We start from the raw sequence: 57,671 nt of genomic DNA, 5'->3' as shown, positions 1-57,671 counted from the left end.
GGTAAAACTCAATTCGGAAAGAAAGCAGTATCGCAGAGCAAGACGCAGCAGAAAAACATGGTACAGACCACCAAGATTCCTTAACCGAAAAAAACCAGATGGATGGCTTGCTCCTTCAATCCAGCATAAACTTGAAAGCCATATCAAGTTAATTGACAACATAAAAAGATTGCTTCCGATTACGAAGATCGTTATTGAAGTAGCTGCATTTGATATCCAGAAAATCAAGAATCCTAAAATATCCGGAGCTGGATATCAGAACGGAGTACAGAAAGATAGCTGGAATGTCAGGGAATATGTGCTTCACCGGGACGATCATACATGTCAGGCATGTAAAGGTAAATCAAAAGACCCGATACTTGAAATACATCATATTATTTCAAGACAAATCGGTGGAAATGCCCCTGATAATCTATTGACCCTTTGCCAGACCTGTCATACAAAAGTTTCAAAAGGAAAACTGAAACTGGATATAAAATTACCCACAAGTTTCAAACCGGAAACTTTTATGTCAATAGTAAGATGGAAAATGGTCAATATGTTAAGGGCTGCAGGAAATATTGTAAATCACACTTATGGATATATCACAAAATTTAATAGAATTGCATTGGATCTTGATAAATCCCATAATACCGATGCTTTTGTAATCGCAGGTGGAACTATACAAGAAAGAAGTCCAGTAAGCCATTTAATCCAACAGGTCAGAAAATGTAATCGTAAATTATTCAAAGGCGATAGAAGCCATATCAAGAACACGGCTGCCCGATTCATTCACGGATTCCAAAGATTCGATAAAGTTCTATGGAATAATATTGAATGTTTCGTATTCGGGAGAAGAAAAACCGGTTATTTTGAATTGAGACAACTTGATGGTACAAAAATCCATGCCTCAGCAAAGGCGAAAGAACTCACGCTATTAGAAACTGCTAATACGTTTTTGATCTCGAATTTGAGGCGGGGTACGCTCCCCCACACTCTAAAGAGTGTGGTTTCCGCTACCGCTACACCCCACGGAGTATTATGAACTCAATAATCCTTCCAGATGCAATAAAATATGACGGCTCCCAGATAGCACCATTATGGGCTTATAGTATGGGGATAAAAGGCGATTCCATAGTGGTTTTCCATGGCCCCATGGATGTGACGTTTGAAAACATGAAGGATCTTGAAGATGAAAAAGCAGGGAAAACCATTATGGGCGATGACCTGATCCATTTTATTGTAGAGAGATTTGATTCACCTGCAAGTATGCGGCTTGCATATTACATGCAGCGCCTTCTTATCGTAAGCATAAGGGATGTGCTTGGAAAATACGGCATAAAAACAACCCGCAACGGCGATGATCTTTTTGTGGATAACGGGAAACTTACTGTAAGCATTGCAAGTGCGGGTGTAACGAGTGAAAAAATCCATTGCGGGATCAATATCACGACACAGGGAACACCTCACGATGTCAGGACCGCAGCACTAACTGAAATTGGAATAAAAGACTGGGAAGCAGTCGCAAAAGATATTGCAGATAATTTTGTCCGTGAAATTGAGGATATTGAAGGCGATATCGTTAAAACAAAAAGCTTATGAAATTGATAAAATCGGGTATTGCCCTCATACTTATTGGTTTTGCAATGGTTTTCATAGGGACTATAGTTTCCTCGCAAAATACAAATATCGGCGGTCTTATTATGATAGGCCCTATCCCCATAGCGTTCGGGACATCCCCTGAGATCACAGTGATAGCGATGCTTATCGGTGTTATCCTGATGCTATTGATGTTTTTCCTCGGGAGGAAGAATGAAATTCCCGGAAAAAAAAGCATTTCAGACACGGAACCTGAGACAGAAGTAAAAGGCGGAGGTGTAATATTGATCGGACCGATACCGATTGTTTTTGGTTCTGACAAACGATATGCGATTATTTCTATTTTATTGACTATAGCGCTTATGATCCTGGCACTGGTATTTTTATATTAGATAACCAATTATGTGCATCGAATCGGTGTGAAAAACAAATGTAGGTCAAATTTTCAGATAAGCTCTTACACCTCATAAGATGCTAAAATTTACGACAGGGAAAAGTAACTATTTTTTAGAATAATAGTAATACACGCAGATCGCTGTTATAAGAATTAAGAAACTGGTAACATTCGCCATAACGATAATAACATCCCCAAGATGTATCCCATACAACGTCCACAGGAAAACGCCTGCGCTGAACTGGAATAAAGTTACAAGGCTCACATCCTTTGAAGATCTGGTTCTATGCATTTTGATTATCTGGGGCACAAAACCAAATGTAGTCAGCAATGCAGCAATAATTCCTATTAAATACCAGTACGTCTCCGGATCCAAAACAGCCTCATTTTCCGTTTCTCTTATCCTCAATCAGTAAATTCATCAGCCTGTATCCTTCCACAAGCCCGAAAATCCCTTCTTTTGCCGCGAATTCATCATACCTGTCCACATAATCAGCGCTTTCCACAGAAGAATAAATTGCAAAGGGAACTGGTTCTCTTGTATGCGTTTTTATGGATATGGGGGTTGGGTGGTCAGGTAAAATAAGTATTTTATAATCCCCGAATCCGCCAAGTTCATTAAGCATACCGCCTACTACTTTCTCATCGAAATCAGAAATCGCTTTTATTTTTGCTTCTATATTTCCCATATGTCCTGCCTCATCAGGCGCTTCGACATGCACAAGGACAAAATCCCGTTCTTTTAACGAATCAAGCGCGTATTGTGCTTTTCCGGAGAAATTAGTATCAAGATACCCTGTGGCTCCCGGAACATCTATGACATTCAGGCCTGCATATTTCCCGATCCCTTTTAAAAGATCAACCGCCGAGATGATAGAACCCGAAGCCCCGAACATATCTTTAAACAGAGGCATTTCAGGCGCTTTTCCCTGTCCCCATGGCCAGATAAGGTTGGCTATGTTCTTTCCTGCTTTTTTTCTTTTGTTATTGATTTCATGGTTTTCAAGAACAGGTCGTGATGCTTTTATAAGTGAAACCAGGTATTGCGAATCCTCACCTCGCGGCAATACATCTTCAACAGGCTGGCCTACTACGTCATGGGGCGGGGTACACTGTGCAAACTCCGCGCGTTTCATTACGAGCAGATGCCTGTAACTTACGCCTGCATGGAACCTGCACGATTTGCCAAGTTCCTTATCTACGGCTTTTATCAGGATACCGGCTTCCTCACTTGAAATATGACCTGAACTGTAGTCGGCGATCAACCCGTTTTTTTCCGTAATAAGATTGCACCGAAAAGCGATATCGTCTTTCTCAAGATTTATTCCTATACTTGCGGCTTCAAGCGGACCGCGGCCTGAATAATATTTATCAGGATCATATCCCATTATGGAAAGATTCGCAACATCGCTGCCTGGCGGCTTATTATCAGGTACGGTTTTTGCAATCCCGCATTTTCCATGCTTTGCAATAAAATCCATATTAGGAGTATCTGCTGCCTGAAGCGGGGTCAGACCCCCAAGTTCAGGAACAGGATAATCGGCCATCCCATCGCCAACGAGAACAATATATTTCATGTCCTCCAAGAAGAATTGCTAATACAATAAAATATCGGTTGGTTCAAGAATAAGCTTTTACCACAATAGCAACGATCAGAACCACAACTACTACGGATTGGGGTATTACATACCATTTTACCATTTTCTGTATCCCATTAACGCGGTTGTTCAGTTCATTCAAATCTTCTGTAAGCTTCTTAACCGAATCATCATTTTGTTTTGAAAGAATTGCTATTTCAGGTTTAACAACCTGTTCCGGGGGTTGTGTAACTTTTGCTACAGGTGCAGCCCTTACATTCTGATTGATGGTTTTTTTAGGTTTTAATATTGGGGGCCTGGCCTTTTCAATAGGCTTGAAATTAGGGTCTCTCCCTTTGCCTAAAGTCTGGAAGATCTGATCTTCCGTTACATCAAGTATCGACATTTTGTACCCTCTTACGTATTTATTATGTTATACAGTTATATAATAGTTATTGTGTAGCATGTGTGAAATAATCTCATTGCCTTCTGATTTTTCCCAAACCCACCGGTTATTTCACTTTCCCCAGAAAGGATTACTTCTGCGTTTGATCTCCATGAATGCCATGAGAGTCTCTTTGTCCTCAATTTTCATGGCTTCGAATAATTCCTGTTCTGCGATTTTCGCATGTTTTTCGGGAATATCAATATAAAGCGTATCCCCTTCTTTTATCTGGCGGCCAACTATAGGCCCATCAATAGCCATAGCCACTTCTTTCCCGGCCTTAGCCTCGCTTATATTCTCGTTGTTCTCCTGTATTCCTTTTATTACTCCGACAATGGTGCCGTCCTCTTTCATTACTTCAAGATTTGTTTTAATGATACCGCCCAGGACACGTACACCAACAACCGCAGGCTTGCTTTGCCTGAATGTACAGTCTGGCATGATGATGAATCTTCCTGGTTTGATAATTGTCTCATAACGTTTTCTCTCAAGGAGTTGCTTTTGTTCCACTACCCATTTCTTATAATCCTCTATTATGCGATAGATGACATTATTTGTAAATAATTTAATATCTGAACCGGATAGTTCTTCTTTTGCATCCGGCAAAACATCTACTTCAAATCCCAGGATTACTGCAAATAGCGGTTCCCTGATTGTTTTTACTTCAGCCACATCACGTTTTGAAATGTCTCCTATATCGGCCTTCCGGATCGGGATATTTTCTTTTTTTAATTCATTCACAAGGGCTTCAAGTGAGCCGATCGTATCTGATTTTATCAATACGCCGTTAGATTCTGTTTCGATCCGTACCGAGTCTATTTCAGATTTTATGGCGGCTCCTACTTCATCAATATTTCCTGTAGCTACGCGGACCTGGGAGCCTGCAAGCGCTCCTTCCAGAGATGGAGCTGCGATCTTGATACCTGAAGCTGCCACGACTTTCTTTACCTGTTTGAATTTCTCTTCGGAGCGCATCTCGGAAAGCGGTCTTGGTTTTAACAGGGCCCGTATTTTCGTTGAAATAGGGGCGTTTCTACTTCCCACAACGATCGTGTCGCCTACGTTTAATTCCCCATCATATAATATCACATCAAGAGTTGTTCCAAGACCAGTCTCTTCTTTTACTTCAAGAACAGTCCCGACGCCAGGGCCAACAGCCCTGTACTCAAGATCTTTTTCAAGGAATTTCTGGGCAAGTCCCATCAATATCATAAGAAGATCAGGTATGCCCTCTCCTGTTTTCGCGCTTACGGGCACAATACCGATGTTTCGCTGGAAATCCCGTACCCTGTCATACCTGTCAGAGCTTAAGCCCATTTCATAAAGTTTGCCTATGATCACGTATATTTTTTCATCAAGCCCGCTTTTTGCAAACCCGGTCTGTTCTGGAAAAGATAATATGAACGGCTTTCCTGGCTGCGGATTCCATCCGGGTACTTTATCGATCTTATTTCCTGCCACAATAAATGGGGTTTTGAATCTCTTGAGGATTTCCACAGCTTCAAGCGTCTGGGGCTGGAATCCCTCATTTACATCCACAACAAGAACGGCAAGATCGGCAAGCGCCCCGCCGCGAGCCCTCAGGGTGGTAAATGCCCTGTGGCCGGGAGTGTCGATAAAAAGAAGCCCGGGGACCTTTGTATCTCCCTTAAATATAGGGCCGCATACACGCTTTATAATTTCAAGCGGCACTTCTGTCGCACCGATATGCTGGGTTATAAGCCCTGCTTCACGCTCTGCTATTGTGGTTCCTCTTATCTTATCAAGAAGAGATGTTTTACCGTGGTCCACATGCCCCATAACGCATACGATGGGGGTGCGCAGGTTTTCGCCCATATTCTATAGATTATGTTAAAAGTATATAATAAAGAGCGTTTTTAAAAATGAAACCTTAATTTTCGTATATACAGGCTTCGTCAGCCCTTGTATATCCTGATATTTCGGATTCCTTAAAATGGATGGTTATTTCCCTGGTTGCAGATTCAGGAGAGTCGCTTGCATGGACGATATTGCGTCCTGTGTCCAGTGCCAGATCGCCGCGAATGCTTCCCGTGGCAGCGTTAACAGGATTTGTAGCGCCGTTAACTGCACGCATCACTGATATTGCATTTTTTCCTTCAACAACCATCGAAACCGATGGCCCTGATGTTATGAAACTTACCAGGGAATTGAAGAACGGTTTTTGTGCATGCTCAGCATAATGTTTCTTTGCAGAATCAAGTGACATCGTATTCATACGCATAGCCACTATTTTTAGTCCACGCCGCTCGATCCTGCTTATAACTTCACCGATAATGCCACGCTGCACCCCATCGGGTTTTACCATTACGTATGTACGCTCCAATATCTCACCTTATGTTGCTGTTTTTCCCCTGGCTTTCCTTCCCGCTTCGGTCCATGCGACTCTTCTGGGTATCCTGCCGAGGTTTAAATTACTCTGGCATTTAGAGGAGCAGAAATAGAACACTGTTCCATCTTTCCTTGCATAAAGCTTGCCTGTACCGGGTTCAATTGCACCTCCGCAGAATGAGCATTTCCTTTTTTCCATGGTCTCACCTTGACATTAATTTCTTTGCTTCCCGTGAGGTTTCAAGCAGTATCAGGGTATCACCAAGTTTTACCGGTCCTACGACATTCCTGGTAATGATCCTGCCTTTATCCCTTCCATCCAGTACCCGGCACTGTATCTGCATGGCTTCGCCGTGCATGCCGGTCTTACCCACGATTTCAACTATTTCTGCAGGATATCCTGCATCTTCATCAGCCATGATCTCACTTCTTTAATGACTGGACTTTCTGTGCCACTTCATCTACCAGTTCTTTACCTTTTCCCGGTTCAACAATTGCCGCCGCGCCGCTGCCCACACTTAACCCGCTTGCTGCACCAAGTTCCACCTGTTTTTTCACATATATATAAGGTGTATTCTTTTCCTCGCAAAGTGCGGGAAGATGCATGACAATTTCAGGCGGATTTACGTCTTCGCCTATTATTACAAGTTTTGCGATACCGCGTTCTATCGCTTTTGTGGCTTCGTTTGTTCCCTTCTTGATCTTTCCAGTATCCCGTGCCATCTCAAGAGCTTCTAATGCTTTATTGGACAGTTCAGCGGGAACTTCAAATTTTATATAGGTTGGTTGTGCCATTTTAATTACTTCCTTCAGGATTTTATCCTTCATCATTCATTTGAATAAAAGTATCGGCGCTTTCTACAGCATGATATGCTATATATTTTGCGCCTATGTGGTCTCCTCATTCAAAACTGTGAACAGTTCTGGTGATACTATTTTAACAACAGTATAATTTCCACTCTGGTTGACATTATACTGTTCGAAACCTTTTTGTGTGCTGTTGGATTTTGACTCGTTAAGTTTTCCCAAAACAGTTGAGTTTGCATCAAGGTAGGCTGTGGTCCGTTCATAACTTCCATTGACAATTCCGATACCAAAATAAAACTGTTTGGCAAATGTTATATTTGAATTAACAATCTGGAATGGCGCTGGTTCCACTTTACTTATAAGTCCTTCGTACTGATCATATGATGTATTTGTTTTATTTTGCCCGTAAATAATTTCCAGGACATTTACAGCAGTCTGGGGTTGGGCAAAAATAGTAGGTGTTCCCATTATGTTATACATCCCATAAAAATCCTGTTCCTGACGCACCAGAATGTTGGTATCAGGTATGACTATATATTCAAAATCATTATTCGGAGTCGCCATTGTATTTAAAAGAAGAAGTGAATTGTTATTTCCTTCCCGGATCCCTGCATAATATAATTTTGTAGTATTTGATTTATAGAGCTTTGTGTCCACTTCCTGAATTAATCCACCGATCATTGTATTTTCCGATCTTGTCCATTGTGCCAGTTGCGGGGTCATGCCTTCAAGATCCGCATAATATGCTACTTCAGCCCCCGGCGGTGTCATTTTGAGAGAATCAGAAATTGAATAGAAAGGCTCGTTGACCGTCCATAAACCCGGGTCGTATTTGCCCAGATCCGTATCCGGAGTATTGGTTTCCTGCGTGGTTTCGTCTCTTGCCCCTGTGAAAAAAAAGGCAAATACCGAGCCTAACATGGTTAATACGAGAAAGGCTGCCAGTAATTTATATGCCAACTGCTGATTCATGCTTCCCATAATTACTTTTCTCATATTAAAGGATAACTTTTATATACGATGTACGTACTTATACATTGATGTACAGGAATGTACAATGATCTTTATGAAAGACTATATCAATAAACTTATCCAGAAACAGAGTCTCACGACAGAAGAGGCACAGCTTGCGATATCTAAAATATTTACCGATGCAACCGATACCCAGATAGTAGCGTTTTTGACGGCCATGAAGATGAAAGGTGAGACCCCTGCCGAGATCGCAGGACTTGCACTGGGAATGAAGAAAGCCGCCAACATCATAAATCCGCAAATCAACGGGACACTTATCGACACTTGCGGCACAGGCGGCGACTCAATGGGAACGATTAATGTAAGCACAGGCGCGGCGCTTGTGACAGCAGGTGCAGGCATTCCTGTTGCAAAGCACGGGAATTACTCTATCACTTCAAGATCGGGAAGTGCTGATGTGCTAAAAGAGCTTGGTGTAAAGATAGATGCGCCTCCCGGACAGGTGGAAAAGACAATTGAGACGGTTGGCATCGGATTCATGCTTGCCCCGGTATTTCATCCTTCGATGAAGCGTGTGGGGCAGATAAGGCGCGACCTGGGTTTCCGGACTGTTTTTAATATCCTGGGGCCCCTAACGAATCCCGCTAATGCAAAGGCACAGGTGATAGGTGTATTTGACAGTTCCTTATGTGAGCCAATGGCAAACGTACTCAATATCCTGGGAACAAAAAGGGCGCTTGTGGTCCACGGCAGCGGCATGGATGAGATATCGACAGCCGGTGAAACACAAATTGTGGAACTGAACGGCGGAAAGCTTACAAAATACACTACGACACCTGAGAAACTTGGTGTTAAACGCGCTTCAATGGAGGACATTGCCGGAGGCACACCGGAAGAAAATGCAAGGGATATTGTGGATGTCCTTAAAGGCAAAAAAGGAGCAAAACGGGATATAATCGCTGTAAATGCGGGCGCAGCGCTTTTTGTTAGCGCACATGCGGAAAATCTTACTGCCGGAATAAACCTGGCAAACAAGGTAATAGATAGCGGCGCAGCTCTAAACAAACTGAAAGAACTCGTAAACGCGGCAGGCGAACCTGAAAAACTTGCAAGGTTCTTATAAAAGGGCTGGATGATGAAAGTAAAGATTTGCGGTATAAAGAGTGAACGCGACCTTGCCATAGCAATTAATGCAGGTGCGGACGCAGTGGGATTTATTACCGAAGTGCCTGTTGACTCCCCAAGGAAGATCACTCTTTCCGAAGCATCAGGATTAATAGCCCGTGTGCCGCTTTTTGTGACCTCCGTGCTTGTCATCATGCCAGGAAGTGCGGATGAGGCCATCGATATGATCCATGCATCAAAGCCCACCGCGGTCCAGATCCATAATTCACTCCCCCTTGAAGAACTTGAGAAGATAAAAGAAACAGGAGTGAAACTCATTAAAACAATTTCCGTTTCAGCACATGCTGATGCAGACATGCTGATTGATCTTGTAAAAGACCTTTCGGGAATAGCTGATGCCGTGCTGCTTGATACTGTTCTTGACGGGAAGACCGGGGGAACAGGTGTTACGCACAACTGGGAATTAAGTTCAAAAGTCGTTCTCAATGCCGGTCTTCCTGTGATATTGGCAGGCGGCCTGAATCCGCAGAATGTAAAAGCTGCGGTCCAATGTGTCCGGCCACATGCGGTCGATACGGCATCAGGCGTTGAGACCGATGGAAGAAAAGATGAAATGAAAGTGATCGATTTTATCAATAACGCGAGGGGACTATGAGATTTGACATTGGTGAAGCGGAATTCATCCGCCTTGCAGAAGATAGACCAGCGATAATCCAACTTAAAGCAAAGGTGGATGCAGATTGTTCACCGCTTGAACTTTATGCCTCGCTTGATAAAAAATGCGCGTATCTTCTTGAATCAGTCGAGAAAGAAAAAAAGCATGCCAGGTTTTCATTTGTGGGTGCCAGGCCTGATGCCATAGTTACGGTTAAGAATCGCATGGTATCACTTGACTACCCGCACAAGACCGATTTTATAGGATTAATAGAATCCTCGATTTCAAAAGTTTGTGAATCTTACAAAGAAAAAAAAGGCAGGATTAAAGCCGATCTTGATACAATGGATGCTCTCAGGGCTTCTTTTTCGGCAACCGATGTTAAATTCAAGGGTGCGGGTTTTGACAGGCAAACATTTCTTGGAGGTGCAATCGGTTTTTGCGCTTATGATATGGTGTATGACTGCTGGCTGGATATCTCTCCAGGGAAAAGCCCCACACCTGATGCGCAGTTTGCGCTTACTACAAAAACCATTGTATTTGACCATCTTACCAATGAGACATTTATTGTCATTACACCGTTTATCCCTGGCGCGGGTGATGCAAAAGAAATTTACAACCAGGCGCTTGAAGATGCGAACGAACTTGCTTCCACGATCAAAGCTGCCCGGCCTTTTGCCCTTGAAAAAAATAAACCTTTAGAGATCAATGGCAATATGGAAAAGAGCGAATACGAAGAAATCGTCAGGAAAGCAAAACAACACATAATTGACGGGGATATCTTCCAGGTGGTGCTTTCACGAAAATATGAAGTGATCACTGACCAGACCCCGCTTGAATTATATACATCCCTTCGAAGCGTTAATCCGAGCCCTTATATGTACCTGTTTGAGTTTAACGGTACTGCAATCATAGGCGCAAGCCCTGAGACTTTAATGTCTGTCCACAATAGAAAAGTCATTATCAACCCAATTGCAGGCACCTGCCCTCGCGGCAAAACCCGGGCAGAAGATGAAGAATTTGCTAAAGAAATGCTTGGCAGCGAGAAAGAGAGGGCTGAACATGTAATGCTTGTTGACCTGGGGCGAAACGATGTGCGGATGGTTTCAAAAGGTGGCACCGTGAAAGTCGATGATTTCATGTCTGTTATCAAATATTCCCATGTCCAGCATATCGAAAGCACAGTGTCAGGGGAACTTCGCGATGAATGCGACCAGTTCGATGCCACACGCGCCATATTCCCGGCAGGGACGCTGTCAGGCGCTCCAAAGATCCGTGCGATGGAGATAATACATGACCTTGAAAAGGATGCCCGCGGGATATACGGGGGAGGCGTGGGTTATTATTCATGGAACGGGGATGCTGATTTTGCTATCGTAATAAGGACGATCATCAAAAATGGAAGGAAAGCAATAGTGCAGGCAGGCGCAGGGATAGTTGCAGATTCCGACCCCGAATATGAGTATAATGAGACAGAGCGCAAGATGGCTGCGATGATAAAGGCGATTGGAGGAACATGATAGTTTCGAGAAGTTATAATAATTCACCGCAAAGAACGCAAAGGACGCAAAGATCAGTAATCATGGCGGCATCGTATGGAAAGGTAAAGCAGCTAAGAACACGGATGACACGGATCGGACGGATAGTCACGGATATATGCGTATCCGTGTCATCCGCGCAATCCGTGTTCTATCGTAATTCATCTGCGTTTATCTGCGTACATCTGCGGCTAAAATCGGTTATTGGAGGAACATGAAAGTATTATTTGTAAACAACAAGGATTCTTTTGTCTGGAATCTTGTGGATTATGTCTCCATTTTCGAGCCTGATACCGTTGTCGTTCCCAACATAATTTCACTGAAAGAAGTCAGGGATATAAACCCTGATGCTATTGTGATCTCACCAGGTCCAGGTCATCCTGCAAATCCCAGGGATATAGGGAATTGCCTTGATATTATCAGGGAATCAACCGTACCTGTCCTTGGCGTATGCCTCGGCCACCAGGCGATAGCAGTGGCGTTTGGCGGCGAGGTGAGTCATTCCCCTTCAGGGCCGCTGCATGGGAAAACAAGTCCCATCAATCATAACGGAAAAGGAATATTCCAGGGATTGTCCGTTCCACTTGTTGGTGGGAGGTATCACTCACTGGCGATAACAGGATTACCAGAGGAGCTTGAGGTTACAGCACGAACGGAAGACGGCATCATCATGGGAATCAAGCATAAGGAGAGACCGATATTTGGGTTGCAGTTCCATCCTGAGTCTGTGCTTACGCCGCAGGGATTGAAGATAGTGGAGAATTTTCTGTCACAAAGTTTTGGGGCTCTGAAAGATAGCAAAACACTTGATGAAATAGAAGACGATTGCAGGAAAATAAGAGCTGCTGCGAGGCACAGGATATGATTGTCCTTGATGTATATTCAATATTTATAAGCTTATAAGTTAAAAAAACATACTAAAGACAAGAAGTCAAAAAAAGACAGGAAGTCAAAAACATGACATCATACAAAAATTTTAAAGGAAGCCAGACTGAAAAAAACCTTCTTGCAGCTTTTGCAGGAGAATCCCAGGCAAGGAACCGTTACACCTACTTTGCCAGCGCGGCGAGAAATGAAGGTTTTGAACAAATATCTGCGATTTTTCTTGAGACTGCGGACAATGAAAAAGAACATGCCAAGGTTTTCTTCAAGCACCTCCGGGGCGGGGACGTGGAGATAACTGCAATGTACCCCGCAGGAGTTATCGGGAACACGGCGGAAAACCTGTTTGCAGCAGCAGAAGGGGAAAAGCTTGAATGGGGAACCCTGTATCCCGCATTTGCAAAGATCGCAGAAAAAGAAGGATTCCCGGAAGTAGCTGAGTCTTTTACGGAGATTTCCGAAGTGGAACAGTTCCATGAAATGCGATACAGGCATCTGATAAATAACCTAAAAGAAGGTTCTGTCTTTAAGAAAAATAAAACTGTAAAATGGCATTGCAGGAACTGCGGTTATATTCATGAAGGCACAGAAGCTCCTGAAGTATGCCCTGCATGCAAGCATGCGCAATCATATTATGAGGTACTTGCGCAGAACTGGTGAGTGAAAAACAAACATTTCTCGGCAATCGAAAAAAGAAGAGAAAAGAATTAATTACAAATAAATGCATTAATACATTAGATATGAAAAGCAAGATTCTGGCAGTGTTACTTTTAATATCGGTTTTAATGAATATATATCTAATCCAGAATCAGCCTTCATCAAAAGATCTTCTTGAGATGAAAGATAAAATAAATCAACTTGAAATAACCAATTCCGAGATGAGTAAACAGATATACAGAGATAATCTTACCATACAGAATTATGCTTCGCAACTTGATCTTTATAGGGAAAAAATAGCAGGTTTTGAAGAAAATCTTAACAACACTCCAACCGGTTTATCCGGAGCCGCAAAACTTGAGGCACCTGCTGTCATGCAGAAGGTGGAGTACATCGAAGATTACCCGTTTGTGAGGCAGCAAATCACTGAGATTGGTTCCATGATGAATATTTCAGTGGAAATAAAACCAGGAAGGGGAAGGATACTTGTCGATACAAAACCTCTTATGGGTGTAGTGTTCCAGGATGCAGCAAACACAGCGGCTTATGTAGCCCAGAAAAAAACAGCGAAAGATCTCTCCGGAAGTGATATAATTTTTAGTATCGATGCCACATATGAAGTTCCATCAGTTGATGGACCCAGTGCTGGAGCGCTTATGACTTTGCTTGTTGTAGGAAGTCTCAACAACCTTGAGCTTCGAAAGGATATGACTATGACTGGCACGATTGACAAGGACGGACATGTTGGTGAGATAGGAGGAGTAATCGAGAAAGCAAAAGCTTCAAAAGATAGCGGGAAAAACTTAATCTTACTCCCCAGGGAGAACAGCAGGCTCATTCAATATACTGAAAAGACAAGAAATTATTATGGGATTACTGTTATAGAGAGGGTGCCTGAAACTATAGATGCAAAAGACTATATTGAAAAAAATATTGGAATAAATGTTGAGTACATTAATAATCTGGATGATGTGCTGAAATATGCTGCATAATTGTAACCAGACACCTCTGGCGACAGCCCATATATCCGGATATGGATGAGATTGGTGCTTATTGTAATTATTGATGCACAGGAAATCATATAATTACAGATTATGTGGCAGGAAAAAGTAACGGTTTCGGAATTTCAATGGATAGGTGAAGAAGTAAGATTGAGAATACTTCCACTATATCTATAAAAAAGCAGTAAAGCCGCCCTGTCCGAATCTGCCAGAGCGGCTTTTATGTTAAACAGGAGTATAATCCTCTGTTATTTCATAGTTTCTAATCCTTGAGCTATCAAAGCATTCAGTACCCAGAGATGAAGATGATTTTCTGGTTGATTACTGTCACTACCCCTATACCCGCGGTTGTATTGCTCTCTGATCGTAAGAGATAATCTCCCATTGTAGTTGGGGTCCAATTGATGGATATGGTTTGTTTGGTGTCTCCTGTTAATGTACCATTGGTTGTATAAACGATCTGATCATCTTCAAGTCGTGTGATAGTTATATTGTATGGGTTACTAGCGTTGAAATTCATGTAATCCTGTGCTAAGATATTCGATGTTGATTGGTTTACCAGTAGAATTCCGGTTATATTATCGGTTATTTCCGTAGGTCTTGCTGCCACTATTAACCCATTTCCTCCGCCACCGCCGCCTCCGCCACCTCCGGCTATCGCCCATTGATCGACTGTTTGGCCTGATGAATTATATATAGTGCCATTCTCTGTGCCATTAATAGTTCCAGAGTTATTCAGTATGCCGAAAATCGCAACAACTCCCGAGCCTCCCTGCTGGCCGGGAGCGAGGCCACCGCTGACTGATAGAAGACCAAGGTTCTGTATTGAATCTGATGCAGCGCCGAGATTGATAATTCCACCACCACCTGCGCCACCCGTTTGATTATTTGACGAATTAATCATTATCCCATTACCACCTGGCTTTGATGAAACTCCGCCACCACCACCAGGACCAGCTTTCCCACCAGTTCCCGGCGGTGATCCATCTTTGCAAGAATCTGCTCCGCCACCGCCACCACCGCCACCACCGTAACGAGCACCATTTCCACCAGCACCACCGTTGTTGCCAAGTGTGCTACCGCCACCGCCACCACCGCCACCGCTGGTCCCTGTTCCTGATCGGCCTGATTTTCTCTGGCCTATCCCTGGTTCTCCACCGACTCCCCCAATACCTCCATTTCCTATCTTTCCATTGCCGCCATCTCCACCTCCGCCTCCGTTCTTTATTTCATCGCACTTACCAGCGACACCAGGATCTCCAGGATTTCCAGGCTGCCAACCCAACCCCCCGACTCCTGCTGGACCAGCGTAAGCTCCGCCACCTCCACCACCACCACCGCCTCCACTATGTATGTTGCCCCTACCGCCTTTTCCGCCGTTTCCACCAGCTATGGAACTCCCGCCTGAACCTCCAGATTCTCCACCAGCTTCCCCAAGACCCTCAGATCCCCCTTGAATAATATTACCACCAGCAACAGACAAACCACCATCGCCACCCCTTGCAAGAATTTGACCTGTCTGGCCCACGATTATGCTATCCGCGAATATAGCTACTGCGCCGCCGCCAGCTCCTCCACCTCCTCCACCAAGCAATCCTGCATCTCCCCCTTGTTCACCTGATATGTTGATCGTTCCATTAACAGTAGCATTGTTTTGCGCAAGCAGGATTAGAGGTATATCTCCCACAGCTCTTACGGTCACTCCATCCGGTATATTTATGCTTGTGAAATCGAAAACCGTAACATTTACGGGAGTATCGTTGGAATTAACAATTACCGTCCGTCCGCCCGTAGATACATTGGATCCTATCTGAAAGGTACCAGCACTGGTATTGAACACTGCATTCTCCGTAGGATTAAAAACTCCCAGAGAACCATTACTTGTGATGGGGAGCGTCGCAGCAGATACAGTTAAGGCTCCTGCAAACAGCAAGAAAATAATTACAATTGTTGTTGTAGCCAGTGGTTTTATTAGTTCAGTATCGATACAATAAGTTAGTCTATCATATAGTTGTACATCTCTTAATCTAATTCTCATTTAAATCCCACTCCTAAGATATATTACATTTTTTCTTAAATATAATATGTTGTACCACAACATTTAAAGGTTGCGGTTGAAAGATGTTTTTGTTATTTCATATCACTTTTTGTATAATAAGCAGGTGCAATAGAGGTAGCGAGGTAAAAATCTTTCTTATTAATTTGGAGGTAAAGCCACCAATCCCACTCAGTACTGTAACAAACAATGTTATCCAATAATATATATCTATATATGCCAATAAATTACGATCATGATAATAATCAAAAGCAAAAAGTTACAATAAGCAATGATCAGATAATAAGATTGAGAATACTCCCACTATATCTATAAAAAAAAGCAGTAAAGCCGCCCTGCCAGGGCAGCTTTTATGTTACCTGTTGAAAGAGAAATACATGTTAACCTTATATATGCCTTTCAGTCGATACTTTAGTTACTCTGCCCTTGGTTCTGCTTCTCCCTTCAATCCAGTCCCCGATCCATGTGCCTATGATAAAGAGTATCGTAAGGAGCAATACTTCAATAAATACAGCCACGCCGCTAAGCGTCATGATTGTAATTGTTGTACCTCCCACAAATAATCCTACTCCTACGAGGATAATGGCAAGTAGTATACCGCCTATTAATCCTTTCCAGAGTAATGTGCTACGATTTTCCTTTCCAGGGCTCACGTAACCGTAGATTATTCCTAATACAAATGCCAGAGTTTCTAATAGAGCCATAATTACCTCCTTTAAGTTTAATTTATCTACTATGCTCCCATTAATATTTTCTTTCCTGTTACTATATATAGCTTCTGTTTTTTTATCAAAAAATTTCAATTCTTGCAGGGGTAATAAAAATATTACCATTGACGTGTGATATTCATTTTTGCTATACTCGCTCCAAATTCTCCAGATATCTCCCCAAAGCTCTCTCTCCCCTATACCCGTTTTTCCTGGCAATTTTTTCCATCGCCGCATAAATCCCGCTACTGTACTGCGCCGCCTTCTTCTCTTTCCATACAAGTTCATCCGGTAAGATTTTGCTTGCCGCCAGCCTCAAAATATATTTGCGTATCCCGTTATGTATTTTGAGTTCAGGAGCGATCCGCAGAGCAAGTTCCACAAAGTTCTTATCAAGGTAGGGTACCCTGAGTTCGACTGAATTTGCCATAGTCACAGCATCATCACGCTCAAGATTATTTTCTGCGATATTGTCAAAATCTTTATTTAGTGCAATCCCAAGTTCCGGCGGTTTCATAGACTCATACCGCTTATATCCCGCAAATAATTCATCAGCGCCCTGGCCTGAAAGCATGACACGAATTCCATCACGGCGAGCATCTCTTGATGCAAAAAATAAAGGTAAAGCGATACTTACTTTCATCGGATCGCACGATTCGATCGCCCGGATCACATCAGGAGTGGCAATCTCTATTTCATCAATGGTAAGTTCATGAAGATGCAGATTATCCGAAAGTCCGAGGAGTCGGGCAGCTTTTTTTGTCTGGCCAATATCATGCGATCCAGCCATGCCAACTGAATATAACTTTGCATCCCTGAATAGCGCAGCAAGGAGCGCACTGTCAAGGCCGCCGGAAAATGCGATTGCGCATGGCACAAACTGTCTTTTCTTCACAGATTGTTCAATCGCCTCAAAAAGCAAATCTTTCGCGGCAAATTCTTCGGCCAATATTTTATCATGGGAAAAACCGGATACTTTTTTTTCAATTATATTCCCGACGCAAAAAGTCAGCATGTGACCCGGCTTAAGAGTTTTAATTTCAGATTCACCTATTGCAGATAATGCTTTTTTCTCGGATGCAAAAGCAAATCCGCTACCAGTAGAATAATAAAGTGGTTTTACACCGGCAGGATCACGTACAAGGGATATTTTTCCATTTTCGATATACGCAAAGGCATAATCGCCATCTGATTCGCCAACTGCGGCTTTTACACCCCTGGATTTGATAAGCTCAAAAAGAGTCTCGCTATCAGAATCGGTTTTAAGATCAAGGGCTTTTGCAATTTCCCTGAAGTTGTATATTTCGCCGTTATATGTGATCGCACCCCCATTTGAGATGGGTTGCTTTTTCACTCCCGTTATTTTAAGGAGAACATTACCAATAGAAATATCCCCTTGCGAAAATATCCCACTGTCATCGGGTCCCCTGTGCCTTATCACCTCAAGCATTTTCCGGACTGCATTTTGCGCATCTTTTCCTGAAGCGCCCGCAATTCCGCACATAATCATTTCAGATACTCATCAATCGCCCTTGCCGCAATCTTCCCTGCGCCCATAGCGCTTATCACGGTCGCTGAGCCCGTGACCGCGTCGCCTCCTGCGAAAACTCCTTTTTTTGTGGTTGCGCCGTTTTCTTTCGCGATGATCGTCCCGTGTTTTGACATCTCAAGCCCTTTCGTGGTGCGCGGCACAAGAGGATTCGGAGAAGTTCCGATAGCGATTATCACAACATCCGCCTCGATTTTATGTTCCGACCCTGCAAGAGGCATTGGTTTGCATCTTCCCGACTCATCAGGCTCACACAGGTACATATTGATGCATTCAATATCAGTGACCCAGTTTTTGGCATCGCCATTGAGCCTTACGGGATTTGTGAGGAGCCTGAATTTGACACCTTCTTCTTTTGCATGCTCTATCTCCTCAGCCCGCGCCGGCATTTCTTCTTCTCCCCGCCTGTAAACGATCGTGACCTCCGAAGCCCCGAGCCGCAGGGCGCATCTTGCTGAATCCATTGCCACGTTGCCGCCGCCCACAACGACCACACGTTTGCCTTTCTTGATCGGTGTATCGTAATCCGGGAATTTGTAGGATTTCATAAGATTTACACGCGTCAGGAATTCGTTGGCTGAATATACGCCATTTAAGTTCTCTCCATCAATATTAAGAAACATGGGTAATCCTGCGCCGGTTCCGAGGAACACTGCATCGAAACCGGATAGTAATTCATCGACAGTATCGATTTTCCCGATCACAGAATCAAGATGAAGCGTAACTCCGAGTTTTTTAACATACTCCACCTCGGCAAGAACGATATCTTTCGGAAGACGGAATTCCGGGATCCCGTACGTGAGAACACCCCCTGCCGCGTGAAGCGCCTCAAAGATCGTAACCGAATGGCCAACTCTTGCAAGGTCTGCGGCTGCTGTTAGCCCCGCAGGTCCAGAACCAACGACCGCGACTTTCTTCCCTGTTGGCCCTGGCTTTTTGGGTATTTCCGCTTCCAATTTACTCTCATAATCCGCGACAAAGCGTTCAAGCCTTCCTATAGAGACCGGTCCTCCCTTCTTGCCAAGAATACATAATGCTTCACACTGGCTTTCCTGGGGGCATACACGCCCGCAGATCGCAGGAAGTGCGTTTACGCTCTTAATCTCTTTTATCGCGCTGTCAAAATCACCTATTGACACATACCTGACAAAATCCGGGATCCTGACTTCAACGGGACAGCCTTCGATGCATTTTGGTTTTTTGCACTGGAGACATCTTTTTGCTTCTTCTATTGCCTGCTCCCTGGTAAAACCCAGTGCAACTTCGTTGAAATTAGAGCGGCGTACCTTCGGGTCCTGTTCCGGCATTTTCTGGCGATCTAACATTTACATCCCTCCCTCTCACATTTATATTTCTCAAATGCAAGCTTTTCCTCGGGCTGGTAAATAGCAAGCCTGTTCATGAGTAACGTAAAATCCACAAGATGCGCATCAAACTCAGGGCCATCCACACAGGCAAATTTTGTCTCATTGCCGACAAGCACCCTGCAGGCGCCGCACATACCTGTCCCATCCACCATTATGGAATTAAGACTGACTATGGTCTTAACATTAAATGGCTTTGTAACACCTGCTACAGCCCGCATCATTACCGGCGGACCTATGGCGATCACCCTATCTACTTTTGTTCCGTTTTCGAGTATTTTTTTAACAATATCTGTCACAAAACCATGGTGACCTTTTGAACCATCATCCGTTGTAATATATAGTTCATCGCTGAACTCTCTCATTTTATCTTCCCATAACAGGAGATTTGCGCTTCGTGCGCCGATGATGGAGATTACTTTATTCCCGGCTTCCTTAAAAGCCCTGGCCTGCGGAAAAACAGGCGCGACTCCCACGCCTCCTCCCACGAGAATTACTGTTCCTTCATTTTCAATATGGGCCGGGTTCCCAAGTGGCCCTATGAAATCCAGAAGGTCATTTCCTTCTTTTAGTGTTGACAATTGTGTTGTCGTTTTCCCCACTGCCTGGAAGATCATCGTAATAGTTCCTTTTTCCCGGTCAAAATCAGCGATCGTAAGAGGTATCCTTTCGCCGGTTTCATCAATTCTCAGCATGATGAACTGTCCGGGTTGTGCTTTCCTGGCAATACGTGTGGCGCTTATATCCATCAAATGGATCGTAGGAACAAGTTCCTGTTTCTTTAAGATCTTAAATGGCATTTTTTCATCTCTATAGGAAGTCACTAAGTGGGTTTGGAATATAAAAATTATCCGTTTCTGAAAATGAGAAAGAAAATCCAGGTAAAATGCTTGTTTATATCAGAAGTGTTCAAACCCGCGCCCCTTAAGCGCTTCAATCCCATTCGGTCTTTTAATGAAAATGCCTTCTTCTATGACCTTCCCTATTATGGTAAATGAACAGCCATTCCTGGCTTCATCGATCTTATCAGGCGCAACTGTGAACAATAACTCAAAATCCCCGCCAGTATAAACAATGGCCTCAAATAATTCATCGTCTTCTAATAGTTTTTTTACATTCATGAGAACCGGAAGCTTATCTTCATATATTTTAAATCCCACACCACTTGCTTTTGCAAGATCGTGAAGTGATAACGCAAGCCCGTCGCTTATATCCATCATCGATGTTACTGCGCGTGTTCTTGCAAGTGCCATTCCTTCATTTATTCTTGGTATCGGTTCAAAGAGGGCTTTTAGTATCTTCCGGTCTACACTAATATTTTTCTTCAATAAAATCAATGCAGCTCCTGCTGTACCAGGATTTCCTGTTACGCATACAATGTCACCGGGATTTGCCCCGCTTCTCCTTATAAGTAAATCCTTATTTACAAGTCCAAGCGCAGTTCCTGTCATCGTTAGTTCCTCGTGTGAATCCATATCACCCCCTATGACCTGTGTCCCGGAACTTCGCGCGCAAGTATCCATACCTTTTATGATATCATCAAAAAAATCAAGCTCTGTATCGGGAGGAACACCAATTGCCATTAAAACGCCAAGTGGTCTGGCTCCCTTTGAAGCAAGATCGCTCAGGTTTACAGCCACCGACATCCATCCTATCTGCCAGCCTGACATCTGCTGCGGAAAATCCGTCTTTCTATGAAGCATATCAGTTGTTACAAGAAGGTAATCGTCTCCTCCTGTGTCAAGAACCGCGCAATCATCATCTCCTGCGCCAGCGATGATATTTTTCCCGGGTTTTGTAAGTAACCGCGCAATACGTTCAATTAAGATACGCTCGTTGAGTTCACGGATTTTCATTGGTGATAATCTGGTTTATATACGTTATAACTTTTCTATCAATTGCATCATTTGCATATGTCTCCTCAACTTTATTAAGAAAAAGAATCAATACATCATGATGAATTCTGTACCCGGCGATCAGGAACTGCCTCTTGAGGAACACATCAAGGAACTGCGTTCAAGGATGCTGGTAGTGGTTATCCCGATCACTCTGATTACTGCTGTTGTTTTCATTTATTCCGGAATACTCTTAAAACTCATATGGAACAATGCAATCCCGGTTCCAATGACGGTATATTCCCCGATGGAATTGATACTTACACGATTCAAACTCTCTCTGGTTGCAGCGCTTTTTATAGGGATACCACTTCTTGTTTATGAGGGATTCATGTTTACTGCAAAAGGACTTTATAAAAATGAAAAAATGTTTTTCATCAAGATCGTACCATTTTCATTTATACTGTTCTTGTTTGGGGCAATTCTTGCTTATTTTGTTGTATTGCCCATCCTGTTCAAATATACGATATTTTATTCAAATGATGTTGCAGACCCGCAGGTTTCAGTCATAAAAACAATTGACACGATAATTACACTGATACTTGGATTCGGACTCGTATTCCAGTTTCCTTTACTCCTGGTATCTGCAATCAAGATGGGTCTATTGAAGCGTGATTTCATTAAGGGAAAACGTAAATTTATTTACGGGGCTCTTATTGCATTTGCATTTTTTATAACTCCTGACCCCACAGCTATTTCAGAACTGATAGTGGCGTTAGTTCTTGTAATGTTGTTTGAATTCAGTCTGGTAATTGCCAGATATTTTTGATCTATATAATATCCACTCTCCGAATTGTCTGATGCTCATATTTTTTCGCACACAACCAGCTCATTCCCGAATCCGAATACATGAAGCGTCCTTGTCCCGGCCAATCCTTCCTCAAGCCCGGTCCTTATCCCCCAGTAGTTTTCAGGATCAATATCAAATCGTAGGACAACATTTTTTGCTTCCAGGGATTTTAATATGTCTTTTAATTTTGACATATCTTTTCCTGCACTGGCCAAAAACCGGTAACTATCCTTAAAAAAACCGGAGCCAATAAGCTTTGATGAAGTCAAAAGTGTACGCCGCTCATCACCTTTATAGAAATATACATCTTTCTTTTCTTTTGCCAGGATCCCGGCTAATTCATTCAGCAGCTTTGCTTTAACAACAGAAGGCTCAGGTTCATAAACATAATTGCAAACCGTACTTTTCCCGATCCGGGGAGCATCGGAAGAACCCAGCCTTTCACCCCCTGGTAGCGCAACTGCACTTCTATCACAGGATTTCAGCGAGCCCAGATATAATGTCAGCCTGTTCAATTGCCCGTTCAACGAAAGGTATTCCCGCTCGCAATCAAGAACGATTCGCGAAGGTGAAATCCGGGGCGGCACATGGAATGCCAGGTCGGGTGTGACATCAGAATATATTTTTAATATTTCAGGAATTGGTGGCTCAAGATTCTCAAGAGTCCTTTCTTTCTCTGTAAGGGGCCTTGCAGGATCGGAAAAAATGATATTAGCATCAGATACTTTTTCTTTTGTTTCAGGAGATAACGCATCGCCAAGTATGAATTCAACGTTATCAATACCATATAACCTGCAATTTTGTTTTGCATACTCAAGCTTTTCAGGATTTCTTTCAACTGCATAGACTTTCCTGCACTCTTTTGCAAAAAAAATAACCTGTCCCCCGATCCCGCAACCCAGGTCTGCGATTATATCTGTCTTTAGCCTTCGTGCGATATATTTTGCGACTATTTCGGGCGTTGAAAGCTGCAAACCTTCTGAATTCGAATAAATGGGTTTTGTGAATTTAATAGTGTGTTTATCACGTGTCATAACATGCCATAATGTCCGTAGTTTCATATTTATGTTATCTCGTTTTTGTAACAATGTAGAAAATCAGTTTTACATTATCCAAAAATATAATTTCGTACATAAACGAACAGTATTTATATTACTAAAACAATTTAGACCCTATGGAGAACAGGACTACAGCAATTTTATATACCGATCATGGTATGATAGCGCTGGACAGTCCGGTAAAATTAAAGATCCTGGAAATCCTTGAAAACGGGACTGCATCATTTGATGAACTTGTGGAAAAATCTACGAAGGCAAAATCCACGATTTCGGTACACCTCGACGATTTAAAAGAATTAGATCTTATCCGGGAACAAACATTCCCGAATGATAAACGGAAAAAATTTTTTGTTTTAAATTCTATATATCTTGCGTATTCACAGACACCAGTGAATAACCATTATAAAATACAAATGGATTGCATTTCAGCATCGAACGGGAATTCATTTAAAGAAAAACTTTTTTACACACTTCGATATGGAATGGAAGCGTACGGGATAGACCCGACACCTATTTTAAAAACGCTTGGGAACAATATCGGCGAAAGAATCGGTCCTGGATTGAAATCCCGTAGTTTTGGAGGCATACTTGAAGAACTATCTGTTTTCTGGGCGGAACATGAATTGGGGAAAATGAACTTATTAAAAGGCGACCAGACAGGAATTTCGGTTACTGGTTGTTATAATTGCGGCAAAATGCCAGATGTGGGAAAAACATTGTGTTCCATGGATGAGGGGATCATTGAAGGGGTCTTATCCAGTAAATTAAAATCGGAATTCAGGGTAAAAGAAATAGAATGTTATGGTACCGGGCATGATAATTGCAAATTCGTCATTGAAAAAGTAGAAGTTTAATAATCATTTAACTGCAAGACATGCATTCAAGACCGCTGAATTTATTGACAACCGGACAGTCGGAATAGTTTTCAGTTTCACAGAAGCTGGTAATCTCGGTCTGTGATGGTTTATGAAACTTCGGGTCAAGCATGCAACGTGTATTTTTAAAGTGCTGGCATCCCATAGAATACCTCCACAGCATTTATTGCAGGAATATCTATTAAACCTGACGATAGAAATCTTATCCCGGTACTGAGCATTCCGTGCAGATATATGCGCCCAACCTCGTATCTTCACAAAATTCAAAAGTACCTTCACCGCAATTCTCGCATATCTTTCTCTTCATTACAAGGTCTGGTTGTATTAAAGTCTCCATTTTAATCACCAGTATATAATGATTATTCATTCTATTTAAAACTTATCACGATTATTCGTGATAATAATTCATACGCCGGGTTATTTAGAGCTTAGTGACTACAAATCCCCCGATTGTAAAAACTTCAGAATATTTTCCGCATCTTTTCCCTTTAAGCCCGGGACTTTTCCAATTTCAGAAATATCCGCTCTCCTTAATTCACCGACTGACCCGAAGTACTTCAAAAGCGCCTGCTTCTTCCTGATACCAATTCCTGGTATCCTGTCAAGCAAAGACTCGCTGAGTTTTTTACCACGCAGTTTCCTGTGATACGAAAGCGCGAACCTGTGGGCTTCATCCCTGATACTTTGCAGCAACTTAAGTCCCGGCGAATCACGAGGCAAGATAACCGGGGATTCCTTATACGGAGTAAAAATATATTCAAATTCCTTTGCCAGGGATGCAATATTCAATTTCAGCCCAATTCTTGAAATAGCATCAAGAGCAGAATTTAACTGCCCTTTTCCCCCATCTATCAGGACCAGGTCAGGCATCCGCTTTCCTTCCTCTTTTCGCCTCGAATATGCTCTTCCCACAACTTCCCCGATCATGGCATAATCATCCGCACCTTCAATTGTCTTTATCCTGAACCTGCGGTAATTCTTTTTATCCGGCACCCCGTTTTCAAATGAAACGAGAGAGCCTGTTGCATTCGTTCCGCTGATGTTTGAAATATCAAAGGCTTCTATTAATGAAGGAATAATGGGAAGTAATAATGCATCCTTAAGGCCTGAAAGTGCCTCATTTGCCCCCTGGCTGTGTGAAAGTATTTCCTGTTTAAGTAGCATTCCGGCATTTTCCGCGGCAAGATCCATCAATCCTTTCTCAACTTTATTTTTTGGCGTCTTGACCTTTGAACCTTTTCCTGAAAGCCACAGGGATATTGTCTCATCTATAATTTCATCCTGGGTTATTATTTCTTCAGGCGGTTCCACATCCTGGTAATATTGTTTAATAATGCTTGGAAGGATCTCTTTTTCTTCTGATCCAGCAGTGTCAAGTGAAAAAGTCTCCCTCCCTTTGAGTATCCCCCCACTTACATGGAATACCTGTGCGCTGCCAGAACTTCCAATAACAGCATATGCAATAATGTCCTGTTCTTTCCTGCCGGGAAGATTCACCCGCTGCTTTTCGGAAAGCTCAAGTAAGGCATTGATCTGGTCCCGTACCCGGGCAGCCTTTTCATAATCCTGAATTTGCGAAAGCCTTTCCATTTCCATATTGAGTGACAGGATCAGCTGGTTTTGTTTTCCTTTAAGGAAAGTTGTGACATTATTTATTATTTCAAGATACTCCTCTTTCGTGATATTACCAAGACAGGGGGCAGCACATTGTTTAATATGATAATTAAGACACGGGGGACAGGGTAATTTCTTCTTGCATCTCCTGATACCAAGACCTGAAGCCATTTTTATCACTTCCCTCACCGCCCTGGATCCCGGATAAGGCCCGAAATATTGCGCCCCATCCCTTTCCCGCCTCCTGGAAACGCATATGCGCGGAAATTTCTCATTGGTTATCTTGATAAAAGGATAATTTTTATCATCCCTGAGTTTTACGTTATAGCGTGGCCTGTGTTCTTTAATTAGATTTGATTCAAGAACCAGTGCCTCTATCTCGTTTCCGGTTGTAATATATTCCAGATCCCAAAAATTTTTCATGAGGAGGCAGTTTTTGGGTGATTCCTGCTCCCTGAAATAGTGACTTACCCTGCCTCGAAGCGAATTTGCTTTTCCGACATAGATCACCTTGTTTTCCCTGTCTTTCATGATATACACACCAGGGGAAACAGGGAGTTTCTTTACATCGTTAATATTTTTTGTCATATCTGTAAAAACCACAGAGAGCACAGAGGACACAGAGAAGAAAAAAACTCATCTCTGTGAACTCTGTGTCCTCTGTGGTTGATTTTCTTATTCAAGATACAATTAATCTGAATAAATAAAAAGTTACCTGCTCATTGTTAATTAGCAGATTTAATGAATCCCGTAATCTTTTTAATTTGGGCATTTTCAAACCTCCACTCCCCAACCCGTCGATAGCCACCCAATTTCATTCTGGACTATTCATCGACAAGTCTATACATATATTATATAGTATATAACATTTACGGTTAAGCCCTTCATATTCAAATTCAAGTTTTTGAAAATATAGTGATTCATTTAAGTATTAGCTACGGATTAAACTTTGATATATAGGGATGCTAAAAAAAGGATATTATTATATAACAATAGGGTAATCTTAATCTTATTTATGCAAAATCCCAATTTTCTTGAAAAAATCTTTGGCAAAACAGCTCAGCTGGTAGTCCTTGAACATTTGCTTGATAATAAGGATAATGACACATACCTGTCAGGGATCGCTGCAGTTACGGGCCTTTCCCATTCCACTGTATCAAGAGTTATAGAGCCGCTCCTTGAACTGAATTTAATTACAGAAAAACCGCTTGGAAAACAGATCCGGGTTTTCAGGCTGAATATGGATAGCGAACTGACTAAATACCTGCTAAAGATCAATGATGATCTGAAAAACCTGATGAATGGTGGTGAAAAACAATGAATGGGGATATAGATAATAAAATAATTGAATTAATAAAGAAAAATGAGAAAATATCTAATTCCGAGATTTCCATAATACTTGGAATTCCTGAAGATGAAGTGGCACAAAGGATAGAAAGTTTTTCAGATAAAAGAGCAAAAATCCTGTTAGTTGACGATGAGATCGATACACTTCTACCTTTAAAGAGATCTCTTGAAACCGAGGATTACATTGTCATTGGAGCAGGTGATGGCAAAGAAGCGCTCATTAAAGCCAAAGCCGAAATTCCCGACATTATACTTCTTGACCTCATGATGCCTGAAATGGATGGCTATGAAGTGTGCGAAAAATTAAAAAAAGATCCCATGACAAAAAATATCCCGGTTATTATACTTACTGCGAAAGATGCAGTCAGGGATAAAGTTAAAGGTCTGGATATTGGCGCAGATGATTATGTGACAAAACCTTTCAACCTTAATGAATTGAAAGCCCGCATAAAAAGTGTTCTTCGAAGGGCAAAAAATTAAAAATGAGATTGCGAGGGATATGTGAGATTACGGTCAGAACTGATTATCTTTTTTTTGATCATATCAGTAATACCTTTATCCGCGGTCGTTTATATATCCTATGAATACAGTAAGTCAGCTATCCGCCAATCGGTGATGTCCAACCTGCTTGGAGCAACCGAAAATACCGGAAATGTGATCGACAACTGGATGGATGCAAGAAAAGATGATATTCGTGTTATATCCCAGTCCAGGGTCATCTTAACAACTGAAAAAGAAAACTTCAAAGAGTTCCTGGACACTTTTGAACGTGAACACAGGGGTGTATACAGGGAGTTCTATACACTTGACCTGGATGGGAATATAATCTTCTCTAATATTTATCGGACAGGAAATGAAAGAACAGAAACTTATTTTATCGAGGCTTCAAAGGGAAAAATGTCTGTATCGAATGTTTATAAATTCAATACTACGGATGCCCCTGAAATAATAATAACCAATCCCATACGTAAGAATGAGGAAATAGCAGGAGTCTTTGCAGCACGAATAAGCCTTGAGAACCTGTACAGGATAATAGAACAGATCGATATCGGGAAATCAGGCGAGGTATTTATTGTCAACCAGAAAGGAGACATAATATTCCACAAGAACCAGTCGCTTATCCTGCTTAATAACATAAATAATAATTTCGCAGTCAGGGAAGTCACATATGAAAAAAACGGTATCAAGGAATATGTAAATTATAAAGGAGAAGATGTGCTTGGTTCCTATTACTGGCTTCCCCTTTACAGATGGGGACTCATTACAGAAAAGAATATTGATGAAGCCTATGCAGGCACACTTATACTGGGGCAGGAGATGGTCGGCATCTCAATTCTGGCAGTAATGGGGGTGATCCTTCTTGCTTTAGTTGTTTCCAACAACATCACGAGACCCGTCAAATCTCTTGAAGATGGTGCTCTTGGATTGCTTCACGGAAATTTCAAGTCAATACCAATCACTTCCATGAATGAGATAGGAAGACTCACTGAGATATTTAATTCGACCGCAAGTGAACTCCTGGATATAAGGAAAAAGCTTGAAGTAAAAATTGATGTAGCAAATAAAGATCTTGAAATAAAGAATAAAGAACTGATCGCCGCAAATCAAGAATTGAAAAAATTAGATGAACTGAAATCTGATTTTATTTCTCTTGTTTCCCATGAGTTGAAAACACCTCTTTCGTCCATGAAGATCTCAGCTGAGTATCTCGAATCTGATGCAAATATCGCTCCTGCTGACCGGAAAGAGATACTTCAGATAATCCTGAGAAATATTGACCGCCAGACCAGGCTCATAAATGATATTCTTGACCTGTCAAAGATCGAAGCAGGCAAGACAGAACTCAAGCTGGATATTATCGGGATAAGGAATGTAGCAGATGCATCGTTTGAGAACATAAAACAGGTTGCCCTTAAAAAAAATATATCCATAATCATGGACGTTCCGGATAATCTTTCCCCTGTTATGGCTGATATGGAAAAGCTTATAATTGTGGTGAATAATTTGTTTGAGAACGCATTAAAATTTACTCCGGATGGTGGAAGTATTACCCTTAGCGCAAAAGAAGATGCTGACGGGATAGAAGTCAGTATGAAAGACACAGGTATCGGGATTGAGAAAGAAAAAATTGGAAAGGTATTTGATAAGTTTTATCAGGTTGACAGTTCTTCAAGGAGAAAAACGGGCGGATGTGGACTCGGGCTTTCTATATCAAGCGGAATTATCAGGGCTCATGGAAGCGTAATTCATGTAGAAAGTGAACCCGGGAAGGGCAGTACTTTCAGTTTCAAATTAAAGAAAGGTTGATAATGATATGAAGAATTATATTGTATTAGGTGCGATCGTATTGGTAGTAGCCTCAGGATTCATTCTCTATGGAATATCCGGAAAAACTGCCATACACAATAACCAAAAATCAATTTTTGTTGTGTCGATGACAGCAGATGAGATGTCAAAGGCGCTTGTGAATAATTCCATTGCGGGTTTTATTTCATGGGAGCCAAACCCTTCAAGAGCAGTTTCCGAGGGTTATGGCAGGTATCTTGTAAATTCCAGGGATATCTGGGAGAACCACCCATCATGCGTGCTGGCTATATCAGAAGACCTGAAGGATGAAGATATGATAAAAGCCCTGGTCTGGGCAGAAGTTAAAGGAACAAGATTCATTAATAATCCGATAAACCGGGAAATAGTCCTGGAATATGGGCAGGAATTCTCAGGAATTAATGAAAATATGACATCAGCAGTCATCAATAATACTGTTTATATAGAATATCCCGATCTTAACGAAACAAAAAAAGCCATTGACATTATGAGTAAAGCCGATGTCTTAAAGAACAATATAACTTCTCTGGGATATAGAGATGTTGATGATTTTCTCTCTAAATTATATATTAATAAATATTATGATGAAGTAAGAAAAAAACTGGATGAAGACCCAAACTGGATTCCGCCCCGTGTTAATGGGAGCCTCAGGTTTGGATATATAGAAGGAAATTCACATTACTTTGCAATATATGTAGCTCAGAAACGAGGTTATTTTGAGAAGGTCGGTCTTATTACAGGGAAGAATCTGCAATTAACGGGTTACAGGAGCGGCAGGGCAGTAACAGAAGCATTAAATCACAGGGAAGTTGATGCTGCAGTAGTGGGAACCTCCGTGCTTTTAAGATATAAAATAAATGACAATGGGCGGATACATATTGTAAGTGGTGTGAATTCAGGAGGGACTTCCCTTGTCGTCAGGGCGGATTCTGATATTAATTCGATTGATGACCTGGACGGCCAAAAGATCGCAACGCCGGGATTTGGCACATGCCAGGATACTATTATGAGAAAGATGTTTGATGGGTATGAGATAAAGACGCAATGATATTATCCCATTTTAGATTTACTTATCAAAAGGCTTAAATGCATCTAAACCATAAAGGGAAATCCCCCCAAAGTCCGGATAGTGTAGCGGCCTATCATGGAGGCCTGTCGAGTCTCCGACCCGGGTTCAAATCCCGGCCCGGACGTCAAAGGTAAGTATGAAGTCTTATCCAGCCAGGGTAATTTGACCTGGCTGGAATCTTCGTATGGGATAGCTTCACCAATATTTAAAAGGTGCTTCAGCATATAATTGTTGACCATAAGCTGAGAAGGGTAGGCTTAAAGTCTTATTACTTTCGTCCAACAATCCCGGTTTAACCCATGCATCATTTACACCTGGTCTAAAACCTTTATCGAGCTTATTTTTTTCACTTCCAGCGACTTCGGACAGGATTAAGGCAAGACCATTAAAACAACTAACGGTGTCACAAAAGTCTCGATCATTGCAGCAACGAACAAAAGAGGCATGATTATTTTCATGAATACATGTAAACTCTCAGTTAACTCATATCTCATGTCTTTCTTTTCTCCTCTCATGGAAATATACATAGAATATCCAAGGCGAAGCCCCAGGCCGGCACTGATCAATACCATGGGAACTTCTATAATACCGTGGGGCAGGAGCGCAGCAAGTACATAAACAATCCCCTCTTCCTTTAATACTTCATTTACGATCAAACCTACTATAATCCCATTTCCACCTATGAAAATTATAGGGATAATCCCTAAACCTGTGCCAAGAACCATCGAGAGCAGGCTCTTTACTGCATTGTTCAGGAAAATAATAAGCATTATTTCGATTGGAGAAAAAGATTTTATCCAGCCAAAAGAATTCTTTAAAATTTCAAGGTAATTTTCCGGCAATCCGAGGTTCTTCAAAGATACCAGCGATCCTGCAATTAGTGAAAATATGAAGACACCGGTGACTATTAATACAAATTTCCATGAAGATCTGATATACTTTAATTCTGTTTCTATTTTCATTTTATACCCCCATAAGGATCCTGAGCGTGTTCCGGACAGCAGGTGAAAGTCCGAGAACCAATATTGCAAGTTTCATAATACCAATAAGCTTTTTTTCTTTTTCATCTTCTAATTTGTTATCAAGCATATATAAAACTGGTATGAACACCAGCAATTTAAGCGGGAACATAACCAGGGCAGGATGATCTGTAAAATTGCTCGCGATATCAATAAAAAATGTTGGAGCAACATGCTTTTCATAATAATTGAGCCAGTCCATGCCAATAAATGTTGATGACGCATCAAGAAGATGGGTAAACAGGATCGATATATTGACTTTATCCGTAAGAAGCGTGAAATTGAGCTGGCGGGATATGAAATATACAATTCCTGTCAATGATATGGCTAATATAAATATAACAGCAGCAGGGTACGGATTCTCAATTCTGCCGACTGCCAGCAGCGCGCTGATATTTAAAAATGCCCATACTGCACCCGTATATCCGAAAAACGTATGGTAATCCCTGATTTTTCCTTTTCGCTCAAGGTAGATTGCGATCGCAAGGATGCTTACAGTCACCGCGAACATGAAAAAATAGATTATAGGCGTTACAAAGAGATACTTCAATGGGGGAGTGAATACTTTTGAATCTTCCAGCACGCGAAGAGCGCAACCTGCAATAATATAGGGCGTTACTGAGATCATGAACCGGCTGTCGACCTTCACGCTAAGTTTTTCCAATAACTTTAAGACCCAAAAAAGGCTTATACCAAGCACGATTGCATAAGTGAGCGTATCCACAGGATTATAAGAAGTATCGTTGATTATGCCGCTTAAGTAATACTTATCTATATAATGCCAGACGCTATCTATTATACTCATATTGAATCCTTATGAAAGAAACAAAAGAAAGTTATAAGAATAAATGGATGCAGCTGCCCAGGAATGTGGTTGTAGGTCATGGTGTGATCAATGACACAGGTAAGGTTTGTAAAGACCTTAAGCTTAATGGGAGCGCGCTGATAGTTACCGGAGCCACAACGCGCAATACAGCAGGAAAAACAGTTGCAGTCTCACTTGAAGATTCAGGGTTTAATGTCGATACAACAATAATCGAAAAACCCACGCTTGTTGAGGTACAAAAAGTAGAACGACTTGCCGGCGAGGTCAAAGCTTCTTTTTTATTGGGCGTTGGCGGGGGAAAATCCATAGACATTGCCAAGCTTGCTTCCATGCATCTTGATATCCCTTTTGTCAGTGTTCCGACTGCGGCATCCCATGATGGCATCGTCTCATCGAGAGCATCTATAATCCGGGATAACAAAACCGTTTCCGAATCAGCACAAACCCCTCTTGCGGTCATTGCGGATACGTCTATTATCGCCCGGGCTCCTTACCGATTACTTGCATCGGGATGTGCCGATATCATTTCCAACTATACGGCAGTACGTGATTGGGAGCTCGCCCACAGGCTTCGGGACGAATCATTCAGTGAATATGCATCCATCATATCAAAACTTACGGCAAAAATACTTATTGAATCAGCGGAACTGATAAGACCCGGTCTTGAAGAATCAGCATGGACTGTAATGAAAGCGCTTGTGGCAAGTGGTGTGGCTATGAGTATAGCCGGCTCTTCGCGTCCCGCAAGCGGTTCTGAACATAAGTTCAGCCATGCGCTTGATGAACTTGTTCCAAAACCCGCACTTCATGGCGAACAGTGCGGGGTTGGAACTATTATAATGATGTACCTTCACGGCGGGAACTGGCAGGAGATCAGGACATCTCTTAAGACAATCGGAGCACCCACAAATGCTTCCGAATTAGGGATAGAGGAAGAGTATATTATAAAAGCACTCCTTCATGCCCATAATATCCGTCCTGAGAGATACACAATACTTGGCACAGGATTAACCCGGGAAGCAGCAGAAAAGGCTGCAAAAATTACAAAAGTAATTCAGCAATAATAATTAATATAAATCAGGTGAAATTTTATGGAAGAATCGGATACAATAATAACATTGATAGGAACAAGGCTTGCAAAAGTAGGGAATGAATTTGTTTTTAAAAATGCAGCAAAAGAATGCCAACCGTGTAAACTCAATAAAACCTGCCTGAGCCTTAATCCTGGAAGCAAATATAAAATCGTGAACATCCGGAATCCGTCAAAGCTTGAGTGTTTCGTGCATGATTCCGGTGTATCTGCAGTGGAAGTAATAGAAGCTCCTATCAGGATGGCAATTGAATCAAGAAAAGCGATAAAAGGTTCAAAGATAGTTTTTGAGCAGCCTCCGTGCAATTACCAGGATTGCGAAAATTATCTCATTTGCAGGCCATCCGGACTACAGGCCGGTGAAAAATTTGTAATTACTGACGTTGAAAGTGATATCTTAGAATCATGCAGGAAAGGTTATTCAATGAAGATTGTAGAGGTCAGAAGATAAGATGAAAAATAACCATTGTTTGGCAAAATATATAACAAAGTGATTCTATACACACTATAAATGATTAAGAAATGCCAGAATCATGGATTCTTCAGAGGCGAAACTTGCGTATGCGGTGAAGCAGGTACGCTCATGCTTAATGATGAACAGACCGAACGTCTTGGCCGTTTCATCTCAGGTGCGCTGCGGCATTTTCCGGATGACCTGGGGCTTGCAATGAACCAGCACGGCTGGGTAGGTGTTGATGTACTTGTGGATGCCATGGTAACGCGGTATAAATGGGCAAACAAGGAAAAGCTTTTTTCGATAATCGAATCTGATGAGAAAGGAAGGTATGAAATAAAAGGAACAAAGATCAGGGCGCGATATGGTCATTCCGTGGATGTTGACCTTGATTATGATGAAAATCTCCTTCCTGAATTGTACTACGGCGCAAGCAGGGAAGAGGTGGATATACTGCTTGAAAAAGGAATAAGGCCAATGAGGCAGAGATATATTCATCTCAGTACAACCGCTGAAAAAGCAAGAGAAGTAGCAAAGATCCATACGGAAGACCCGGTTTTGCTCGTTGTAAATGCACAATTGGCACAGGAAGAAGGAGTCACCATGCTTTCTGCTACTGAGAATATTGTGCTTGCTGATGAGATCCCGCCCCGGTATCTGCGTATGATGCAGGATTAAATCCGGACTTTGAATAATCCCGTTTTCATTTCTTCTATTTTGAATTTCACAGGCAGGAACTGCTCTGTCACCCAGATATTGGTCTTTGTGTGCATAGTAATTATGCGCGTGGTTAAAGAACCGCCTCTGGCCAGCGCAATATAGGGAATCAACTGGTCTGCAAGGTACTCATCAACACCCGCACCCGGTCCCAATTCATTGACCAGCGCCCCGGCTGCAATGGCGCCAACCTTTTCTGCTTTCAGACCCGGTTTTCCGAGGGCAGAGCTGCCAGTAGTGCCGCACCACAGGGTGATGCCGCTTCCTGTTGAAGGATGATCGTTAACTTCTACAGATATGTTTGATTTGTAGCCCTGCTCATGCAGAAGTTTTTCAGCACTAACCGCCTGCCTTTGTGCCACGTGGGAGGGAAGACCGGATGAATGGGATATCCCTTCTATAACAGAACACTTGTTCGTATCAAAATTTGTAATCCTGAGGCTGGATGGATTGATATTGGCATAGACACAGCCTCCTCCCCTTGGATAATAACCTCTTTTGGTCAAACTGATCTCACATTTATATCCCATCTTTCCCAGGGCAGCAAGTGTTACAAATCTCATATAATCGATAGAAGGGGACCACCGGACATCAGTTCCACCTTTAACCTTTATCCTTATTTCACCTTCCGCATGCATAAGTGCAGGCATAAGGCACTGGAGAAAAAGCGATATGCTGCCAGCTGTACCGATATCAACGTCATAATTTCCACTATTTATCTTTCCGGGTGTGAAACTGATCCTTGTCGATTGGAGGCTGCACCCTGAAACCTGTGCATCGCATATCCTGGCCAGCTCTTCCACTGCCTTAACATGCTGTGCAGAAAGCCCGGGTTTTAGCCTTCCCTTCCGTATATTTTCTATTTCGACATGCTTTCCCGTAACAGCAGAAAGCGCAACAGCTGTTCGTAATATCTGGCCGCCCCCTTCACCATACGATCCGTCAAGTTTCATGAATAGCTATTGTCCGGAGATAATATTGAAGTTTGTATTGAGGTTTGCTAAAAAACATAACAAGAATGACGAGCAGGTTGGGGAGTGGGGGTTAGTAAAAAAATGTTACCCGCTCGTCAATTCCTTATATGCATAAGATATACTTAAAATTTATTATGATTTCTATTTTTGCTAAAAAACATAACAAGAATGACGAGCAGGTTGGGGAGTGGGGGTTAGTAAAAAAATGTTCCCGCTCGTCAATATATCCTATATGTCTAAGGAGTATTTTAATCTTTTCCAGATTTCTTACTATCTGAATGATGAGCATGTAATTTTTTGAAAATAGTTCAATCGGTTTTATCGAAATGCTATTTCCACAAGTTCATTAACAACAGCCACAGCCACCGGTGTTCCGCCTCTTGTTCCGACGCATGTGATAGATGGCACAATAAGCGTTCTTACAAGTTCTTTCGATTCGGCAGCATTCACAAAACCCACTGGGGTCGCCACAAGAATGGCCGGAGAAACACCCTCATCGATCATCCTGCAAACAGTGAGTGCTGCTGAAGGTGCGTTCCCGATAACGATGATAGCACCTTCAAGTTCTTTTCCAAGCGCCAAAAAGCCAGCGCTTGTTCTTGTTATTCCTGTATTCCTGGCAATATCGGCCCCTTCATCAAGATCAAGGACACACCTGACGTCGCATTTATGCCCCTGCTTTGTAATTCCAACCTGGGCCATCCTGATATCTGTAAATATTGGGGCACCCTCCCTGATTGCATTTATTCCTGCATTTACAGGGTCATTATTAAACCTCATGAGTTCTGCAAATGCCGGGTCACCTGTTGCGATAACGCAACGCTTCCGTATCCTGTCATGCGGCGTATCTCCTTTTACGAAACTTTCCACAATTCTCCAACTTTTTTCATTGATCTCTTTTGCTTCCCTTGTCCGCGCGCCAAATTCAATACTCATATTTCCTCTGGTATCCGCGGGGTGTTATTATCATGTTTTTCCATAATCTTGATTCACTGTTGCCGATAAGAACGATCGTACTCATATCGATCATATCATTGTACTCCATTATCCTGCCAAGTGTCGTTGCAAGAACAGTCTGACCGGGGCGCGTAGCGCTTTTTACGATCCCCACAGGCGTATTTTCATTCCTGTATTTCCGGATGATCTCAATGGCCTTTGCGAAATTCTCCTTGCGGTTCCTGCTTTTCGGATTGTATATGGCTATCACAAAGTCAGCTTCTGCTGCTCTGTTTATGCGGCGATTGATCATCTCAACGGGAGTCAGGAGGTCGCTTAAACTTATTACTGCAAAATCATTAACCAGCGGCGCACCAAGAAGTGAAGCCGCGGCAGTTATTGCAGTTACTCCGGGTATGACTTCAATTTCGATCTCTTCGGTCTTTTGGGCTACCTCCAATACAAGCCCGGCCATCCCGTATACGTTTGCATCCCCGCCGCTGATTATTGAAACAATATGGCTTTTTCCGAGTTCTACCGCCGACCTTGCTCGTTCAACCTCACCGCCCATTCCGCTTCGTATGGTCTTTTGATCTTTTATAACTGGAGCAATCTGGTCAAGATAAGTCCCATTCCCGATTATGTATTCGGATTCAAGCAGGGCGCTTTCTGCCTTTTTCGTAAGGTGGTCAATTCCACCAGGCCCTATTCCTACTATGTATAATTTACCGTGCGATCGCGATTGTGACATTCCCATAAATCCTCTTTTTTAGTAACAGTTTCTTTTCCTGTGAAAGCGCAAGTGCAGCAGGTTCGCATACCCCGTTTAGCCCCAGGCTTTTTGCTCTGGACGGAGTTGGCGCATGTATGGAATTAATGACATCATTGGAGACGAGTCTCAGCTTTTTTCCGAATGCTGCCGCCGCATCAATAATTCCTTTTTCATTTTCTTTTATCATTGCAGATGCAAAACAATTCACATCCTCTATTCCTGCACCCAATTCCAGAAGTGCTGCGTTTATTGCAACAACCACTTCTGACATTCTGACACCCCTGTTTGCCCCTATTCCCACAACAAGCCCCTTTCTTTTAAGGACACTGACATCGTCCCCAATAATTACGATCTTTGGGCCTTTGATACTCAGGACTTCAAGCTCGCTATCAAGCAATGCAGTATTGACTTTTTTCGTTGAATCCCTGTTTATTATCCTGCAACCAAGACTATCTGCGATCCCCTCCACAGATTCTTTCCCCATAACTTCGGTAGCTGTCGTTATCACAGGGATCATACCCATAACTGCAAGTTTTCCTGCCAGTTCATTCCCGCCATGATGGCCACCAAGGACAGGAATTGCATAATTCAGTCCCGAATCTACGACCACAACTGCCGGGTCTTTCCATTTATCGGAAATAAGAGGGGCGATATTTCTTACAGCAATGCCTGTCGCCATAATGGCTATTATAGACCTGTATTCCTCAAAAGCAATCTTGAAGGCATCTTTTGAGTACTCTATTATGTCCCCGCCAGTAGCGTCTTTTATTTTTTTCGCAATATCAAGATTCCGTGAAAAGGCGATTATTGCAAGCTCACCCATATAGATGAGACCTCTTGAAATTGTGCGGTATCAGGACATTACCGATAATTATCATTGCTGACCTGTTGATCCTTGCTGCCTCGACCCTGTCCGCAATATCGCCAACTGTACCAAGTATCACTAATTCATCTTCCCAGGAGGCATGATAAACAACAGCAACGGGCGTACCTTCAGGATATTCCACTTCCTGCATGACCTTCCTGATTTTATCAGTCCCAAGATAAATTGCCATCGTGGCATTATGGCGCGACAGTTCCCTGATCGAATCTTTCTGAAGTGTTGTTCCTGCGGGTCTTGTGATAATAAGCGTCTCTGTAATGCCATTTATCGTAAGCTGGGTTTTTAGCGTGGCTGCTGCGGCAAAAAGTGAAGTCACTCCTGGAACGATTTCCACATCTATACCGCGTTTTTTCAGGCTGTCCATCTGTTCGATGATCGCGCCATATAATGAAGGATCACCGCTATGCAGCCTGACAACGTTTTTTCCCTCATCCACTTTCTTTGAAAGTACATCAGCGATATCTTCAAGTTTCATCCCGAAGCTATCAAGCTTCTCACCATGCACGTAATTTAGAACAACCGGATTGACAAGCGAACCCGCATACATGACAAAGTCTGCTGATTCCAGAAGTTCGCGCCCCCTGACTGTGATGTATCCGGGGTTTCCGGGGCCTGCTCCCACGAAATGAACAATCTTTTTTCTATTATTTACCCTGGTTTTTCCCCGCTTTGCCACCACCAGGCTGAAATAGTCACCTTTTTCGGGGATTTCACCAGTGACCAGTTCATCTTCCATGAACAGGCGCCGGGCAAAAATAAATTCGTTAAAACCCTCTTCTATCAAATTTTTCTTAACATCTTCAGGATGCTTTGATTTCAGGATTATCTTTGTATTGACAGGTGAACCGTCACTTACCACGAAAGAGCTGTCCATACTAATATTTGTACGGGCTGCCTGGGCTGTTATCGAGCTTACGCCGGGGATTGTTGTAATTTCGACATCAGGATATTTCTCCTCAATCGTTCTTTTAAGATGTGAGAATGTTGAAAACACATTAGGATCGCCCAGGACTGCAAACGAGACCATTTTATTTTTTGCCTCAACTGCTACGATCCCTGCATTTTTTTCCCATAACCTTGACAGTTCTTTCTTGTCCTGTATCATGGGAAAATCAAGTATCCGGGCTTTAGCATAAGGCGAAACAAGCTTCTCTGCGAGTTTTCCGGGAACGAAAACGCTCCTGCTTTCTTTCAGGGCTTTTATGGCAGCAAGAGTGAGCAGATCCGGATTTCCGGGACCAAGACCGATACCGATCAACATTATAACCCACCAACTAAAAGGAAAATAGGATTTTCAGGTTTGAACATAGTACCTCCTGCAAGCTCATTTCCCCTTGATATTTGTATCTGTAACAATTCCTTGAAAACATTATTCTTTTTCATAATTTCCATGGCAGTAGCAACTGTTTCAAGCTTAACGGCGTTTATAACGAACCGCATTTTCGGCTCTTTTTTCTTTTCGATTAATATTTTTAAAACCTGTTTGATATTTTTGCTTCCTCCTATGAACGCACAATCCATATCAATATCGAGAAGCAGTATAATCGCTTCCCCTTTTAATAATGTGATATTTTTTATGCTTCGTTCTTTAATATTTTCTGATGTTGCATTAATAGCATCATCCCTGTTGTCAATTGCAAATACATGTTTTGCCAATCCGGAAGCAGCTATCGAAACAGAGCCACTGCCACAGCCTATATCCACAAATACGTCGGTGGATTTAATCTTGAGTTTAGATAGGGCAATTGCGATTATTTCGGGCTGTGTGGGGGTTCCGGCTGGATAGAGCATATGTGATCAACTTAAATAAAGTTGTGTTAAATCAATTTTATTTGATATAATAATTTGCCCTTCTTTGCTTCCTTTGCAGTGTTTTACTGAATAACAGAATCACCTTCACTCCCTGCACACAACACTTTTATTTAAGAAGCCCATGCTGGAATATAATGATGTTCTCTCACTTCGGTATGACAATCAACTCCCATGAGATCGTCAATTCCATTACAGACAGGGGCATCCCTGTTTTTCACACACCTGAGATGCACATCAAGCCCTTCATTTGCCGAAAAAGCACCTGTAACCTCGCGGATATAATTGCAGTCTACAAAAAATCCGAAAGATATTATATTGTAGGAATCGAGATCAAGGAATGGAATGGTGTGGTTAATCCAAAACTCGCGCTTTCATACCTTGAAACATATCGTGATACCTGTGAATATTTTTATCTCGCTGCAAAACACTTCTCAAAAGCAATATTTGATATAAAAGATATAGGCCTATTTGATCTTAATACCATGACGGTTATTAAAAATCCTGCATATCTTTTTCCAAATCCTGATTTCAGGGCGCACCTGATGAAGCGGATAAAGAAACATTACCAGGTGCTAACGGGTGTAGTTGAAGATCCTTTCCAGAGAACGCTTCTCCAGTTTTAGGTAATCTCAACATAATGATAACAATTATATTGAGCATAAAATTTCAAGTCATCTATATATGCTGAAAAATACATTTTTAATTAATACATAATGGATAGATATAATATTTGTTAGATAGGTGATTGGAATGTTAGAAACTTCACAGGATAGAGCGAAATTATTAAAAGCTGGTTTTTCCGGCAAGGAAATAGAGAAGCTCTATATTGAAGGGAATAACATAAAAATAATAAAAACTCCTGTTCTAATAGATCTGGCTTTTTGGAACTATTAAATCCACATTTTCGGAAGTATCTGCCGGATATTAAATATATTCTGTGACAAAGTTTATATTAAAAGTGATTGTTTAAGAGATGGGATTATGAAACCTGGTTATATTCTCTCAATAATATTGGCATCCATGTTGATTTTATCATTTGCCATAGTCCTGATTAATAAAGATGTTCTTCAAAAAGATACACCCTGGATTCCTCCTTCATCTGTCTCTATCCGCGATGTTGATGTCAAGCCAGTCGAAGTGACAAGTGCGCGGATAGAATTGAATGTCACTGCATACATAAATCATAACGGAGGCAAGACCCGGAATGCATCAATGTTAATAAAGGCTATAAACAGTGACACAAGGCTACTTGAGACCCAGGTTTCTGCCCCGATACCCGAAACAGAATCCGATATAGAAAAAACCTTATCTGTTTCAACGAGCCTTAATGTAGAGAGAAATGGCGGATATGAGTTGAATATTCTTCTTTATGATAATGGAACCATTCGCGATAGCGGCACAGTCAGCATCCGGGGATTGAATGCTCTGACACCTGAATCAAAGCGCAGCGGGGTCACACTAAATAATATCGATTTCACGGTTGGCGGTGTGTCGGCTGGAAAGGTCTCAATAAAATCCGATATTTACCTTGAGAATAGAGGCCCGGATATTTCCGAGAACCTGAAAATGACCGTCAAAGCAAGAGAGGCAACATCCAACCTTATTGCAGATAAAACAAATGCCGAGACAGGCGCGATCGTGAATGAGACGACCGCAGTCAGAAGCGTGCAGCTTGTTGTTCCTGATGAATATAATTATATGGTAGTTGTGGAGCTGTGGCGGGGAGATACCATGATAAACACATGGGAAAAGCCTGTGCTTCTTGCACCAACAAAGACAGTTCCCAAAGAAAGCGTGGAGAAAAAAACGAATATCGAGGTTTCCAAGTTCGTGCGTGAGAGTGCAGATGGACAAAGGGAAGAAGGTAAACCATATCCAACTCCGGCTCCGGCATATTCAGAGGCGCCTAAAGAACCGGGATTTGAAATATTTGCAGCAATATCAGCTCTTTTAGTTGTTTTTATATTAAGAAGGAGGTCATGAAATGGTCAATAAGGAAAAAATCGAGGATTATTTTTATCTGGGAATATTTTTAATAGCAATGTTATTCGCTTTGATAGCTATTTTCAATCTGTATAACGCCATAAATATGCTCATAGGGAACTTCATTCAATACAAATATAGGCCCATATTTGATGCGTTTTATGCACTTTCGGTGCTGGCGATCAGTATTTATTTCATAAAAGAAAGACTTATAAAAAAATAGTGATTTAAAAAAATAGTGATTTTGTGAAATTCCAATATTACTTAAATATGCAATGTTTATTAAACAAATATTTTTGATATTAATTATATTTTTAATATCAGGATGTATTGACTCTAATGGACCAACTCCAGAAACACAAATTATAGCTACAACTACATACTTTCCTACTCCTACTCCAAGACTATCTCCGATTAACACGCCCTCTTCTTTACCCACGCCTGAACCGGTAATTATAACTCCGACAGGCGAAACTGATTTTGAACCAGATAAAACTTTCCAGAGAAAGTTTACTTGGAATTATGGGGGAACTGAATGGTATTTAACAATGAATTTTGATGACGGAATTTATAACGCATACAAGAGTAGAAGCCATTCAAGAGATTACGATTTATTCGCGTCTGATCCTTACGATGACGTACTAATTAAAAGCATAGCAACTACTCTCAAAAAAGTCGGAAAAGATAACGGGTTAACTGATTCAGAGATTCCTTATCTGACAATTTCTTTTATACAATCTCTTCCATACACTTCAGACAAAGTTACTACAGGCTTTGATGAGTATCCGAGATTTCCCTACGAAACTCTCTACGACGACGGGGGTGATTGCGAAGACACATCGATTTTGGCAACAGCAATACTTCAAGAAATGGGATATGGGGTAGTATTGATTGAATTGCCAAAACATATGGCAGTAGGAATTAAATGCAGTCCTGATATATCGGGATATTCATATAATTTCAATGGTCAAAGATATTGCTATCTGGAAACAACAGGCGAAAACTGGCCAGTTGGACAATTACCAGATGAATATAAAAATTCAAAAGCCAAAATCATTACTATTTATGCAAGGCCGGTTTTAGATGTAAAATTTACTTCAAAATACGAATACAATTCTAAAGATGTTTATACAGATGTAGATGTCACAGTTGAAAACCTTGGATCAGAAACTGCCAAAAACACCAAAATTTATGTTGCTCTGCAAACATCCGACACTTCAAAGGTTTGGAGTCAGATAGAAAGCCAATACGTTCAGATAGAGCCAGAGAGCAGTTATACGTATAATGTCAAAAATCTTCATGCTCCTACAGGGAGAAACTTTAGAATTTATGTCAGGGCATATGGAGATAATGTCATATCGGACGAGGAATTTAGTAATTGGATAACGTGGACAAAGAATTAGGTATCATGAAATAATAATGATGATATTTCACTGATTTTTTCATCAAGTTTGATATACCCCCAAGTAAATAGTAGTTCTGGAGTTATTTCCATGCAAAAAACAAAAATACTTTTAGATGAAAATGACATTCCCAGGAAATGGTATAATATCCTCCCGGATATGCCTACCCCGGTATCTCCGCCTCTAAATCCGGGAACTAAAGAACCGATAGGTCCGAAAGATCTTTCGCCAATATTTCCTATGGAACTTATCAAGCAGGAAGTCAGCCAGGACAGGTTCATTCCGATCCCTGATGAAGTCAGGGATATCTATGCATTATGGCGTCCTTCTCCCCTCTACAGGGCTCATCGTCTTGAAGCTGCCCTGAAAACTCCGGCAAAGATCTATTATAAGTATGAAGGTATAAGCCCGGCAGGCAGCCATAAACCCAATACTGCAATAGCCCAGGCATATTATAATATGAAAGAAGGGACACAAAGGCTGGCGACCGAAACCGGAGCAGGACAGTGGGGATGTGCACTCGCACTCGCAACTTCGTATTTCGGCCTTAAATGCACTGTGTATATGGTAAAAGTAAGTTTTACGCAAAAACCATACCGCAGGTCACTAATGCATCTGTGGGGCGCTGATGTTATCGCGTCTCCAAGCAACCTTACAAATTCAGGAAAAAAGATATTGTCTAAAGATCCCGGATCACCAGGCAGTCTCGGGATTGCAATAAGTGAAGCTATTGAGGATGCTGCAAGCCATGAGGATACGCATTATTCACTCGGGAGCGTTTTGAACCATGTAATGCTTCACCAGACAGTCATTGGCCTGGAAGCCAGAGAACAGCTTGCCCGGGTTGAAGAATATCCGGATTATATAATCGGAAGTGTTGGCGGCGGAAGTAATTTTGCAGGCATTAGTTTTCCTTTCCTCAGTGATAAGATATCAGGTAAACATGACGTAAAAGTGATAGGGGTTGAACCTACCGCGTGTCCAAGCCTGACAAAAGGAGAGTTCAGGTATGACTTTGGAGATACAGCCGAACTTACACCCCTTTTGAAAATGTACACGATGGGACATGAATATATACCTCCATCTATCCACGCAGGAGGGCTGCGGTACCATGGAATGTCCCCGATTGTGAGCCAGTTATATACCGATAAACTTATAGATGCTGTTGCATATCACCAGAAAGAGATATTTGAAGCCGCGGTTACGTTCGCAAGAAGTGAAGGTATAGTCCCTGCGCCTGAATCATCGCATGCAATTAAATGCGCAATAGATAAGGCACTTGAATGTAAGAAGAACGGTGAAAAAAAGACGATCCTGTTCAACCTGAGCGGGCACGGGCATTTTGATATGAGCGCATATGATAGTTATTTCAGCGGGAATATGAAGGACTCAAGTTGAAACTTATAGAAAGGCTCTTTGGAAAAAAAGATAATGAAGGAGAAACAATAGCCGGGGATAAGCTTCCGGGATGGCTTGAATTGAGATCCCGGCAAATTTCTGAAAAAATAGAAAAGGAGACGTCTTCCTTTTATCCCCGGATCGAAAAAATACTCAGGAAAATAAAAGACAGCACAGGCGAGCTTGAAAACGCAAAGCCTGAAGGAACATTCCATCTAAAGATAGTCAAGGTCGCTTCAAGCAACAGGGATAATATGGCAAAGCAGGTGAGGATGCTTCTTGAGAACATAACTGTCCCCGGGGAAAAAGATGTAAAATCAATAGCGGCTTTTCATGAAAGCGCAATCCAGACCCTGGGGATATGCCTTGAGAATATGATGAAAAGCTATCAATATACGAAACTTGTGTATCTTGAGGAATCAAAAAATGTTATTGCTGATGTTAATTCCCTTGGGAGGCTTCTTAATGATTTCATTGAGCCTGTTAATTCAAGAAAGCAAGTGCTTGACGCCCTGGATAAATCGCAGGAACTTGTACAGGTTATCAGGAAGATAACTCTTGATATTGAGCAAATGGAACGATCCATAAAAGAGAACGAAAAAAAGATCGTTTCATTGAAAAAAGAGACCGGAGAAAAGCAGGACGCACAAAACCTCCTGTATACGGGTGAATCCTGGATAGAATATGCCAGGTCAAAAGATGAACTGGTTTTGCTTGAAAATGATGCTAAAGTGAAAATATCTGAAATTAACAGCATAATATCACCACTGAATAAAGTTATTAACAGGCTGAAACAATTAAGTGATAGCGGCAGATTTGTCCTTAAACCCGAAGACCGGGATGCATTGAATTTATGCTTATCCTGTCCTGTGGATGTTCCTCCGGAGTTCTTTGTTGAATTACAGAAAATCGTTGAAAGCGGGGTATTGAATCTTCCAAAAACAGATAAAATCATTCCACAGATTCAACTGGCGTCATCATCTATTGGAGATAAGAAAACGGAATATTATGCGATCGTTAAGGATATCGAACGTAAAAAAGATGAAATTTCAAAGATGAAGATAATTAAGGATGAGAAAGATTTGAACGATGTGTTATCCACTTTGCAGGATAAGCTTATAGCATCTGAAAAAGAACTTGATGTTTCAAAAAAGCAGCTTGATTCACTTAAAATCGAAATTGAATCGAAAAAGCGTGAATTGCAGGATAATGTATCTGTGATTGATGGTAAAATGAAGATCGCATAAAGTGAAGCTCCCAATCGCAGCAGCGAGGTATCACGATAAAATAACATGCAAAAGTGTATCTATTATTAAACATAATATCATACTGGGAGATACGATGACAAACCTATTATATGTCCAGACAAGCGGAATCGATAGACCTGAGCGACTTTATTCCCCTTTTATCCTTGCGCAGACTGCAAAGGCGATGGAAATTGATCCTATAATCTATTTCCTCGGGATGGGGGTTACGGTTGTGAAAAAAGGAAACGCTGAAAAAATTAAGATGGGTTCTTTTCCTACTCTTAAGGAAGTAATGGACCAGACCGTAAAAGCAGGTGTAAAACTCATGGTCTGCGAGCAGAGCTGCCAGCTCATCAATCTTGAGACTGGTGATTTTATTCCTTCAGCCGAGGTCGTGGGAGCTGCTACGCTTAACGACCTTGTCCTTGAAGCTGATGGCACTATGTGGTTTTAGGAGGTTTTCAAGTAACAACATGAAACAGGTTTACATGGATTACGGCTCAGCTTCACCCATAGACGAACGCGTGCTTGAAGCCATGATACCGTTTTTCCAGATAGAGATCGGGAATCCGTCATCCCTTCACTCGCAGGGGCGTAAAGCAAAGAGAGAACTGGAGAACGCACGGATCAGCGTGGCAAAATTGATTGGCGCACCAAATCCAAAGAGCATTATATTCACTTCCTGTGCAACAGAATCCAACAACCTTGCAATCCGGGGCGCAGCTTTACGTTATAAGGATAAAGGGAATCATATAATCACAACTTCGATAGAGCATATGTCAGTGATGAATACCTTAAAAGACCTGCAAAGAAATGGATTTGATGTCACATATCTTCCCGTGGATAAGGACGGGCTCCTGAATCCCGAACAGGTAAAAAATGCCATAACAGGAAAAACGATCCTGATTTCAATAATGTATGCCAACGGCGAAGTTGGAACGGTCCAGCCGATAGGGGAAATTGGCCAGATCGCTTCTGACCATAAGGTAATGTTCCATGTTGACGGGACTGCCGCGGTTGGTAAGATTCCGGTGGATGTTGAAAAGGAACATATCGATTTTTTGACCATTTCCTCAAATGACCTTGGCGGTCCGAAAGGTGTGGGAGCACTTTATATCAAGCAGGGCATAAGAATTATTCCTTTCATGCTCGGTGGAGGGCAGGAATTCGGGATGAGAAGTGGTTCAGAGAATATTCCGGGTATCGTCGGGATGGGTAAAGCCGCCGGGATCGTACAAAAAGAGATGTCTGAGCAAAGCTCAAGAAATATGAAAATGCGGGACAAGCTTATCGATAATATCCTCAAATTGGAATATACCTATCTTACAGGCCACAGGACAAAAAGGCTTCCCAATAATGCAAGTTTCAGGTTCAGCTTCATAGAAGGTGAAAGCATCATACTACAGCTTAATGACATGGGGATAACAGCAAGCACAGGATCGGCCTGCTCTTCAAAAACTCTTGAGCCGTCGCATGTTCTTATCGCGATGGGACTGCGGCATGAGGAAGCTCACGGCTCGTTATTACTTACGCTTGGACGCGGCAACACCGAAGAAGATGTGGATTATGTCATTGGGTCAGTCCCGAAGATCGTTGCAAGATTGAGGGAATTGTCACCTCTTTATGTGAGGAAATGATATGGAAGAACAATTCGAATATTCAGAAAAGGTAATGGATCATTTCAGGAATCCGAGAAATGTGGGGCAGATAAAGGATGCAGATGGTATAGGAAGAGTTGGAAATCCGGTGTGTGGTGACTTAATGGAGATGCAGATCAAAGTCGAGAATAATATCCTGAAAGATGTGAAATTCAAGACTTTCGGCTGCGGGTCTGCTATTGCAACAAGCAGTATGATTACGGAAATGGCTATCGGAAAAACTCTTGAGGAAGCCCTTAAGATAACGCGGGGTGAGGTTGCTGAGGAACTTGGAGGTTTGCCCCTTATCAAGATGCACTGCTCTAACCTTGCAGCAGATGCTCTTCATGCAGCCATCAAGGATTATATGTCTAAAAAAGAGGAGAAGGCAAAGCTTGAAGCTGAGAGATATGATTTTGACGTGATCATAGTGGGCGGCGGCCCGGGCGGGCTGGCCACAGGGATTCTGTGTGCATACCGGGGACTTAAGACAGCGATATTTGAAGCTTCCAGCTGGGGCGGTATCCTGTCATGGTTATGCCCGGACAAGATGATCGAGAATTTCCCCGGGCTCTGTGAAAAATCAACATGTTCCGATCTTATCAATAGCTGGATGAATGAAGCAAAGAAACTGAAGGTTGAAATGAAAAAGGAGCGGGTGAATGAGATCACGCAAGACAAGTTGGTCATTACAGAAAGCGGGGAATACAGAGGTAAGATCCTGGTTCTTGCAACTGGCAGTTCTCCCGCGACAGGCGGTATAAAGGGTGAAGAGAAATTCAGCAAGGATGAAAGGGGAGTATATTATTATGTAAGAAACCCCCAGAATTTCGAAGGGAAGCGCGTCATAATAGTAGGAAGCGGGAATTCAGCAGCAGAAGCAGCTTTAAGCCTTGCCGATACAGCGGATCTTATTACTATTGCCTGCAGGAGTGGTGAATTAAAGGCAGTACCGAATAAAATCGAGCGCCTTAAAGAGATCGATAAAATCAAGGTGCTTTATAATACCGAAGTTGTTGAGATTTCAGGCACGGATAAAGTCGAAAAAGTGGTAATGAAAGACCTGAAGGAAGATGAAATCATCCAGCAGGTTGTTGATTCTGTCGTGCTGGCTGTAGGCCTGATCCCAAACACTGAGATTTTCAAGAAGATCGGTCTTGAGATGGATGATAAAGGATATCTTAAGACTGATAAGGCCCAGAAGACCAATATTGATGGGATTTATGCTGTCGGTGATATCGCTTCTGATCTTGCCCTCGTTGTAGTGGCCGTGGCGAATGGAGCAACTGTGGCTCACAATGCATATGTTGAACTGAGGAAACCATATTGGAAATAGCTTCATATTTTTATTAAATTAATATTCCAGTGATGGGGTAAAGTTTGGGAAAAGAGATTTAAATACATAAAAAAATGTAAGATTTGTAGATAAGAAAAAGATGGGCGGGTTGGGGGGCAGTGGTATCTTTTCCAGCAAAGATATTCTCAGGTCAAAGCTCATTAAATGTGTTTAAATCAGCTTCCATATTTTTTGAAATGGAATATAAATCAGAGTATCCATTATTACCTTTTCCTATTATTCCATTCTTGATTAAAACATTAAGATGATGCCTGATAGTTTTATAATCCATATTCATAACTGTTGATAATTGATGCGCATTATAAGATCTGTCATTAAGATGTTTCAGAATCAATGCTCTTGTCTTTCCTCCGCGCGTACCCTGAATCAGGTAGCAAAGAAGCTTCTGTTGTTTATTGGATTTCTTGATTTCTTGTTTTAATAATCTATTTTCAGTAATGTCCCTGGCTATACCATGAATTTCAATTGTTTTATTACCTTCTTTGATTTCCCTGATTTTTATCTCACACCATCTGTGTTCGCCATTCTTGCAAACAATCTCGATGATATCTATCTGATCCAACTTTTCTCCGGAAAGAAACTTTTTCCGGCGCATATTAACGGTTTTTAAGCTCTCCTGTGTAATCCATTTAGAAATATTTGTACCAATTACCTCTTCTTTAACACATCCGAGTGTTTGAAGTCCAATCTTATTCATTTTCAAAAAATTACCTTCATCATCGACCACGTACATGGCATCCTGGGCGTTTTCAAAGAGGTCACGATATTTTTCCTCGGATTCTTTGAGCTTCATCTCCTGTTTTTTATTTTCTGTGATATCATGAATAATGGCAACAACTTTGTTATTTCCTTTGATCTCTACGAAAGTGCTTGACACATTCAGATATTTTATTGTGCCACATCTCGTTTTGATTTTGATCTCATGAAATCCTCCCCTGTCTTTTTGAACACCTTGCCAGTGCCCTGTTACAAATTCTTTCGAGTCATCAGGGATTACTTTCATGAAATCCTGGCCAATAATTTCTTCCTTTAGCCAGTCGATTGTTCTAAAAAAAGAATCGTTTCCGAACTCAAATTTGCCATTTTCATCCACTACAGCTATTCCATACAATGACGATTCGATTATCATCCAGAGATATTTCTCAGATAAAATGGATTTCTCTTCTTGTTCTAACAATAATTCTTCAAGCTTGTTTTTATCAGATTTTTCATATATTGATCGAAAATGCGTCGACAAATAATCACCAATATAGTTTTCTTATTCTAATGATTCACACTTCCCATGTTACATATAATCTTTTTGTCTAATAGGGGGATTTTCATCAATTATTGTTCCAATAGTATTTATTCAAGAAAAAACAATAATTGATGCAAATGTCTATTATTGCTAAAATCACCGGTTTTTTTAAGAAAAGCACTCAGGATTCAGAAAAAAACGAACAGCTGGATGTTCATATTTATATAGGTAAATATGTAAAACAGGACTATATTGATATCGGGGAAAGCATAGCAATTGATGGAAGAAGAATAATAATTAAAAAATCCGGGAGTGTAATGTCTATCCCCTTTGAGGCTATCGTAAAAACCGGTGATAATATAAGAGTTGGAGATTTTAATATGGAAGAATCCCTGAGGCTGGGAAAAGAGTGGAATGACCAGAAAGATGTATTGAAATTTGATGATAAAGGCATGATGATCCAGTGATCCGGCGCTCTTTTTCAGTTACCATATGGTATTTTTCATGACTGATTATAAACAATGTATAATTGTACGCGATGACCTGAAATTATCAAAAGGCAAACTTGCGGTCCAGGTCGCTCATGCAGCTATTTCCACATATGAATTTACAAGCGAGAAAGTCAGAGATGCATGGAAAGAAGGAGGCCAGAAGAAAGTGGTCTTACGAGTTCCGGGCCTGAAGGAACTTTTTGAATTAAAGGAGCTTGCAAGGAGACATGGTCTTCCAGCCGTACTCATCACCGATGCAGGGTTGACCGAAGTGCCCCCGGGAACGACTACGGTGCTTGGAATCGGGCCTGCCGAGGTCGGTGAACTGGATAAGATAACGGGTAATCTGAAGCTTCTTTAAACTATTTCCAATTCTTCCGGCTTTTCGCAGGCAATCTATCTCCGCATGCATGACAGGATCATTTTCCTGGACGCGCCTGTTATGCCTCCGCCCCACGATTTTACCGTTTTTGTGCAATGATCACATCTGCCTCATTTTTATAAGAATCTCTCCAGAAGATTATACTCTTCTTTCCACCAGCTATTGGATTCGATTACACCAAAATCAGGCAAACCTTATCATATTTCCCGCCCTTAAAAGAAGAGAAAAGATATGTTCACAATAATCACAGGCGCACAGTTCGGGGACGAAGGAAAAGGCAAGATCGTGGATATGATGGCTTCGCAATACGATATTGTGGCCCGTTTCCAGGGCGGGGATAATGCAGGGCACACCGTTGTTGCAGAAGGTAAAACATATAAACTGCATCTTATCCCATCGGGTGTGCTTTTCGATGCGCGCCTGCTTATCGGCCCGGGTACTGTGATGAATCCGGGAATACTGATGGAAGAGATCGCCATGCTTTCTGAAAATGGCGTGGAAGTTCCCCCGGCAAAGCTTGGCATCGACGCAAAGACAAGCATCATAATGCCTTATCATGTGGCGCTGGATGGTCTTCGCGAACAAAAACGCGCCGTAAAAATCGGGACAACGAACAGGGGTATCGGGTTTGCCTATATTGATAAAGTGGGGCGGGAAGAGATACAGATGGCGGATATTGCTGATAAGAGCCGTTTTATGCGCAAACTTGAAGAAATAGCGCCCCAGAAAGAAGCAGCGATAAAAGAAATGGGAGGAGACCCGAAGATCGCAAGGTCAGGAATTGATGCATATCTTAAGATCGGACAGAAATTAAAACCATATATCACCGATGTTTCAAAAGAAATAAACCAGGCTTTGAAAGACGGTAAAAAAGTCCTCGCAGAAGGTGCACAGGGAACACATCTTGATATTATTCACGGTACCCAGAAATTCGTCACCTCTTCAAGCACTGTTGCAGGTTCAGCATGCGCCGGGCTGGGTGTCGGCCCGACAAAAGTGAATGAAGTGATAGGAGTAATAAAGGCATATATTACACGCGTTGGAGAAGGGCCGCTTCCGACTGAGCAGAAGAATGAAGTCGGAGAACACCTGCGTGAAAAGGGCGGCGAATTCGGGACAACGACCGGGCGACCCAGGAGATGCGGCTGGTTTGATATACCCCTTGCGCGAAAAGCTATCAACCTCAATGGATATACATCCATGGCTCTCACAAAACTCGATGTGCTTTCAGGGCTTAAATCGATAAAGTTGTGCCTTGAATATGAAATGGATGGAAAAAATATCGATTACATGCCTGAACTTTCCGATGACGTTGCCCGATGCAAACCCGTCTATATCGACATTCCTGGATGGCATGAGGATATCACAGATACCGAAAGTTTCGTAGACCTTCCGGAAAACGCAAGGCTCTATGTTGCATTACTTGAAGAATTGATGGGGGCAGATATCGGATATATTTCCGTGGGGCCGGGCAGGAAGCAAACTTTTATGAAATAACTTTTACAGCAAGCTATTTCCTCAATATCAAGTCAAAAACATATCTTTTCACTCGTGGCGCCACATTCCCGCAATCCCTGGAGAAGTCAATAAACCATCCTTTTTCTTCAAGCAGTCTCCTGAAATGAGGTATCTCGAAGTCCTTCTTGAAAGTATAGAAGTGGATATATCCTCCAGGTTTCAAAATAGATTGGGCAAAATCCAGGAAGAAGTCCTGGCCATAAGGCGCTGGCATCACGATCCTGTCAAACCTGTTTTTGAAAAGATTATTAACATTTCGCGCATCGCCAAGAACAATATTTGCTTCAATACGGTTCAGTCTAATATTTTTTCCCAGGAAAATGCAGGCTTCCCGGTTGTTATCAAGTCCTGTGATGTTGACGTTCCGTTGTTTCTTTATCGGGATGAGAAATGGCCCGACGCCTGCAAATAAAACAAGGACCTCCTCCCCATCATTTGCTTTTTGCGCGATCCTGCCCCGCTCATAATACATTTTTCCTGAAAAAAAGGTTTTTGTTACATCCAGCTGGAAGACGCAGCCGTTCTCCCTGTGCAGCGTGGTCGTCCTGTCACCGAGCAGCAGTTCAAAATGCGCTACACGCGCAGCACCTTCGATTTTATTGAGCTTTCGAAGGACTGTTTTTAAATCATTCCTGTGAATTGACAGCGCCTCTGCAATGAGATGTTTTTCAGGATCAAGAGGTGGAGGGACGTTTATTATTGCGATATCTCCGATTACCTCAAAGCCTTTAGGGATGAGCGCGAGTTTTTCGGGAGGGAGCTTATTCTGGAGAAGGGAATGGAGGGACATATTCAGGATTCAATACGTTTAAGCGCGCTTGCAAGCATTATCGCCCTCGTGTAATGTCCCCCTACGCGCGAAGTATCCACGAACACCTTCTCCATCAAAACAGGCGCGCCATGGCCGTATCCTCCCCCGAGGAACACAAGAGTCCTAAAAATAAGGTTACCGGATATCCCATCGGGCGCCATGATGAAATTCGCATCCTCGATCGCATCCTCGATGAGTATTGAATAATTCTTTGCTTCGATTCCGAGTTCACGTACTTTTCCGGTCACACGTTCTGCATCTTCAAGAGTCCTGTCAACGGTCTTATCCCTCCCCATATCCTCAAAACGCCCGCCTGATAGTATTCCCACTTTCATTTCCACATCGAGGCGCCTGAAATGCTCCGCGCCGCGCTTTATTAACTCGACTTTATCATCAACGGAATTTCCTTCATCGATCCCAACAGGCGCAAGGAAAAACGGCCGTCCATCTGCTGTTTCTAATAATGCCACCCTGTATAGCTTTTTCATATTCAGCGATCTTTTAAGCTCAGAAAGTGTTTTTGTCGCACTGAGCGTTCCCCTGACTGCTCCGTCTATTTTACCACAAAGCAGCAATTCGATCAATTTCTTCGGAGGCTCATTTGAATGGATTATCTCAAGGTCGGTACCTACTGCTTGTATCCCATTTTCATCCCCAACGAGCACAACATCAGCGTATTCACAGGCAGCCTCTGCGCTCCGTATCAGTTTTTCTGAGACTTTGCCTATTCCGAGGCCAATACGCGCATGATTCTTTCTTGCTTTTTCTTCGATATCGAAAAGGATAGACATATTGGATTGCTTTATGATTTCTTGCCCAGTTCTTTTGAACGCTCGCAGGCCGCAATAACTGCATTCATCATCGCGATGCGTACACCCTGTTCTTCCATGACCCGAAGCCCGCGAATAGTTGTGCCCCCCGGGGATGTCACCATATCCTTTAATTCTCCCGTATGGCTCCCGCCATCAAGCGCCATTTTTGCAGAACCAAGAACGGTCTGCGCCGCAAGCAGTTTTGCAGTGTTCCTGTCAAGTCCTTCATGCACACCGCCATCTGCAAGTGCTTCGATTATCATGAAAATATATGCAGGGCCGCTTCCTGACAATCCGGTTACGGCATCCATAAGGTTTTCCTGTACTGTTACTGTTTTTCCGATTGCACTAAATATATTTCCTGCGATTGCCATATCCTCTTTTGATACGGCGCTTCCCGGACTGATTGCCGAAGCCGCTTCTTTTACTGTTGCCGCAATGTTGGGCATCACCCTGACAACCTTTGTCCCGCGCGGCAGGTTATTCTCATAAGTATCTATGGTAACCCCGGCGGCTATTGAAATTATCAACTGGTTCTTTATTGAGCTTTTGATCTCATTGATGATTTTGGGGACTATCTGCGGTTTTACCGCAATGATTATTATATCTGAATTGATCACTGCGTCACAATTATCCTTGCAGGTATTGATCCCAAGCTCGGTTTCAAGAGCCTTTAATTTCACTGAATCCATATCGCTGGCATAGATGTTCCCGGAAGGAATGAGCCTGGCATGAAGTATGCCTTTAATCAGGGCTTCGCCCATTTTACCTGTCCCGATAAATCCAATTTTTTTATTTTCCATGCCTTTTGTTGTCATTGAAATCTAACACATTAAAGAGATGAAGCGATAAAAAGATTATCATGGATTTCTTACCATAGAAACTTTCACCATAGAAACATCCGCTTTTTCGGCAATATATGAGCATACGGGTTCGGAAGCACCGCCAAAACCAGTGATCGAGGAGGATAACATATTATATAGTTTCACAGGGCGCAGCCTCCAGGGGGCATGCTTTATTTTTACACCATAGACCGGGCCAACGGGTGCACGTACAAATACCCAGAACCGATCGGTCAGGAAGCTCTCAAGGCTTCCTTCCGGAGGCGTGAATGGGTCAGCAGTATCGATATCCCCCTTAATATCCGGGGTATTCAGGGCAACATGGTTGCCGCGCACATTATAACCAAGACCGCAGGCAAAATGATAGGGCATGCCGAATATACGCGCCCCCACTGCGGGAAGTATGTGATCAACCTTAGTATCCAGAAGAATAATTCCCCGTTCTGCACCTGTTTTCACATAGGTGCGCACATTAAGCTGGTTGTATGAAAGAAAGATACTGCTAAGAGGCAAAAGTAAACCCGGCGAAGGCCCTATTGCACGTAGCGCAACAAGGCTTATGTACGCATCGCCATTAAAGAGATCAAGGCTAAGACCTGCGGGGATGCGCATCTCAAGCTGAGCTCCAGGCACACGCCAGTGGATAAAGAATGTATCATACCAGAGCATCAGTCCGTAATTCATTAACCCCCCCCAATTGTCCAAACCCTCTGCCGATATGCGGAACAGATTAAATTATCCAGATAAGGTCTGACCTTAGCGCATATATAGTTTACCCAGGCTTCTGCATTTCGAAGAAAAATAAACCGCTACTTCATACCATTGAACTGAAAATCACCCTTGAAACCACTGTCGTAACCGTGAACACCATAATCGATATGGGCAGGGTCTGTCCCAGATCATACATGAATTGAGGCCTGTCATCGCCATACTCGATCCCGCCTGCAAACCTTGTAAGGATCATCACCAGCAAGACCATATATACTCCCACCACAAGCACGAAAATATCAGGAGGGACTGTCTGGGTCATTCCGGTTCCTGCTTCTTTCATAAAATCCCCGATGTTGTATTCGTCAGGTAAATTGCTGGTCTCTTTTGAAATATTGAGCAAAATTTTCTGGATCACTTCGGAAAGAGCAAGCGTAACTCCTGCTATAAGAGGGGCAAATATTATAGCTGTTGACCTCATCGTGGAGGTGACATCATACAAACCCCTCTTGATATTTGCCTCTACATCCTGTAATTCCTTGAGGTGGTCTGCCAGCTTTATAATCGCCATGCCTGCTGCCTCATGGCTTCTATGTACGCTTTCGGTTAGGAGTTTCATCATCGTATGCACCCTGTCCGAATAAATATCTTTGAATGCCCCATATTCCTCATTGAAAATAGCGCCATGCAATGTAGTCCGCATGCATGTGAGGTTTTTTGCAATATCTGCAAAAGCTTCGCCGATTTTTGCCCCTTTCATCGTTTCTGATGTATGCGTAAAGGCTTCTTCTGCTGACCGCCCTTCTGAGATCCTCCGACCAAGGATGAACATGGCATCAGCAAATTCATTCTCGATCTGTTTTATCCCATCCCGGATTTTTTTATAGGGGGTATATACCCCGACGCAATATACCGTGATCATCGCAGTTATTGCCCAGATGATCGGGAATGTGGGTAAAACCAATCCGGCCATGGCTTCTTTTGATATAATATTAAATGGATTGCCAGAATAAAGAAGAATATATCCTGAAAAACCAACTATTGTTCCGATTATCAATGTGACTATAATTATACTTTTCCTGGTCGAGCCTATATTAGAAAGTTCAGGATGTTCATCTGAAATATCCGGCGGTGAAAAAGTTGCAGGCCGCTGCAGTAATATATATTCAGAATAAAGAAAAGTAAAAAGAGGCAGTCCGATATTGTAGATCAATACAAGGGTTACAGTATCCATCCTTACGCCAACAATGCTTACAGCAGGTATCAATGCCACAAGAGCAAGAGGGATCAATATGAAAATAGAACTCACCTTTCAAAGATGATCGAAAATCCGCTATCTATTGCCCATATGTGTGTTAGCCTAACAAACGGTTAGTCCTATGCTTATCGTTTTTTAAAATTCCGGGATAAACTTCCCAAGATTCAGAAAAGAAAATAATGATCCTTGATTTACACTCATCTCTTCCAAAATAATATCGGATTTATCAGATTTGTTATCCTTTACAATAGCAAACCTTATTCCGGATAAAACATCAATAATTTCTTTCAAAGAAAGACCATACTTCTTTGTCTTCCATGCCAGATATCTATAAAAAAGTAAACCCATGACAGCAAGGAAAACATGAACCCTGATATTGAAATCCTTTGTGTGATATATTGGGCCAATTGGCACAAGAAGTTCATCATTCAGTAGTTTAAAATCATCTTCTACAAGATATTTATTGTTATAGGTT

Annotated in this window: 60 protein-coding genes, 1 tRNA gene and 3 pseudogenes (1 of these 64 running past the window's edge); 33 read left to right on the top strand and 31 right to left on the bottom strand. The window is 42.1% G+C overall.

Translation table 11 applies throughout. The features are described from left to right. The 3 genes from FIB07_08240 to FIB07_08230 form a co-directional block, all read left to right on the top strand. Nucleotides 1-1,024 carry the 3' portion of an HNH endonuclease gene (locus FIB07_08240; GenBank protein NJD52839.1) on the top strand. The gene continues 236 nt to the left of window position 1, outside the view, so only the last 1,024 of its 1,260 coding nucleotides appear in the window; its start codon lies beyond the left edge, outside the window; the stop codon is at nt 1,022-1,024. Continuing rightward, complete coding sequence (locus tag FIB07_08235) at nt 1,021-1,581, top strand: DUF366 family protein (protein NJD52838.1); 561 nt, start codon at nt 1,021-1,023, stop codon at nt 1,579-1,581. The genes FIB07_08240 and FIB07_08235 overlap by 4 nt, the downstream gene beginning before the upstream one ends. Before the next feature lie 101 nt (nt 1,582-1,682). After that, nucleotides 1,683-1,970 (top strand): DUF131 domain-containing protein, encoded by a 288-nt coding sequence (locus FIB07_08230; GenBank protein ID NJD52837.1) that lies wholly within the window; start codon nt 1,683-1,685, stop codon nt 1,968-1,970. A 108-nt stretch (nt 1,971-2,078) separates the two neighbouring features. Here FIB07_08230 and FIB07_08225 read toward each other — a convergent pair whose 3' ends face one another. The 9 genes from FIB07_08225 to FIB07_08185 form a co-directional block, all read right to left on the bottom strand. Then, a complete protein-coding gene (locus FIB07_08225; protein ID NJD52836.1) occupies nt 2,079-2,348 on the bottom strand; it encodes a hypothetical protein in 270 nt (89 codons plus the stop codon). 7 nt (nt 2,349-2,355) lie between these two features. Then, nucleotides 2,356-3,549 (bottom strand): cofactor-independent phosphoglycerate mutase, encoded by a 1,194-nt coding sequence (locus FIB07_08220; GenBank protein ID NJD52835.1) that lies wholly within the window; start codon nt 3,547-3,549, stop codon nt 2,356-2,358. Between the two features lie 43 nt (nt 3,550-3,592). After that, on the bottom strand, nt 3,593-3,955 hold the full coding sequence (locus FIB07_08215; protein NJD52834.1) for a hypothetical protein: 363 nt from the start codon (nt 3,953-3,955) through the stop codon (nt 3,593-3,595). Nucleotides 3,956-4,066: 111 nt separating this feature from the next. Beyond that, a complete protein-coding gene (gene infB, locus FIB07_08210) occupies nt 4,067-5,830 on the bottom strand; it encodes a translation initiation factor IF-2 (GenBank protein NJD52833.1) in 1,764 nt (587 codons plus the stop codon). 55 nt (nt 5,831-5,885) lie between these two features. Then, the gene (locus tag FIB07_08205; protein ID NJD52832.1) at nt 5,886-6,338 is read right to left on the bottom strand and encodes a nucleoside-diphosphate kinase; all 453 of its coding nucleotides are present in this window, start codon (nt 6,336-6,338) and stop codon (nt 5,886-5,888) included. Between the two features lie 9 nt (nt 6,339-6,347). Continuing rightward, nucleotides 6,348-6,542 (bottom strand): 50S ribosomal protein L24e, encoded by a 195-nt coding sequence (locus FIB07_08200; GenBank protein NJD52831.1) that lies wholly within the window; start codon nt 6,540-6,542, stop codon nt 6,348-6,350. Between the two features lie 4 nt (nt 6,543-6,546). Next, on the bottom strand, nt 6,547-6,762 hold the full coding sequence (locus FIB07_08195) for a 30S ribosomal protein S28e (GenBank protein NJD52830.1): 216 nt from the start codon (nt 6,760-6,762) through the stop codon (nt 6,547-6,549). A 4-nt stretch (nt 6,763-6,766) separates the two neighbouring features. Then, nucleotides 6,767-7,138 carry a 50S ribosomal protein L7ae gene (locus tag FIB07_08190; protein NJD52829.1) on the bottom strand — a complete coding sequence of 124 codons (372 nt, stop codon included), beginning with the start codon at nt 7,136-7,138 and terminating at the stop codon, nt 6,767-6,769. A gap of 93 nt (nt 7,139-7,231) precedes the next feature. Beyond that, on the bottom strand, nt 7,232-8,146 hold the full coding sequence (locus FIB07_08185) for a hypothetical protein (protein NJD52828.1): 915 nt from the start codon (nt 8,144-8,146) through the stop codon (nt 7,232-7,234). Between the two features lie 70 nt (nt 8,147-8,216). Here FIB07_08185 and trpD point away from each other — a divergent pair, with 70 nt between their 5' ends. The 8 genes and pseudogenes from trpD to FIB07_08145 all read left to right on the top strand — a co-directional run bounded on the left by trpD (nt 8,217) and on the right by FIB07_08145 (nt 15,083). Next, nucleotides 8,217-9,245, top strand: a complete 1,029-nt coding sequence (gene trpD, locus FIB07_08180; GenBank protein NJD52827.1) for an anthranilate phosphoribosyltransferase — start codon at nt 8,217-8,219, stop codon at nt 9,243-9,245. Nucleotides 9,246-9,254: 9 nt separating this feature from the next. Further along, entirely contained in the window at nt 9,255-9,902 is a 648-nt protein-coding gene (locus FIB07_08175; protein NJD52826.1) for a phosphoribosylanthranilate isomerase, read from the top strand. Continuing rightward, nucleotides 9,899-11,422, top strand: a complete 1,524-nt coding sequence (gene trpE / locus FIB07_08170; GenBank protein ID NJD52825.1) for an anthranilate synthase component I — start codon at nt 9,899-9,901, stop codon at nt 11,420-11,422. Before FIB07_08175 ends, trpE begins: the two co-directional genes overlap by 4 nt. Next, entirely contained in the window at nt 11,419-11,658 is a 240-nt protein-coding gene (locus FIB07_08165) for a hypothetical protein (GenBank protein ID NJD52824.1), read from the top strand. The genes trpE and FIB07_08165 overlap by 4 nt, the downstream gene beginning before the upstream one ends. Continuing rightward, nucleotides 11,655-12,305 carry an aminodeoxychorismate/anthranilate synthase component II gene (locus FIB07_08160; GenBank protein NJD52823.1) on the top strand — a complete coding sequence of 217 codons (651 nt, stop codon included), beginning with the start codon at nt 11,655-11,657 and terminating at the stop codon, nt 12,303-12,305. Before FIB07_08165 ends, FIB07_08160 begins: the two co-directional genes overlap by 4 nt. Nucleotides 12,306-12,397: 92 nt before the next feature. After that, nucleotides 12,398-12,982: a rubrerythrin family protein gene (locus tag FIB07_08155; GenBank protein ID NJD52822.1), complete on the top strand. Its 585-nt coding sequence runs from the start codon at nt 12,398-12,400 to the stop codon at nt 12,980-12,982. Between the two features lie 80 nt (nt 12,983-13,062). After that, complete coding sequence (locus FIB07_08150) at nt 13,063-13,971, top strand: ATP-dependent protease (GenBank protein ID NJD52821.1); 909 nt, start codon at nt 13,063-13,065, stop codon at nt 13,969-13,971. A 1,013-nt stretch (nt 13,972-14,984) separates the two neighbouring features. After that, a pseudogene (locus FIB07_08145) lies at nt 14,985-15,083 on the top strand (DUF2497 domain-containing protein). Between the two features lie 1,339 nt (nt 15,084-16,422). Here the strand turns inward: FIB07_08145 and FIB07_08140 are convergent. From FIB07_08140 to thiL, 5 genes are all read right to left on the bottom strand, one after another. Further along, a complete protein-coding gene (locus FIB07_08140; GenBank protein ID NJD52820.1) occupies nt 16,423-16,962 on the bottom strand; it encodes a hypothetical protein in 540 nt (179 codons plus the stop codon). Further along, nucleotides 16,892-18,253 carry an asparagine synthetase B gene (locus FIB07_08135; protein ID NJD52819.1) on the bottom strand — a complete coding sequence of 454 codons (1,362 nt, stop codon included), beginning with the start codon at nt 18,251-18,253 and terminating at the stop codon, nt 16,892-16,894. Before FIB07_08135 ends, FIB07_08140 begins: the two co-directional genes overlap by 71 nt. Continuing rightward, entirely contained in the window at nt 18,250-19,617 is a 1,368-nt protein-coding gene (gene gltA / locus FIB07_08130) for an NADPH-dependent glutamate synthase (protein ID NJD52818.1), read from the bottom strand. The genes FIB07_08135 and gltA overlap by 4 nt, the downstream gene beginning before the upstream one ends. Further along, nucleotides 19,611-20,456, bottom strand: a complete 846-nt coding sequence (locus FIB07_08125; GenBank protein NJD52817.1) for a sulfide/dihydroorotate dehydrogenase-like FAD/NAD-binding protein — start codon at nt 20,454-20,456, stop codon at nt 19,611-19,613. Before FIB07_08125 ends, gltA begins: the two co-directional genes overlap by 7 nt. Before the next feature lie 99 nt (nt 20,457-20,555). Next, nucleotides 20,556-21,512, bottom strand: a complete 957-nt coding sequence (gene thiL, locus FIB07_08120; GenBank protein ID NJD52816.1) for a thiamine-phosphate kinase — start codon at nt 21,510-21,512, stop codon at nt 20,556-20,558. Here thiL and tatC point away from each other — a divergent pair. After that, complete coding sequence (gene tatC, locus FIB07_08115) at nt 21,433-22,320, top strand: twin-arginine translocase subunit TatC (GenBank protein ID NJD52815.1); 888 nt, start codon at nt 21,433-21,435, stop codon at nt 22,318-22,320. The two genes, thiL and tatC, sit on opposite strands and share 80 nt — an antisense overlap. A 35-nt stretch (nt 22,321-22,355) precedes the next feature. On the opposite strand, the gene FIB07_08110 is transcribed toward tatC, so the two are convergent. Then, nucleotides 22,356-23,402 (bottom strand): methyltransferase domain-containing protein, encoded by a 1,047-nt coding sequence (locus FIB07_08110; GenBank protein NJD52814.1) that lies wholly within the window; start codon nt 23,400-23,402, stop codon nt 22,356-22,358. 113 nt (nt 23,403-23,515) lie between these two features. Here FIB07_08110 and FIB07_08105 point away from each other — a divergent pair, with 113 nt between their 5' ends. Beyond that, entirely contained in the window at nt 23,516-24,253 is a 738-nt protein-coding gene (locus FIB07_08105) for an ArsR family transcriptional regulator (protein ID NJD52813.1), read from the top strand. A gap of 456 nt (nt 24,254-24,709) precedes the next feature. Here FIB07_08105 and uvrC read toward each other — a convergent pair whose 3' ends face one another. Then, nucleotides 24,710-26,476 (bottom strand): excinuclease ABC subunit UvrC, encoded by a 1,767-nt coding sequence (gene uvrC, locus FIB07_08100; protein ID NJD52812.1) that lies wholly within the window; start codon nt 26,474-26,476, stop codon nt 24,710-24,712. A 427-nt stretch (nt 26,477-26,903) separates the two neighbouring features. On the opposite strand from uvrC, the gene FIB07_08095 reads away from it, so the two are divergent. The 5 genes from FIB07_08095 (at nt 26,904) to FIB07_08075 (ending at nt 30,753) form a co-directional block, all read left to right on the top strand. Beyond that, the gene (locus FIB07_08095) at nt 26,904-27,209 is read left to right on the top strand and encodes a MarR family transcriptional regulator (GenBank protein NJD52811.1); all 306 of its coding nucleotides are present in this window, start codon (nt 26,904-26,906) and stop codon (nt 27,207-27,209) included. Continuing rightward, the gene (locus FIB07_08090; GenBank protein ID NJD52810.1) at nt 27,206-27,715 is read left to right on the top strand and encodes a response regulator; all 510 of its coding nucleotides are present in this window, start codon (nt 27,206-27,208) and stop codon (nt 27,713-27,715) included. The genes FIB07_08095 and FIB07_08090 overlap by 4 nt, the downstream gene beginning before the upstream one ends. 54 nt (nt 27,716-27,769) lie before the next feature. After that, the gene (locus FIB07_08085) at nt 27,770-29,542 is read left to right on the top strand and encodes a HAMP domain-containing protein (GenBank protein ID NJD52809.1); all 1,773 of its coding nucleotides are present in this window, start codon (nt 27,770-27,772) and stop codon (nt 29,540-29,542) included. Nucleotides 29,543-29,549: 7 nt separating this feature from the next. Then, nucleotides 29,550-30,608, top strand: a complete 1,059-nt coding sequence (locus FIB07_08080) for a nitrate ABC transporter ATP-binding protein (protein NJD52808.1) — start codon at nt 29,550-29,552, stop codon at nt 30,606-30,608. 72 nt (nt 30,609-30,680) lie between these two features. Further along, nucleotides 30,681-30,753: transfer RNA gene (locus FIB07_08075), tRNA-Asp, on the top strand. A gap of 247 nt (nt 30,754-31,000) precedes the next feature. Here FIB07_08075 and FIB07_08070 read toward each other — a convergent pair. Together FIB07_08070 and FIB07_08065 are read right to left on the bottom strand one after the other, a co-directional pair. Beyond that, complete coding sequence (locus FIB07_08070; protein ID NJD52807.1) at nt 31,001-31,591, bottom strand: stage II sporulation protein M; 591 nt, start codon at nt 31,589-31,591, stop codon at nt 31,001-31,003. Nucleotide 31,592: 1 nt separating this feature from the next. Next, nucleotides 31,593-32,453 carry a DUF63 family protein gene (locus tag FIB07_08065; GenBank protein NJD52806.1) on the bottom strand — a complete coding sequence of 287 codons (861 nt, stop codon included), beginning with the start codon at nt 32,451-32,453 and terminating at the stop codon, nt 31,593-31,595. Between the two features lie 47 nt (nt 32,454-32,500). On the opposite strand from FIB07_08065, the gene FIB07_08060 reads away from it, so the two are divergent. From FIB07_08060 to FIB07_08050, 3 genes are read left to right on the top strand one after another with little or no spacing between them, the layout of a single operon-like run. After that, nucleotides 32,501-33,538 carry an NAD(P)-dependent glycerol-1-phosphate dehydrogenase gene (locus FIB07_08060; GenBank protein NJD52805.1) on the top strand — a complete coding sequence of 346 codons (1,038 nt, stop codon included), beginning with the start codon at nt 32,501-32,503 and terminating at the stop codon, nt 33,536-33,538. 27 nt (nt 33,539-33,565) lie between these two features. Beyond that, the gene (locus FIB07_08055) at nt 33,566-34,015 is read left to right on the top strand and encodes a UPF0179 family protein (GenBank protein ID NJD52804.1); all 450 of its coding nucleotides are present in this window, start codon (nt 33,566-33,568) and stop codon (nt 34,013-34,015) included. A 60-nt stretch (nt 34,016-34,075) separates the two neighbouring features. Further along, complete coding sequence (locus tag FIB07_08050) at nt 34,076-34,696, top strand: RNA 2'-phosphotransferase (protein NJD52803.1); 621 nt, start codon at nt 34,076-34,078, stop codon at nt 34,694-34,696. Here FIB07_08050 and FIB07_08045 read toward each other — a convergent pair. The 6 genes from FIB07_08045 to cbiT form a co-directional block, all read right to left on the bottom strand. Continuing rightward, a complete protein-coding gene (locus FIB07_08045; protein NJD52802.1) occupies nt 34,693-35,688 on the bottom strand; it encodes an RNA 3'-terminal phosphate cyclase in 996 nt (331 codons plus the stop codon). The genes FIB07_08050 and FIB07_08045 overlap by 4 nt on opposite strands. Before the next feature lie 339 nt (nt 35,689-36,027). Beyond that, a complete protein-coding gene (locus FIB07_08040) occupies nt 36,028-36,645 on the bottom strand; it encodes a precorrin-8X methylmutase (protein ID NJD52801.1) in 618 nt (205 codons plus the stop codon). Beyond that, nucleotides 36,635-37,402, bottom strand: coding sequence for a precorrin-3B C(17)-methyltransferase (gene cobJ, locus FIB07_08035; GenBank protein ID NJD52800.1), 768 nt, complete (start codon nt 37,400-37,402; stop codon nt 36,635-36,637). Before cobJ ends, FIB07_08040 begins: the two co-directional genes overlap by 11 nt. Next, nucleotides 37,371-38,240 carry a cobalt-precorrin 5A hydrolase gene (cbiG, locus tag FIB07_08030; protein NJD52799.1) on the bottom strand — a complete coding sequence of 290 codons (870 nt, stop codon included), beginning with the start codon at nt 38,238-38,240 and terminating at the stop codon, nt 37,371-37,373. The genes cobJ and cbiG overlap by 32 nt, the downstream gene beginning before the upstream one ends. Further along, a complete protein-coding gene (locus FIB07_08025; GenBank protein NJD52798.1) occupies nt 38,233-39,561 on the bottom strand; it encodes a cobalt-factor II C(20)-methyltransferase in 1,329 nt (442 codons plus the stop codon). Before FIB07_08025 ends, cbiG begins: the two co-directional genes overlap by 8 nt. Beyond that, nucleotides 39,561-40,091 (bottom strand): precorrin-6Y C5,15-methyltransferase (decarboxylating) subunit CbiT, encoded by a 531-nt coding sequence (gene cbiT / locus FIB07_08020; protein NJD52797.1) that lies wholly within the window; start codon nt 40,089-40,091, stop codon nt 39,561-39,563. Before cbiT ends, FIB07_08025 begins: the two co-directional genes overlap by 1 nt. 155 nt (nt 40,092-40,246) lie before the next feature. On the opposite strand from cbiT, the gene FIB07_08015 reads away from it, so the two are divergent. The 9 genes and pseudogenes from FIB07_08015 to nifU all read left to right on the top strand — a co-directional run bounded on the left by FIB07_08015 (nt 40,247) and on the right by nifU (nt 49,116). Then, nucleotides 40,247-40,735 (top strand): hypothetical protein, encoded by a 489-nt coding sequence (locus FIB07_08015; GenBank protein NJD52796.1) that lies wholly within the window; start codon nt 40,247-40,249, stop codon nt 40,733-40,735. A gap of 358 nt (nt 40,736-41,093) precedes the next feature. Then, on the top strand, nt 41,094-42,095 hold the full coding sequence (locus tag FIB07_08010; GenBank protein NJD52795.1) for a hypothetical protein: 1,002 nt from the start codon (nt 41,094-41,096) through the stop codon (nt 42,093-42,095). A gap of 1 nt (nt 42,096) precedes the next feature. Next, complete coding sequence (locus tag FIB07_08005; protein ID NJD52794.1) at nt 42,097-42,318, top strand: hypothetical protein; 222 nt, start codon at nt 42,097-42,099, stop codon at nt 42,316-42,318. A 52-nt stretch (nt 42,319-42,370) separates the two neighbouring features. Then, nucleotides 42,371-43,498 carry a hypothetical protein gene (locus FIB07_08000; protein NJD52793.1) on the top strand — a complete coding sequence of 376 codons (1,128 nt, stop codon included), beginning with the start codon at nt 42,371-42,373 and terminating at the stop codon, nt 43,496-43,498. 90 nt (nt 43,499-43,588) lie between these two features. Beyond that, nucleotides 43,589-44,896 (top strand): TrpB-like pyridoxal phosphate-dependent enzyme, encoded by a 1,308-nt coding sequence (locus FIB07_07995; protein ID NJD52792.1) that lies wholly within the window; start codon nt 43,589-43,591, stop codon nt 44,894-44,896. 286 nt (nt 44,897-45,182) lie between these two features. Next, nucleotides 45,183-45,233: pseudogene (locus FIB07_07990) on the top strand (hypothetical protein). A gap of 1,004 nt (nt 45,234-46,237) precedes the next feature. Beyond that, entirely contained in the window at nt 46,238-46,597 is a 360-nt protein-coding gene (locus FIB07_07985; protein NJD52791.1) for a sulfur reduction protein DsrE, read from the top strand. Nucleotides 46,598-46,616: 19 nt separating this feature from the next. Next, nucleotides 46,617-47,780: a cysteine desulfurase gene (locus FIB07_07980; GenBank protein ID NJD52790.1), complete on the top strand. Its 1,164-nt coding sequence runs from the start codon at nt 46,617-46,619 to the stop codon at nt 47,778-47,780. A 1-nt stretch (nt 47,781) separates the two neighbouring features. Beyond that, entirely contained in the window at nt 47,782-49,116 is a 1,335-nt protein-coding gene (gene nifU / locus FIB07_07975) for a Fe-S cluster assembly scaffold protein NifU (protein NJD52789.1), read from the top strand. A gap of 151 nt (nt 49,117-49,267) precedes the next feature. Here the strand turns inward: nifU and FIB07_07970 are convergent, their stop codons facing one another. Further along, nucleotides 49,268-50,374 (bottom strand): PAS domain S-box protein, encoded by a 1,107-nt coding sequence (locus FIB07_07970; GenBank protein ID NJD52788.1) that lies wholly within the window; start codon nt 50,372-50,374, stop codon nt 49,268-49,270. A 137-nt stretch (nt 50,375-50,511) separates the two neighbouring features. Between FIB07_07970 and FIB07_07965 the strand changes: the two genes are divergently transcribed. Together FIB07_07965 and FIB07_07960 are read left to right on the top strand one after the other, a co-directional pair. Further along, complete coding sequence (locus FIB07_07965; GenBank protein NJD52787.1) at nt 50,512-50,841, top strand: hypothetical protein; 330 nt, start codon at nt 50,512-50,514, stop codon at nt 50,839-50,841. A 37-nt stretch (nt 50,842-50,878) separates the two neighbouring features. Beyond that, on the top strand, nt 50,879-51,226 hold the full coding sequence (locus tag FIB07_07960) for a peptidyl-tRNA hydrolase (GenBank protein NJD52786.1): 348 nt from the start codon (nt 50,879-50,881) through the stop codon (nt 51,224-51,226). A 3-nt stretch (nt 51,227-51,229) separates the two neighbouring features. Here the strand turns inward: FIB07_07960 and FIB07_07955 are convergent. Further along, nucleotides 51,230-51,343: pseudogene (locus tag FIB07_07955) on the bottom strand (nucleoside deaminase). A 135-nt stretch (nt 51,344-51,478) separates the two neighbouring features. On the opposite strand from FIB07_07955, the gene FIB07_07950 reads away from it, so the two are divergent. Next, nucleotides 51,479-52,744: an adenylosuccinate synthase gene (locus FIB07_07950; GenBank protein ID NJD52785.1), complete on the top strand. Its 1,266-nt coding sequence runs from the start codon at nt 51,479-51,481 to the stop codon at nt 52,742-52,744. A 13-nt stretch (nt 52,745-52,757) separates the two neighbouring features. Here the strand turns inward: FIB07_07950 and FIB07_07945 are convergent, their stop codons facing one another. From FIB07_07945 to FIB07_07925, 5 genes are all read right to left on the bottom strand, one after another. Next, complete coding sequence (locus FIB07_07945; GenBank protein ID NJD52784.1) at nt 52,758-53,555, bottom strand: class I SAM-dependent methyltransferase family protein; 798 nt, start codon at nt 53,553-53,555, stop codon at nt 52,758-52,760. Nucleotides 53,556-53,557: 2 nt separating this feature from the next. Further along, nucleotides 53,558-54,367 (bottom strand): methyltransferase, encoded by an 810-nt coding sequence (locus tag FIB07_07940; protein ID NJD52783.1) that lies wholly within the window; start codon nt 54,365-54,367, stop codon nt 53,558-53,560. 11 nt (nt 54,368-54,378) lie between these two features. Beyond that, a complete protein-coding gene (proC, locus tag FIB07_07935) occupies nt 54,379-55,191 on the bottom strand; it encodes a pyrroline-5-carboxylate reductase (GenBank protein ID NJD52782.1) in 813 nt (270 codons plus the stop codon). Nucleotides 55,192-55,248: 57 nt separating this feature from the next. Further along, entirely contained in the window at nt 55,249-55,914 is a 666-nt protein-coding gene (locus FIB07_07930) for a DUF2071 domain-containing protein (GenBank protein ID NJD52781.1), read from the bottom strand. Between the two features lie 130 nt (nt 55,915-56,044). Beyond that, entirely contained in the window at nt 56,045-57,247 is a 1,203-nt protein-coding gene (locus FIB07_07925; GenBank protein ID NJD52780.1) for a hypothetical protein, read from the bottom strand. Nucleotides 57,248-57,671 lie beyond the last annotated feature (424 nt).

The organism is Candidatus Methanoperedens sp., assembly GCA_012026795.1.
Classification (GTDB): Archaea; Halobacteriota; Methanosarcinia; order Methanosarcinales; family Methanoperedenaceae; genus Methanoperedens.
Note: the sequence above shows the minus strand (reverse complement) of the source record. Positions and strands in the feature narration are given on the sequence as shown.

Excerpts from the sequence above, each read along its gene's own strand:
- FIB07_08235 (NJD52838.1), top strand. The coding sequence starts at position 1,021 with ATGAACTCAATAATCCTTCCAGATGCAATAAAATATGACGGCTCCCAG.
- FIB07_08175 (NJD52826.1), top strand. The coding sequence starts at position 9,255 with ATGATGAAAGTAAAGATTTGCGGTATAAAGAGTGAACGCGACCTTGCC.
- FIB07_08060 (NJD52805.1), top strand. The coding sequence starts at position 32,501 with ATGCAGCTGCCCAGGAATGTGGTTGTAGGTCATGGTGTGATCAATGAC.
- FIB07_08050 (NJD52803.1), top strand. The coding sequence starts at position 34,076 with ATGATTAAGAAATGCCAGAATCATGGATTCTTCAGAGGCGAAACTTGC.
- FIB07_08090 (NJD52810.1), top strand. The coding sequence starts at position 27,206 with ATGAATGGGGATATAGATAATAAAATAATTGAATTAATAAAGAAAAAT.
- infB (NJD52833.1), bottom strand. The coding sequence starts at position 5,830 with ATGGGCGAAAACCTGCGCACCCCCATCGTATGCGTTATGGGGCATGTG.
- FIB07_07950 (NJD52785.1), top strand. The coding sequence starts at position 51,479 with ATGTTCACAATAATCACAGGCGCACAGTTCGGGGACGAAGGAAAAGGC.
- FIB07_08215 (NJD52834.1), bottom strand. The coding sequence starts at position 3,955 with ATGTCGATACTTGATGTAACGGAAGATCAGATCTTCCAGACTTTAGGC.
- FIB07_08110 (NJD52814.1), bottom strand. The coding sequence starts at position 23,402 with ATGAAACTACGGACATTATGGCATGTTATGACACGTGATAAACACACT.
- FIB07_08080 (NJD52808.1), top strand. The coding sequence starts at position 29,550 with ATGAAGAATTATATTGTATTAGGTGCGATCGTATTGGTAGTAGCCTCA.
- FIB07_08065 (NJD52806.1), bottom strand. The coding sequence starts at position 32,453 with ATGAGTATAATAGATAGCGTCTGGCATTATATAGATAAGTATTACTTA.
- FIB07_07985 (NJD52791.1), top strand. The coding sequence starts at position 46,238 with ATGACAAACCTATTATATGTCCAGACAAGCGGAATCGATAGACCTGAG.
- gltA (NJD52818.1), bottom strand. The coding sequence starts at position 19,617 with ATGTTAGATCGCCAGAAAATGCCGGAACAGGACCCGAAGGTACGCCGC.
- FIB07_07940 (NJD52783.1), bottom strand. The coding sequence starts at position 54,367 with ATGTCTATCCTTTTCGATATCGAAGAAAAAGCAAGAAAGAATCATGCG.
- FIB07_07980 (NJD52790.1), top strand. The coding sequence starts at position 46,617 with ATGAAACAGGTTTACATGGATTACGGCTCAGCTTCACCCATAGACGAA.
- FIB07_08095 (NJD52811.1), top strand. The coding sequence starts at position 26,904 with ATGCAAAATCCCAATTTTCTTGAAAAAATCTTTGGCAAAACAGCTCAG.
- FIB07_08155 (NJD52822.1), top strand. The coding sequence starts at position 12,398 with ATGACATCATACAAAAATTTTAAAGGAAGCCAGACTGAAAAAAACCTT.
- FIB07_08230 (NJD52837.1), top strand. The coding sequence starts at position 1,683 with ATGATAGGCCCTATCCCCATAGCGTTCGGGACATCCCCTGAGATCACA.
- FIB07_08125 (NJD52817.1), bottom strand. The coding sequence starts at position 20,456 with ATGCCATTTAAGATCTTAAAGAAACAGGAACTTGTTCCTACGATCCAT.
- FIB07_08005 (NJD52794.1), top strand. The coding sequence starts at position 42,097 with ATGGTCAATAAGGAAAAAATCGAGGATTATTTTTATCTGGGAATATTT.
- FIB07_08010 (NJD52795.1), top strand. The coding sequence starts at position 41,094 with ATGAAACCTGGTTATATTCTCTCAATAATATTGGCATCCATGTTGATT.
- FIB07_07995 (NJD52792.1), top strand. The coding sequence starts at position 43,589 with ATGCAAAAAACAAAAATACTTTTAGATGAAAATGACATTCCCAGGAAA.
- nifU (NJD52789.1), top strand. The coding sequence starts at position 47,782 with ATGGAAGAACAATTCGAATATTCAGAAAAGGTAATGGATCATTTCAGG.
- proC (NJD52782.1), bottom strand. The coding sequence starts at position 55,191 with ATGGAAAATAAAAAAATTGGATTTATCGGGACAGGTAAAATGGGCGAA.
- FIB07_08040 (NJD52801.1), bottom strand. The coding sequence starts at position 36,645 with ATGAGTATTGAATTTGGCGCGCGGACAAGGGAAGCAAAAGAGATCAAT.
- FIB07_08070 (NJD52807.1), bottom strand. The coding sequence starts at position 31,591 with ATGAAAATAGAAACAGAATTAAAGTATATCAGATCTTCATGGAAATTT.
- thiL (NJD52816.1), bottom strand. The coding sequence starts at position 21,512 with ATGAAAATCCGTGAACTCAACGAGCGTATCTTAATTGAACGTATTGCG.
- cbiG (NJD52799.1), bottom strand. The coding sequence starts at position 38,240 with ATGGGTGAGCTTGCAATAATCGCCTTTTCACGGAATCTTGATATTGCG.
- FIB07_08220 (NJD52835.1), bottom strand. The coding sequence starts at position 3,549 with ATGAAATATATTGTTCTCGTTGGCGATGGGATGGCCGATTATCCTGTT.
- FIB07_08195 (NJD52830.1), bottom strand. The coding sequence starts at position 6,762 with ATGGCTGATGAAGATGCAGGATATCCTGCAGAAATAGTTGAAATCGTG.
- FIB07_08045 (NJD52802.1), bottom strand. The coding sequence starts at position 35,688 with ATGAAACTTGACGGATCGTATGGTGAAGGGGGCGGCCAGATATTACGA.
- cbiT (NJD52797.1), bottom strand. The coding sequence starts at position 40,091 with ATGCTCTATCCAGCCGGAACCCCCACACAGCCCGAAATAATCGCAATT.
- FIB07_08025 (NJD52798.1), bottom strand. The coding sequence starts at position 39,561 with ATGTTGATCGGTATCGGTCTTGGTCCCGGAAATCCGGATCTGCTCACT.
- cobJ (NJD52800.1), bottom strand. The coding sequence starts at position 37,402 with ATGGGAATGTCACAATCGCGATCGCACGGTAAATTATACATAGTAGGA.
- trpE (NJD52825.1), top strand. The coding sequence starts at position 9,899 with ATGAGATTTGACATTGGTGAAGCGGAATTCATCCGCCTTGCAGAAGAT.
- trpD (NJD52827.1), top strand. The coding sequence starts at position 8,217 with ATGAAAGACTATATCAATAAACTTATCCAGAAACAGAGTCTCACGACA.
- FIB07_08015 (NJD52796.1), top strand. The coding sequence starts at position 40,247 with ATGATGTTCTCTCACTTCGGTATGACAATCAACTCCCATGAGATCGTC.
- FIB07_08185 (NJD52828.1), bottom strand. The coding sequence starts at position 8,146 with ATGAGAAAAGTAATTATGGGAAGCATGAATCAGCAGTTGGCATATAAA.
- FIB07_08200 (NJD52831.1), bottom strand. The coding sequence starts at position 6,542 with ATGGAAAAAAGGAAATGCTCATTCTGCGGAGGTGCAATTGAACCCGGT.
- FIB07_07945 (NJD52784.1), bottom strand. The coding sequence starts at position 53,555 with ATGTCCCTCCATTCCCTTCTCCAGAATAAGCTCCCTCCCGAAAAACTC.
- FIB07_07930 (NJD52781.1), bottom strand. The coding sequence starts at position 55,914 with ATGAATTACGGACTGATGCTCTGGTATGATACATTCTTTATCCACTGG.
- FIB07_07965 (NJD52787.1), top strand. The coding sequence starts at position 50,512 with ATGTCTATTATTGCTAAAATCACCGGTTTTTTTAAGAAAAGCACTCAG.
- uvrC (NJD52812.1), bottom strand. The coding sequence starts at position 26,476 with ATGACAAAAAATATTAACGATGTAAAGAAACTCCCTGTTTCCCCTGGT.
- FIB07_08000 (NJD52793.1), top strand. The coding sequence starts at position 42,371 with ATGTTTATTAAACAAATATTTTTGATATTAATTATATTTTTAATATCA.
- FIB07_08135 (NJD52819.1), bottom strand. The coding sequence starts at position 18,253 with ATGATTATGTGCGGAATTGCGGGCGCTTCAGGAAAAGATGCGCAAAAT.
- FIB07_07960 (NJD52786.1), top strand. The coding sequence starts at position 50,879 with ATGACTGATTATAAACAATGTATAATTGTACGCGATGACCTGAAATTA.
- FIB07_08165 (NJD52824.1), top strand. The coding sequence starts at position 11,419 with ATGATAGTTTCGAGAAGTTATAATAATTCACCGCAAAGAACGCAAAGG.
- FIB07_08190 (NJD52829.1), bottom strand. The coding sequence starts at position 7,138 with ATGGCACAACCAACCTATATAAAATTTGAAGTTCCCGCTGAACTGTCC.
- FIB07_08160 (NJD52823.1), top strand. The coding sequence starts at position 11,655 with ATGAAAGTATTATTTGTAAACAACAAGGATTCTTTTGTCTGGAATCTT.
- FIB07_08105 (NJD52813.1), top strand. The coding sequence starts at position 23,516 with ATGGAGAACAGGACTACAGCAATTTTATATACCGATCATGGTATGATA.
- FIB07_08150 (NJD52821.1), top strand. The coding sequence starts at position 13,063 with ATGAAAAGCAAGATTCTGGCAGTGTTACTTTTAATATCGGTTTTAATG.
- tatC (NJD52815.1), top strand. The coding sequence starts at position 21,433 with ATGATATTTTTCCCGGGTTTTGTAAGTAACCGCGCAATACGTTCAATT.
- FIB07_08055 (NJD52804.1), top strand. The coding sequence starts at position 33,566 with ATGGAAGAATCGGATACAATAATAACATTGATAGGAACAAGGCTTGCA.